Source organism: Selenomonas bovis DSM 23594 (assembly GCF_000381005.1).
Lineage (GTDB): Bacteria > Bacillota > Negativicutes > Selenomonadales > Selenomonadaceae > Selenomonas_C > Selenomonas_C bovis.
In genome coordinates, this window is sequence record NZ_KB908389.1 from 1 (window position 1) to 55514 (window position 55514).

63 protein-coding genes, 3 tRNA genes and 2 rRNA genes (1 of these 68 running past the window's edge) are annotated in these 55514 nt (G+C 61.4%); 64 read left to right on the plus strand and 4 right to left on the minus strand.

Features of this window, described 5'->3' with window-relative positions:
* The 12 genes from F599_RS0106480 to F599_RS0106540 all read left to right on the plus strand — a co-directional run.
* Nucleotides 1-103, plus strand: a 23S ribosomal RNA gene (locus tag F599_RS0106480); the annotation flags it as partial.
* Between the two features lie 64 nt (nt 104-167).
* Nucleotides 168-284 (plus strand): 5S ribosomal RNA (rrf, locus tag F599_RS0106485).
* Nucleotides 285-290: 6 nt separating this feature from the next.
* Nucleotides 291-366: transfer RNA gene (locus F599_RS0106490), tRNA-His, on the plus strand.
* A 7-nt stretch (nt 367-373) separates the two neighbouring features.
* A tRNA-Trp gene (locus F599_RS0106495) sits at nt 374-449 on the plus strand.
* 5 nt (nt 450-454) lie between these two features.
* Nucleotides 455-545 (plus strand) — tRNA-Ser (locus F599_RS0106500).
* Between the two features lie 320 nt (nt 546-865).
* On the plus strand, nt 866-1267 hold the full coding sequence (locus F599_RS15120; RefSeq protein ID WP_071592853.1) for a SoxR reducing system RseC family protein: 402 nt from the start codon (nt 866-868) through the stop codon (nt 1265-1267).
* Nucleotides 1268-1316: 49 nt separating this feature from the next.
* On the plus strand, nt 1317-2684 hold the full coding sequence (gene rsxC, locus F599_RS0106515) for an electron transport complex subunit RsxC (protein ID WP_019542715.1): 1368 nt from the start codon (nt 1317-1319) through the stop codon (nt 2682-2684).
* On the plus strand, nt 2681-3847 hold the full coding sequence (locus tag F599_RS0106520) for an RnfABCDGE type electron transport complex subunit D (RefSeq protein ID WP_019542716.1): 1167 nt from the start codon (nt 2681-2683) through the stop codon (nt 3845-3847). Before rsxC ends, F599_RS0106520 begins: the two co-directional genes overlap by 4 nt.
* Entirely contained in the window at nt 3844-4398 is a 555-nt protein-coding gene (locus F599_RS0106525; RefSeq protein ID WP_019542717.1) for an RnfABCDGE type electron transport complex subunit G, read from the plus strand. The genes F599_RS0106520 and F599_RS0106525 overlap by 4 nt, the downstream gene beginning before the upstream one ends.
* On the plus strand, nt 4398-5060 hold the full coding sequence (gene rsxE / locus F599_RS0106530; protein WP_019542718.1) for an electron transport complex subunit RsxE: 663 nt from the start codon (nt 4398-4400) through the stop codon (nt 5058-5060). Before F599_RS0106525 ends, rsxE begins: the two co-directional genes overlap by 1 nt.
* Nucleotides 5060-5635: an electron transport complex protein RnfA gene (locus tag F599_RS0106535; RefSeq protein WP_019542719.1), complete on the plus strand. Its 576-nt coding sequence runs from the start codon at nt 5060-5062 to the stop codon at nt 5633-5635. The genes rsxE and F599_RS0106535 overlap by 1 nt, the downstream gene beginning before the upstream one ends.
* A gap of 10 nt (nt 5636-5645) precedes the next feature.
* On the plus strand, nt 5646-6464 hold the full coding sequence (locus tag F599_RS0106540) for an RnfABCDGE type electron transport complex subunit B (protein ID WP_019542720.1): 819 nt from the start codon (nt 5646-5648) through the stop codon (nt 6462-6464).
* A gap of 163 nt (nt 6465-6627) precedes the next feature.
* Here the strand turns inward: F599_RS0106540 and F599_RS0106545 are convergent, their stop codons facing one another.
* The 3 genes from F599_RS0106545 to F599_RS0106555 all read right to left on the minus strand — a co-directional run bounded on the left by F599_RS0106545 (nt 6628) and on the right by F599_RS0106555 (nt 9396).
* Nucleotides 6628-7092: an Rrf2 family transcriptional regulator gene (locus F599_RS0106545; RefSeq protein WP_019542721.1), complete on the minus strand. Its 465-nt coding sequence runs from the start codon at nt 7090-7092 to the stop codon at nt 6628-6630.
* An 87-nt stretch (nt 7093-7179) separates the two neighbouring features.
* On the minus strand, nt 7180-7812 hold the full coding sequence (locus F599_RS0106550) for an NAD(P)-dependent oxidoreductase (RefSeq protein ID WP_019542722.1): 633 nt from the start codon (nt 7810-7812) through the stop codon (nt 7180-7182).
* A 240-nt stretch (nt 7813-8052) separates the two neighbouring features.
* A complete protein-coding gene (locus tag F599_RS0106555; protein WP_020700526.1) occupies nt 8053-9396 on the minus strand; it encodes an anaerobic C4-dicarboxylate transporter in 1344 nt (447 codons plus the stop codon).
* A gap of 545 nt (nt 9397-9941) precedes the next feature.
* Here F599_RS0106555 and F599_RS0106560 point away from each other — a divergent pair.
* The 40 genes from F599_RS0106560 to F599_RS0106755 all read left to right on the plus strand — a co-directional run bounded on the left by F599_RS0106560 (nt 9942) and on the right by F599_RS0106755 (nt 44037).
* Nucleotides 9942-10169, plus strand: coding sequence for a hypothetical protein (locus F599_RS0106560; protein WP_019542724.1), 228 nt, complete (start codon nt 9942-9944; stop codon nt 10167-10169).
* Between the two features lie 135 nt (nt 10170-10304).
* Nucleotides 10305-10550 carry a Gfo/Idh/MocA family protein gene (locus tag F599_RS0106565; RefSeq protein ID WP_019542725.1) on the plus strand — a complete coding sequence of 82 codons (246 nt, stop codon included), beginning with the start codon at nt 10305-10307 and terminating at the stop codon, nt 10548-10550.
* Between the two features lie 16 nt (nt 10551-10566).
* Nucleotides 10567-10743, plus strand: a complete 177-nt coding sequence (locus F599_RS15535; RefSeq protein WP_019542726.1) for a hypothetical protein — start codon at nt 10567-10569, stop codon at nt 10741-10743.
* 420 nt (nt 10744-11163) lie between these two features.
* Nucleotides 11164-12477 (plus strand): S-layer homology domain-containing protein, encoded by a 1314-nt coding sequence (locus F599_RS0106575; RefSeq protein WP_019542727.1) that lies wholly within the window; start codon nt 11164-11166, stop codon nt 12475-12477.
* 185 nt (nt 12478-12662) lie between these two features.
* Nucleotides 12663-13715, plus strand: a complete 1053-nt coding sequence (locus tag F599_RS0106580; RefSeq protein WP_019542728.1) for a LacI family DNA-binding transcriptional regulator — start codon at nt 12663-12665, stop codon at nt 13713-13715.
* Nucleotides 13716-13936: 221 nt separating this feature from the next.
* Nucleotides 13937-14248, plus strand: coding sequence for a 50S ribosomal protein L21 (gene rplU / locus F599_RS0106585; protein WP_019542729.1), 312 nt, complete (start codon nt 13937-13939; stop codon nt 14246-14248).
* The gene (locus F599_RS0106590) at nt 14248-14574 is read left to right on the plus strand and encodes a ribosomal-processing cysteine protease Prp (protein ID WP_019542730.1); all 327 of its coding nucleotides are present in this window, start codon (nt 14248-14250) and stop codon (nt 14572-14574) included. The genes rplU and F599_RS0106590 overlap by 1 nt, the downstream gene beginning before the upstream one ends.
* Before the next feature lie 40 nt (nt 14575-14614).
* Complete coding sequence (gene rpmA, locus F599_RS0106595; RefSeq protein WP_019542731.1) at nt 14615-14905, plus strand: 50S ribosomal protein L27; 291 nt, start codon at nt 14615-14617, stop codon at nt 14903-14905.
* A gap of 493 nt (nt 14906-15398) precedes the next feature.
* Nucleotides 15399-16682 (plus strand): GTPase ObgE, encoded by a 1284-nt coding sequence (gene obgE, locus F599_RS0106600; RefSeq protein WP_019542732.1) that lies wholly within the window; start codon nt 15399-15401, stop codon nt 16680-16682.
* Nucleotides 16683-16703: 21 nt separating this feature from the next.
* Nucleotides 16704-17006 (plus strand): ribosome assembly RNA-binding protein YhbY, encoded by a 303-nt coding sequence (gene yhbY, locus F599_RS0106605; RefSeq protein WP_019542733.1) that lies wholly within the window; start codon nt 16704-16706, stop codon nt 17004-17006.
* 18 nt (nt 17007-17024) lie between these two features.
* Complete coding sequence (proB, locus tag F599_RS0106610; RefSeq protein WP_019542734.1) at nt 17025-18170, plus strand: glutamate 5-kinase; 1146 nt, start codon at nt 17025-17027, stop codon at nt 18168-18170.
* 22 nt (nt 18171-18192) lie between these two features.
* Nucleotides 18193-19446 (plus strand): glutamate-5-semialdehyde dehydrogenase, encoded by a 1254-nt coding sequence (locus F599_RS0106615; RefSeq protein WP_019542735.1) that lies wholly within the window; start codon nt 18193-18195, stop codon nt 19444-19446.
* Nucleotides 19443-19601, plus strand: a complete 159-nt coding sequence (locus F599_RS15745; protein WP_019542736.1) for a hypothetical protein — start codon at nt 19443-19445, stop codon at nt 19599-19601. Before F599_RS0106615 ends, F599_RS15745 begins: the two co-directional genes overlap by 4 nt.
* 124 nt (nt 19602-19725) lie before the next feature.
* Nucleotides 19726-20340, plus strand: a complete 615-nt coding sequence (nadD, locus tag F599_RS0106625; protein WP_019542737.1) for a nicotinate-nucleotide adenylyltransferase — start codon at nt 19726-19728, stop codon at nt 20338-20340.
* Nucleotides 20337-20930: a bis(5'-nucleosyl)-tetraphosphatase (symmetrical) YqeK gene (gene yqeK, locus F599_RS0106630; RefSeq protein WP_019542738.1), complete on the plus strand. Its 594-nt coding sequence runs from the start codon at nt 20337-20339 to the stop codon at nt 20928-20930. Before nadD ends, yqeK begins: the two co-directional genes overlap by 4 nt.
* Before the next feature lie 23 nt (nt 20931-20953).
* A complete protein-coding gene (locus F599_RS0106635) occupies nt 20954-21979 on the plus strand; it encodes an LCP family glycopolymer transferase (protein ID WP_019542739.1) in 1026 nt (341 codons plus the stop codon).
* 82 nt (nt 21980-22061) lie between these two features.
* Nucleotides 22062-22391 (plus strand): ribosome silencing factor, encoded by a 330-nt coding sequence (gene rsfS, locus F599_RS0106640; protein WP_019542740.1) that lies wholly within the window; start codon nt 22062-22064, stop codon nt 22389-22391.
* Nucleotides 22392-22405: 14 nt separating this feature from the next.
* Nucleotides 22406-23380, plus strand: coding sequence for a CvfB family protein (locus F599_RS0106645; protein ID WP_019542741.1), 975 nt, complete (start codon nt 22406-22408; stop codon nt 23378-23380).
* Nucleotides 23381-23544: 164 nt separating this feature from the next.
* Nucleotides 23545-24495: a chemotaxis protein gene (locus F599_RS0106650; protein ID WP_019542742.1), complete on the plus strand. Its 951-nt coding sequence runs from the start codon at nt 23545-23547 to the stop codon at nt 24493-24495.
* A 1150-nt stretch (nt 24496-25645) separates the two neighbouring features.
* Complete coding sequence (gene yqeB, locus F599_RS13750) at nt 25646-26485, plus strand: selenium-dependent molybdenum cofactor biosynthesis protein YqeB (protein ID WP_033369181.1); 840 nt, start codon at nt 25646-25648, stop codon at nt 26483-26485.
* Between the two features lie 8 nt (nt 26486-26493).
* Nucleotides 26494-27192, plus strand: coding sequence for a ComF family protein (locus F599_RS0106660; RefSeq protein ID WP_019542744.1), 699 nt, complete (start codon nt 26494-26496; stop codon nt 27190-27192).
* Nucleotides 27193-27220: 28 nt separating this feature from the next.
* Nucleotides 27221-28237 (plus strand): Gfo/Idh/MocA family protein, encoded by a 1017-nt coding sequence (locus F599_RS0106665; RefSeq protein ID WP_019542745.1) that lies wholly within the window; start codon nt 27221-27223, stop codon nt 28235-28237.
* A 207-nt stretch (nt 28238-28444) separates the two neighbouring features.
* Nucleotides 28445-30142: a biosynthetic-type acetolactate synthase large subunit gene (ilvB, locus tag F599_RS0106670; RefSeq protein ID WP_019542746.1), complete on the plus strand. Its 1698-nt coding sequence runs from the start codon at nt 28445-28447 to the stop codon at nt 30140-30142.
* Complete coding sequence (gene ilvN, locus F599_RS0106675; protein WP_019542747.1) at nt 30139-30639, plus strand: acetolactate synthase small subunit; 501 nt, start codon at nt 30139-30141, stop codon at nt 30637-30639. The genes ilvB and ilvN overlap by 4 nt, the downstream gene beginning before the upstream one ends.
* A gap of 293 nt (nt 30640-30932) precedes the next feature.
* The gene (locus F599_RS14615; RefSeq protein WP_244869340.1) at nt 30933-31115 is read left to right on the plus strand and encodes a hypothetical protein; all 183 of its coding nucleotides are present in this window, start codon (nt 30933-30935) and stop codon (nt 31113-31115) included.
* A gap of 343 nt (nt 31116-31458) precedes the next feature.
* Complete coding sequence (locus F599_RS13760) at nt 31459-31935, plus strand: hypothetical protein (RefSeq protein ID WP_019542749.1); 477 nt, start codon at nt 31459-31461, stop codon at nt 31933-31935.
* A gap of 253 nt (nt 31936-32188) precedes the next feature.
* Nucleotides 32189-32467, plus strand: coding sequence for a flagellar biosynthesis anti-sigma factor FlgM (gene flgM, locus F599_RS0106690; protein WP_019542750.1), 279 nt, complete (start codon nt 32189-32191; stop codon nt 32465-32467).
* 68 nt (nt 32468-32535) lie between these two features.
* A complete protein-coding gene (locus tag F599_RS0106695; RefSeq protein ID WP_019542751.1) occupies nt 32536-33021 on the plus strand; it encodes a flagellar protein FlgN in 486 nt (161 codons plus the stop codon).
* On the plus strand, nt 32993-33496 hold the full coding sequence (locus tag F599_RS0106700; protein WP_019542752.1) for a hypothetical protein: 504 nt from the start codon (nt 32993-32995) through the stop codon (nt 33494-33496). Before F599_RS0106695 ends, F599_RS0106700 begins: the two co-directional genes overlap by 29 nt.
* Before the next feature lie 66 nt (nt 33497-33562).
* Nucleotides 33563-35467 carry a flagellar hook-associated protein FlgK gene (gene flgK / locus F599_RS0106705; protein WP_019542753.1) on the plus strand — a complete coding sequence of 635 codons (1905 nt, stop codon included), beginning with the start codon at nt 33563-33565 and terminating at the stop codon, nt 35465-35467.
* A 21-nt stretch (nt 35468-35488) separates the two neighbouring features.
* The gene (gene flgL, locus F599_RS0106710; RefSeq protein ID WP_019542754.1) at nt 35489-36856 is read left to right on the plus strand and encodes a flagellar hook-associated protein FlgL; all 1368 of its coding nucleotides are present in this window, start codon (nt 35489-35491) and stop codon (nt 36854-36856) included.
* A gap of 103 nt (nt 36857-36959) precedes the next feature.
* Entirely contained in the window at nt 36960-37544 is a 585-nt protein-coding gene (locus F599_RS0106715) for a DUF6470 family protein (RefSeq protein ID WP_031584365.1), read from the plus strand.
* Between the two features lie 30 nt (nt 37545-37574).
* The gene (fliW, locus tag F599_RS0106720) at nt 37575-38030 is read left to right on the plus strand and encodes a flagellar assembly protein FliW (protein WP_019542756.1); all 456 of its coding nucleotides are present in this window, start codon (nt 37575-37577) and stop codon (nt 38028-38030) included.
* A complete protein-coding gene (gene csrA, locus F599_RS0106725; protein WP_019542757.1) occupies nt 38030-38254 on the plus strand; it encodes a carbon storage regulator CsrA in 225 nt (74 codons plus the stop codon). The genes fliW and csrA overlap by 1 nt, the downstream gene beginning before the upstream one ends.
* Before the next feature lie 114 nt (nt 38255-38368).
* A complete protein-coding gene (locus F599_RS0106730) occupies nt 38369-38860 on the plus strand; it encodes a flagellar protein FlaG (RefSeq protein ID WP_019542758.1) in 492 nt (163 codons plus the stop codon).
* 21 nt (nt 38861-38881) lie between these two features.
* Entirely contained in the window at nt 38882-40966 is a 2085-nt protein-coding gene (fliD, locus tag F599_RS0106735; protein WP_019542759.1) for a flagellar filament capping protein FliD, read from the plus strand.
* 68 nt (nt 40967-41034) lie between these two features.
* Nucleotides 41035-41448: a flagellar export chaperone FliS gene (gene fliS / locus F599_RS0106740; RefSeq protein WP_019542760.1), complete on the plus strand. Its 414-nt coding sequence runs from the start codon at nt 41035-41037 to the stop codon at nt 41446-41448.
* Nucleotides 41449-41473: 25 nt separating this feature from the next.
* Nucleotides 41474-41830, plus strand: coding sequence for a flagellar protein FliT (fliT, locus tag F599_RS0106745; protein WP_019542761.1), 357 nt, complete (start codon nt 41474-41476; stop codon nt 41828-41830).
* Nucleotides 41831-42015: 185 nt separating this feature from the next.
* The gene (uxaC, locus tag F599_RS0106750; RefSeq protein ID WP_019542762.1) at nt 42016-43434 is read left to right on the plus strand and encodes a glucuronate isomerase; all 1419 of its coding nucleotides are present in this window, start codon (nt 42016-42018) and stop codon (nt 43432-43434) included.
* Between the two features lie 15 nt (nt 43435-43449).
* Nucleotides 43450-44037, plus strand: coding sequence for a type III secretion system chaperone family protein (locus F599_RS0106755; RefSeq protein ID WP_019542763.1), 588 nt, complete (start codon nt 43450-43452; stop codon nt 44035-44037).
* Between the two features lie 133 nt (nt 44038-44170).
* Here the strand turns inward: F599_RS0106755 and F599_RS0106760 are convergent, their stop codons facing one another.
* Nucleotides 44171-45376: a dicarboxylate/amino acid:cation symporter gene (locus tag F599_RS0106760; RefSeq protein WP_019542764.1), complete on the minus strand. Its 1206-nt coding sequence runs from the start codon at nt 45374-45376 to the stop codon at nt 44171-44173.
* Nucleotides 45377-45669: 293 nt separating this feature from the next.
* Between F599_RS0106760 and rpsB the strand changes: the two genes are divergently transcribed.
* The 12 genes from rpsB to F599_RS0106820 form a co-directional block, all read left to right on the plus strand.
* Nucleotides 45670-46404 carry a 30S ribosomal protein S2 gene (rpsB, locus tag F599_RS0106765; protein ID WP_019542765.1) on the plus strand — a complete coding sequence of 245 codons (735 nt, stop codon included), beginning with the start codon at nt 45670-45672 and terminating at the stop codon, nt 46402-46404.
* Between the two features lie 84 nt (nt 46405-46488).
* Complete coding sequence (tsf, locus tag F599_RS0106770; protein ID WP_026327872.1) at nt 46489-47355, plus strand: translation elongation factor Ts; 867 nt, start codon at nt 46489-46491, stop codon at nt 47353-47355.
* Nucleotides 47356-47598: 243 nt separating this feature from the next.
* Nucleotides 47599-48339: a UMP kinase gene (gene pyrH / locus F599_RS0106775; RefSeq protein ID WP_033369186.1), complete on the plus strand. Its 741-nt coding sequence runs from the start codon at nt 47599-47601 to the stop codon at nt 48337-48339.
* Nucleotides 48340-48897, plus strand: a complete 558-nt coding sequence (gene frr / locus F599_RS0106780; protein WP_019542768.1) for a ribosome recycling factor — start codon at nt 48340-48342, stop codon at nt 48895-48897.
* Nucleotides 48897-49118, plus strand: coding sequence for a hypothetical protein (locus F599_RS0106785; RefSeq protein WP_019542769.1), 222 nt, complete (start codon nt 48897-48899; stop codon nt 49116-49118). Before frr ends, F599_RS0106785 begins: the two co-directional genes overlap by 1 nt.
* 16 nt (nt 49119-49134) lie before the next feature.
* The gene (locus F599_RS0106790) at nt 49135-49305 is read left to right on the plus strand and encodes a DUF362 domain-containing protein (protein WP_019542770.1); all 171 of its coding nucleotides are present in this window, start codon (nt 49135-49137) and stop codon (nt 49303-49305) included.
* A 229-nt stretch (nt 49306-49534) separates the two neighbouring features.
* Complete coding sequence (locus F599_RS0106795) at nt 49535-50329, plus strand: isoprenyl transferase (protein WP_019542772.1); 795 nt, start codon at nt 49535-49537, stop codon at nt 50327-50329.
* A gap of 106 nt (nt 50330-50435) precedes the next feature.
* Nucleotides 50436-51263: a phosphatidate cytidylyltransferase gene (locus F599_RS0106800; RefSeq protein ID WP_019542773.1), complete on the plus strand. Its 828-nt coding sequence runs from the start codon at nt 50436-50438 to the stop codon at nt 51261-51263.
* A 13-nt stretch (nt 51264-51276) separates the two neighbouring features.
* Entirely contained in the window at nt 51277-52440 is a 1164-nt protein-coding gene (locus F599_RS0106805; protein WP_019542774.1) for a 1-deoxy-D-xylulose-5-phosphate reductoisomerase, read from the plus strand.
* A 4-nt stretch (nt 52441-52444) separates the two neighbouring features.
* Nucleotides 52445-53488, plus strand: a complete 1044-nt coding sequence (gene rseP, locus F599_RS0106810) for an RIP metalloprotease RseP (RefSeq protein ID WP_019542775.1) — start codon at nt 52445-52447, stop codon at nt 53486-53488.
* 3 nt (nt 53489-53491) lie between these two features.
* On the plus strand, nt 53492-54571 hold the full coding sequence (ispG, locus tag F599_RS0106815) for a flavodoxin-dependent (E)-4-hydroxy-3-methylbut-2-enyl-diphosphate synthase (protein WP_019542776.1): 1080 nt from the start codon (nt 53492-53494) through the stop codon (nt 54569-54571).
* Nucleotides 54568-55514, plus strand: partial view of a proline--tRNA ligase gene (locus tag F599_RS0106820; protein ID WP_020700528.1) — the 5' portion only. The gene runs 769 nt beyond the window's last position; only the first 947 of its 1716 coding nucleotides appear in the window; its start codon is at nt 54568-54570; the stop codon falls past the right edge of the window. Before ispG ends, F599_RS0106820 begins: the two co-directional genes overlap by 4 nt.

The window sequence follows — 55514 nt, forward strand, 5'->3', positions numbered from 1 at the left end:
AATCTAGTAAGACCCCTTGAAGAATACGAGGTAGATAGGGCAGGAGTGGAAGTGCCGCGAGGCATGAAGCGGACTGCTACTAATAGGTCGAGGGCTTATCTTTTTATCCATAATGTCAGGGCGTTTCTTCTGTATAGTTTTGAGAGAACATGTCTCTCAATAAGATATCCGGTGATGATGCCTGGATGGATCCACCTGTTCCCATACCGAACACAGTAGTTAAGCATCCAGAGGCCGAAAGTACTTGCCTGGTGACGGGCTGGGAGGATAGGAAGTTGCCGGTTCTGATGGCGGCTTTGGTGAAGCGGTTAACACACTGGATTGTGGCTCCAGCATGCGTGGGTTCGATCCCCACAAGTCGCCCCATTTTTATAGGGGTATAGCTCAACTGGTAGAGCAACGGTCTCCAAAACCGTAGGTTGTGAGTTCAAGTCTTACTGCCCCTGCCATCTATGGAGTGGTACTCAAGAGGCTGAAGAGGACGGTTTGCTAAATCGTTAGGCTGGGTAACCGGTGCGGAGGTTCGAATCCTCTCCACTCCGCCACTTTGAAGAATTGCCATCGCATTGCAAGGTTTGCAGTGCGATGGTTTTTGTTGTGATAGAACTGCATACACTATCATTCTGGCACGTTTGCCGGGGTTGATAAATAGGCACCGTCGATTTGTACCGCATTTCGCATGAGAATCCCCGCTGCGAAGCAAACGCTTCGCAGCGGGGATTTTATATTATTTCATTCTATAGGTGCCTTTTATATATGATAGAAAAGATAAAGTTTTCACAAGAAATATACAACAGGATTTTTTGGTTGTACGTCGAATGAATAAAAAGATAGAAGAAATCAAAATAGGAAAGAGGGTCTGTGCATGCAGTTGGAAGAAGGTGTTGTACTGGAGATCGTTGCAGAGGGAAAACGTGCACGTGTGCGCGTTGGGCGGCATGAGGAGTGCACGGGCTGCGGCGCTTGCGGTGCAGCCCACCATGCGGTGGCGGACGTGCGAAGCAATAGCTTTTGCCTGAAACCTGGAATGCGCGTCCGCTTTGCGCTGCCGGATCATTCCGTCGTGCTTGGCGCATTCATCGTGTTCATCGTGCCGCTTGCACTGGCCGCACTTGGCGGTTTTGCCTGCTGGCTAGCGGTGCCGAGCGACTTTGCAGCCGTCTGCGGCGCTGTTTGCGGGGCGCTGTTCGGGATCCTGCTCGTCCGGCTCTTCGACCGGCGGGTGCAGGAGCAGCAGCCATATGTGGTGGAGATCATCAGGAATTAGCGTAGCGCTGATGCACGCGATGCTTTCAGAGGAATCCAGGGGGGATATTATGTTCAAGTTATTCCGCGGCGGTATCCATCCAGCTGATGGCAAGACGCTTGCGAGGGAGGCAGCTATCGAGACGATGCCGGCGCCCGCGCTCGTCGCGCTGCCGCTTTCGCAGCATATCGGTGCGCCATGCGAGCCCATCGTGAAGGTGGGCGAACAGGTGAAGCGCGGGCAGTGTATCGCGACGAGCAAGTCGTTTCTGCACGCGGATATTCATGCCTCAGTGTCGGGCAAGGTCAAGAAAATCGAGGATGGCATGATCTTCATCGAGAACGATGGGCAGGATGCCTGGGCCGATGGTCTGCCGCTCTCGCGCGATTGGCAGGCGATGACGCGCGAGGAACTGCTCGGCGCCATCGAGGCGGCCGGCATCGTGGGTATGGGCGGCGCGACATTTCCCGCGCATGTGAAGCTCATGCCGAAGAAGCCGGTCGATGTGCTGATCCTCAACGGTGCGGAGTGCGAGCCGTATCTGACGGCGGATGACAGGCTCATGCGCGAGGAGCCGGAGCGCGTCGTCACGGGGGCGCGCATCCTCGCGAAGATTCTCGGCACGAAGCGCAGCGTCATCGCCGTCGAAGCGAACAAGCCGGAGGCAGCGGCGGCGCTGCAGCGCGCGGCGGGCGAAGGCATCGAGGTCGCGGTCCTCAGGACGCGTTATCCGCAGGGGGCGGAGAAGATGCTCATTTACGCGGTCACAGGGCGTGAGGTGCCGCTCGGCGGCCTGCCTATGGATGCGGGCGCGGTCGTGCAGAACGTCGGCACGGCCGCGGCGGTCACCGATGCCTGCCTGCATGGCCTGCCGCTCACGGAGCGCATCACGACGGTCTCGGGCGATGCGATCCTCACGCCGAAGAACCTGCGCGTGCGTCTCGGCACGAGCTACCGCGATGCCATCGCGTTCTGCGGCGGCTTCTCTGAGCAGCCGGACAAGGTGCTCGCGGGCGGGCCGATGATGGGGCGCGCGCAGGAGAGCCTCGATGTGCCGATCACGAAAGGCTCGTCCGGCATCCTCGCGCTCACGCGCCGCATCACGGCGCACGGGCCGGAGCTCCACTGCATCCGCTGCGGACGTTGCGTGGAGGCGTGTCCGATGGGACTCGTGCCGAGCATGCTCTCCATCCTCGGCGAGCGGCAGGATGTGGAGAAGGCGCGCGATAGCTACGGCGTGATGAACTGCATCGAGTGCGGCTGCTGCACCTATGTCTGCCCCGCAAAGCGCAATATCGTCCAGTACATCCGCGTGACGAAGGGCGCGGTCAAGGCGCTTGCGGCGAAGGAGAAGGCAAAGGCCGCCGCGCGCGCAAAGGCCGCGGAGCAGGCGGCAATGGCAGGAAAGCCGGAGGGAAAGGGGGCCGCAAGGGCATGAAGGATCCAGTAGGAGAGAAAGTAGCGCAGCGCGGGAAGCTCGCGGCGGGCACAGCAAAGGCGGCGCCGCAGGCAGGAACTGCTGTGTCAGACGCGCCTGCAGTGAAGGCTGCGCCTGCTGCCGCGACCTCCCGGCCAGCAGCGGTCAAACCGGCAGCGGCCAAGCCAGCAGTGCAGGACGCGCCGCTGCTCACGGTCTCGAGTTCGCCGCATATCCGCGACGGCGAGACGGTCACGCATATCATGTGGCAGGTCAATCTCGCGCTCGCACCGGCGGCGCTTTTCGCTGTGTATCATTTCGGCCTGCCGGCGCTCGTCAACATGGCGGTCGGCATCGTGAGCGCCATCGCGGCGGAGTACATCTGGCAGCGCGCGATGCGTCAGCCGGTCACGGCCTTCGACGGCAGCGCGTGCATCACGGGCCTGCTGCTCGCGATGTCGATGTCGCCGCTCCTGCCGCCCTGGATGGTGGCCATCGGCTCGGTGCTCGCCATCATCGTCGCGAAGCAGTCGATGGGCGGCCTGGGCTTCAATATCTTCAATCCCGCACATATCGGCCGCGCGGCACTCATGGTCTCGTGGCCCGTCGCGATGACGACGTGGACGACGCTTTCCGGTACGGCCTCTGTCGACGCGGTGGCAACGGCGACGCCGCTCAACGTGCTGAAGATGCAGGGCTATGACGCGGTCATCTCGCTCTTCGGCGGACAGGGCGCGATGTACCAGGCGATGTTCCTCGGCAACCGCAACGGCAGTCTCGGCGAGACGAGCACGGTGCTCTTGCTCGCCGGCGGCCTCTATCTCATCTGGCGCGGTTACGTGAACTGGTTCGTGCCCGCCGTGATGCTCGCGACGGTCGCCGCGCTCACCTGGGTGTTCGGCCCCGCGGGACTCTTCACGGGCGATCCGCTCTTCCACCTCATGGCGGGCGGCCTCATGCTCGGCGCGTTCTTCATGGCGACGGACATGGTGACCATCCCGATGACGCGCGAAGGACAGGTGATCTTCGCGGCGGGCGCGGGCGCGCTCACGGTGCTCATCCGCCTCGTCGGCGGCTACCCCGAGGGCGTCTGCTACGCGCTCTTGCTCATGAACGCCGTGACGCCGCTCATCGACCGGTTCGTGAAACCGCGCATGTTCGGCGAAGGAGGTGCGGTGAAATGAAGGAACACGACTCGATGCTAAGAATCGCGGGCAATCTCATGGCGGCCTGCTTCATCGCGGGGCTCGTCATCGGCGCGGTCTATTTCGTGACGGCGCCCGTAGCGGCGCAGTCCGCGGCCGCGCGCAAGGAAGCGGCGCTCCGGGCGCTCGTGCCGGAGGCCGACCGCTTCGTCGAGATCGACAGGCAAAATGGCTGGTACCGCGCGGAGCAGAACGGCGCGCCGGTTGGCTACATCGTGCCCGCGAGCACGAAGGGCTACGGCGGCGAGATCAAGCTGCTCGTCGCCGTCACGCCGGACGAGCATGTCATTGATTTCAAGATCCTCGCGCACAACGAGACGCCGGGTCTCGGCGACAACGCGGGCAAGGAGCCGTTCCGCGCGAAGATTCGCGGCAAGGACGCAGCGCATCTCATCGTGACAAAGGATCAGGGCAATACGGACGATGTGCAGGCGATGACGGGCGCGACGATCTCCTCGCGCGCCGTGACGCGCGGCGTCAAGAGCGCCGTGACGGCAGTCTCGAGCTATCTCGCAGATGGGGGGCGCTGATGATGACGACTGGTATCAAGGAGCTTTGGCAGATTTTCAGCAAGGGACTCCTCGCGGAAAACCCGATTTTCATCCTCGCGCTCTCGCTCTGCCCGGCGCTCGCCGTGACGACAACGGTCGTGAACGGCCTCACGATGGGCCTCACGGTCACGTTCGTCATCACGACGAATAACGTGGTCGTGAGCCTCGTGCGTCACTGGGTCAATCCCAAGGTGCGCGTGCCGGTCTACATCACGAGCATCGCGACCATTGTGACGGTGGCGCAGCTCGTGTTGCAGGCGTATTTCCCCGATCTCTACGACGCACTCGGCATCTACCTCGCGCTCGTCGTCGTCTTCGCCATCATCCTTGCGCGTGCGGAGGTCTTCGCCTCAAAGCACGGTGTCGTCGCCTCATTCGCCGACGGGTTCGGCATGGGCTGCGGCTTCACGCTCGCCATGCTCATCATCTCCGTCATCCGCGAGCTCCTCGGTGCGGGCACCATCCTCGGCGTGCCGGTCTTCGGCGCTTCCTACCAGCCCATGCTCATGATGGTGCTGCCGCCGGGGGCGTTCATCCTCATCGGCTACCTCGTGGCCGCGACGAAGACATGGAACAAACGCCGCGAGCGGGCGCGCGAAAAGGCCGCCCGCATCGCGGCAGCGAAAGGAGCTGAGCGCTGATGGCAGAATATCTGACACTTTTCATCGGTGCCGTCGTCGTCAATAACTTCGTGCTCACGAAGTTCCTCGGCCTCTGCATCTTCTTCGGCATCTCGAAGAATTTCAGCGCGTCGGTCGGCATGGGCATGGCCGTGACCTCGGTCATGACGATGAGCTCGATCCTCGCGTGGCTTGTCTATCATTTCGTACTCGAGCCGCTCGGACTCACGTTCCTCACGACGATCGTCTTCGTCATCCTGACCGCGAGCTTCGTGCAGCTCCTGGAACTCGTCATCAAGAAGCAGGCGCCGGCGCTCTACAATATGTGGGGCATCTATCTGCTGCTCATCGCGACGAACTGCATCGTGCTCGCCGTGCCGCTCCTCAATGTCGAGAACAGCTACAGCCTCCTCAAGAGCATCGTCTTCGCCATCGGCTCGGGGCTGGGCTTCGCGCTCGCCATCATCCTCATGGCGAGCCTGCGCGAGAAGCTCGCCTACGCCGCCGTGCCGAAGCCGCTCGAGGGCATCGGCATCGCGTTCCTGCTCGCGGGTATGCTCTCGCTCGCGTTCCTCGGTTTCTCGGGCATGATGTAAGGAGGCCGCTATGAGTACTACGGAAACAGCAATTCTCATCGTCGTCGTGCTCGTGGGTGTCGGCGCCTTTTTCGGCATCGTGCTCGCGCTCGCCGACAGGAAATTCTACATGCAGCAGAACCCGCTCATCGCCGAGGTGGAAGACGTGCTGCCAAAGGGACAGTGCGGTGCGTGCGGCTTCGCTGGCTGCGCGAAATACGCGGAGGCGGTGGTCGAGAACCCAGAGGTCGCGCCGAACCTCTGTGTGCCGGGCAAGGCCGCTGTCGCGGCGAAGGTCGCGGCGCTCACGGGGAAAGACGCGGGCAGCGTCGAGGAGCGCAAGGCGCATGTCCTCTGCCGCGGCGGCCAGGCGGCGAAGGATGCCGCGCGCTACGAGGGCGTCGCGGACTGCGCTGCGGCGAAGCTCGCCTCTGGCGGGGCGAAGGCGTGCAAGTACGGCTGCCTCGGCTTCGGCAGCTGCGTGCGCGCCTGCCCGTTTGATGCCCTCACCATGGGACAGGACGGCCTGCCCGTCGTCGAGACGCTCGCCTGCACGGGCTGCGGCAAGTGCCAGGAGACCTGCCCGCAGGGCGTCATGCAGGTGCTCCCCACGAGCGCGCTCGTCAAGGTTGCCTGCCGCTCGCACGCGAAAGGCCCCGCGGCGCGCAAGGCCTGCCCGAACGCCTGCCTCGGCTGCGGGCTCTGTATGCGCAACTGCCCGCACGGCGCCATCAAGATCGACGGCTGCCTCGCCGTCGTCGACCCCGCCGTCTGCAAGGCAGCAGGCTGCACGGAAAAAACCTGCCTCGCCAAATGCCCGACGGGCGCCATCCGCGAAGCGGTGGAGTGAGGCGGGCGGGGGCTGGGGGTGCGGCGCTTGCCGGGGAATGCCGGGCAGCGCCGCCTCGCGTCTGTCATGGATGATATTTCTGAAGAGATGAGAAACGCCGTACCGGCGGCTCTTGCCTTTGAAAGCAAAAGCCATCGGTACGGCGTTTTTTATCGCTTTGCAGTCATTCCGCCTGCTGCTTGTGCGCGGTGGAGACCTCCTCCGTGCAGGCGCGGAGATTTTGGAGCACATCCGCGACGGTGTGGCGCGCGAGGTCTGCCTCGAAGCGCTGCTGGATGCCTTCGAGCATGCCGTCGAGGCTACGGTGGATATTGCGGCCGACGGGGCACTGCGGGTTCGGGCGCTCGTGGAAATGGAAGAGCGCGTCGCGGCTGCCCGTCTCGACGGCGCGGTAGACATCGAGGAACGTAATGTCCGCGAGCGGCCGCGCGAGCGCGATGCCGCCGGGGCCGCGCTTTGTCGCGATGAGCCCCGCCGCGCGGAGTTTCAGCATGATGCCGCGGATGATGACGGGATTGCTGCCGATGCTGCCTGCGAGGAACTCGCTCGTGACCTGCTGCGTCTCGCCGAAGAAGTCGACGGCGGCCAGCAGATGGATGGCAATCGTGAACTTTGTGGAAATCTGCATCGAACATCCTCCTTCGGCGGCCAGATAGCCGCCATTTTCTTTGTCCATTGTAGGAGGCGGTGCGCAGGTTGTCAAGGCAGAGGCGGATCAGGCGCGGACGACGGAGATGCGCTGCTGGCTGTGGCCGCCCTTTTCGATCTCGTCGACGAGGGCGATGGCGTAGTCGGCGTAGGAGATGATGGATTCGTTGCGGCTGTTGAGCGTGAACTCCTCGCCCGCGAGGATGTATTTGCCCGTGCGTTCGCCCTCGGCCTGGAAATCGCCGGCGGGGCTGATGTAGGTCCACTGCGTATCCTTCGCCGTGCGCAGGAAGTCGAGCGTCTGCTGGTGCGCAGCCGCGACGCCCTTGAACGCGTCCGGGAAGTCCGGCGTCTCGGCGACGGTCAGCGTGTGCTCCGGATTGACGAAGAGGCTGCCGGCGCCGCCGACAACGACGAGGCGCACGAGCGTGCCCGCGAGGATACCCGCGAGATGCTTCGCGGCGTTCGGGATGATCGGGAACGTCTCGGGCGACCAGGCGCCGGCGGCGTCGACGACAGCGTCAAAGCCCGCGAGATCCTCACGCGTGAGGTCGAAGAGATCCTTCTGGATGTATTCCTTTGCCGGCGTATCATTCTCCGCGTGGCGGCCGAACGCGGCGACCTCGTGCCCGCGGCTCAGCGCCTCAGCGATGACTTCTTTTGCAACACGGCCATTGGCTGCGACAACTGCGATTTTCATGATGATGACTCCTCTCTGGAGGCGTACCTCCGAACCAGTTACTTTTTGTAATTTCGTTGGTTACTTTCTACGGTTTGTAATATACCAAACTACAAAATATTTGTCAATAGTATTATTACATTTTTATGGCATCGCTTCCAAAAAATAAGACCGCATCGCTCGTAGCAGGAGCGATGCGGTCTTGGTGGAATCCGTATCTTAGCAGCTTTAGAGATCTGCGGGATGTTGCAGGCGACGCGCTTACATCACGATGTGCGCCATGAGGAATCCCATGCAGCAGCCGGTCGATACGCCGATCAGGCCGGGGATCATGAAGCTGTGGTTGAGGATATATTTGCCGATGCGCGTCGTACCGGACCGGTCGAAGCCGATGCAGGCGAGGTCGGAGGGGTACGTGGGCAGGAAGAAATAGCCATAGCAGGCAGAGATGAAGGACATGATGAGCACAGGATCCATGCCGACGCCGAGCGCCATCGGGACGACGATGGCAATCGCGGCTGCCTGCGAATTCACCAGCTTGGAGGTGACGAACGCGATGATGGCATAGGCCCAGGGATAGGAGGCTACGGCGGTGCCGAGCGCTTCTTTGAGGACGGTCATGTGAGCGCCGAAATAAGTATTGGCCATCCAGGCGACGCCGTAAACGGAGACGAGGGCGACGATGCCTGAGCGGAATACCTGGCTGTTGCCGACATCCTTCGCCTTGACGTTGCAGGTCAGGAGGATGGCGGCGCCGACGAGCAGCATGACCATCTGGATGACGGAGGTCATCGAGATCGGTTTCGGTTTCGCGTCAGCGGAGGCGGCGAAATGCGGCAGCAGATCCGGGAAGTTGCCGAGAACCGCGATGATCAGGATACCGCCGAAGAAGATGAACATGGCGCGGTAGAACTCCTTGGGCAGGGATTTTCCCTGCAGGGACTCGACATCGCCGTAGACGTATTTCTTGTTCTCAGGATCCTGGATGAACTCCTGGAAGCGCGGATCTTTCTCGAGGTCCTTGCCGCGGCGGTAGCTCCAGAGGGCGGCGCAGAGCACGCCGAAGCCCGTTGCGGGGATGGAGACCGCGAGGATCTGCAGGACGGTGTAGTCATAGCCGGCTGCCGCCATGAAACCGATGATGGAGACGACCGCGACGGAGACAGGCGACGCGCAGATGCCCATCTGCGACGCGACGGAGGATACCGCCATCGGCCGCTCGGGGCGGATGTTCTGCTTGATGGCGATATCGTAGATGATTGGGAACATCGTGTAGACGACATGGCCCGTGCCGCAGAGGACGGTGAGGAACCAGGTCGTGAGCGGCGCGAGGATCGTGATCTGCTTCGGGTTGCTGCGCAGGAACTGCTCCGCGTATTTCAGCATGACGGTGAGGCCGCCGGATGTCTGCAGGAAGCCCGCGCAGGTGACGACCGCGAGGATGGTCAGCATGACATCGATCGGCGGCATGCCCGGCTTATACTGGAATACGAACGTGAAGACTACGAGGCCGATGCCGCTGATGACGGCCAGGCCGATGCCTCCGTGGCGGACGCCGACGAGCAGACAGGCCAAGAGGACAAGGAACCCAAACAACATTTCCATAGAAAACTCCTTTAACTCTATTTCCTTTTAGGAAGCACTGATTAAATGAGGTGCTCCGGATTTGCGTGGATGCGCTGTATCTCTCTAGGAGACAAACCGGAAGCGTAGCGGCAAAACGCTCCATCGCGTTTTGTGCTGAGGATTGTAGGGCGACGAGAGGACAGCGCAGACGTGCGAAGACGGAGTGCCGAACTAATCAGCGGTTCCTTTACATGCGTATGCAGAGATTCGTTTGGCATACGTGTTCTGTCATCCCCACCACTTTCCGTCACAAAACGTCAAAGAACTTCACAAGTATTTTAACAAATCGCTTTATATAAGTAAATACTAGCTATTATTAAATTTAATAATAATATATTATATTTATTATTTGATAAATTTTGTTCATACTGGCAGTGGCAAGGAAACAGGAGAGATCCTTCCCGGGGCTTTCTTTTGTGCAGACGGAGTTTGTGCTATCATCTAGTCAGGCGGTAAGACGGCGTGTGGTGTCTCGCCGTTGGCGCTGTCAGATAGAGAGAATGACCGATCGAGGAGGGATTGCTATGGAATTATTCCCCAAGCATGAGAGCAAGCTCATCAAGGATACGACGCGCGAGCAGCGCGAGGAGATTGTGCGGCGGGCGCTGCGGTGCTCGGAGGGGTGCGAGAACTGCACGGGCTGCGCGCTCGGCGCGGGCGACGCTTTCGAGATGTATCGTCCTTATATCGAAGGAAAGCTCGAGATCCGCGAAATCAACATGCAGTTCCATGCGCGCTATAACGTGCATTGAAAGGAGAAGGTATATAAAAATCAGATTCGCTATCGCTGGGCAACGCTCGGCGTCATCGGTCACCAGCTCGCGGAGGCCGTCTCGCTCGCGCGTACCCATGGCGTCGTGCTTGCGTAGGCGCAGACAATCTGCCACATGCCCATCTGCAAGCGGCTCACCGAGGCGGCGCGGGCGGGGAAATTCGGCCCGCTGTGCGCCATCACGATGCATTTCGGCAGCTACAAGCCCTACGATATGCATAATCGCTTTTTTAATCGCCAGCTCGCAGGCGGTGCATTGTTCGACATCGGCGTTTACGCGCTTTCGTTCGTGCGTCTCTTCCTGAGTTCCTGCCCGGACGAGGTGATTACGCAGGTGAATGAAGTACCCTGGGAGGGGTGACCTTGGCGATACAGCTGTGCTCAGGCCGACGTATGATGCCATCAGCCATGGTTATCGCGGCTGGGAAGTCGGCATGAACTACACAGTATTCAAGAACATTCTCGCGACGCTCCGCTATGGCGACAACAAGCAGCTCAGGGATGATACGACGAAGGATAAGATTCTCTTCGGCCGCGTGGAATTCTTCTTCTAAGGAACCGCTGGATTGCTCAGTGCTTCCCTAAGCCTGTCCGATGCTTCCCGTGCGGCTGTTGGCCCTCGCGGATGTCGTATCTGGGGGCCTTTCGGGCTGCTGCTGTCAGCAGTTCGCCACAACAGTACATTTCTCTTACCTTTGCATCCGTCTTTGTCAGGCGGATGCTTTTTCTTGGTGGAATCGATGTGGTCGAAATACTGTCTTTCCTGTCTCTGACGGCTTTTTCCCATCTAAAGAGTAGTTATTTCTAAAACATTTCACGGAATAATAAAAAATATATTGCGAAACTGATTCCAGTATGCTATAATCAGTCGTGATATGGGAACAGTTCCACAAAAGGAAACGAGGAAACTTGGAGACGATCCCATGAAAGAATAGAGCGCAGGAAATGCGCCAGATGATTCAGGGGGATTCATTATGAAAAAGACACTGCTCACTGCATGCACGGCGGCACTTGTCGCTGGCGCTACCACGACGGCATTCGCCGCGGCGAATCCGTTCAGCGATGTGCCCGAGGGACATTGGGCGTACGATGCTGTCTCGCAGCTCGCTGCCGACGGCGTCATCGATGGCTACGGTGATACGACGTTCCAGGGCAATAAGAACATCACGCGCTACGAAATGGCGCAGATGGTTGCTCGCGCGATGGCGAAGAAGGATGTCTCCGCCGCGGACAAGGCGACACTCGACAAGCTCGCTGCGGAGTTCGCTGATGAGCTCAACAACCTCGGCGTACGCGTTGCGAACCTCGAGAAGCATGCCGACAAAGTGAAGTGGGGCGGCGTATTCGAATATACATACACGAGCACGCGCCATGATACACAGTCGTCGCAGACGAAGCATAAGAAGAATGTGGACGAGTATGTGTTCCGTCTCGAGCCGGTGGCAGAGGTCAATGACCATTGGAACGTGCATGTGCGCATCGATGCGAACGGCAATTTCAATGACGATACGGCTGGTACGGCGGATCTCAAGCGCGTCTGGGCAGAGGGGCAGTACGGCAAGCTCAACATGAAGTTCGGCAAGCTGCCGAATGCCGTCAACCTCATCTCCATCACGGATGATCCGTTCTCCGGCGCGGCCATCAGCTACGGCGATAAGTGGAAGGTCACAGCGGAGGCAGGGCGCATTGACGATTCGCAATTCGGTGACATGAGCCGCGACAAGAACGGCTTCACCGGCACGGCGGATGCTTTTTCGGGCAACGATGATACGGCGAGCTACCAAGCACTTATGGTGAGCCATACCTCCGGAAAGTTCGCGGGCGATGCCGCGTATCAGCATCTTTCCGATACGTTCAACCAGGCGGCGCTGCCAGTTGCCTACTATAATAATCAGCTGGACCGCAAGGATTACAAGGCGGACATCTGGTCGCTCAAGGGGACGTATCGTTTCGACAAGAACGATTTCCTCAAGGTCGAGTACGCGAAGAATGCGAGGGCCGACAACGAGGATACGTCGTACAGCTTCGAGTATGATTACAAGGGCGCGACCGCGCAAAACCCGGGCAGCTGGGGCATGTATCTCGCCTACCGCAATCTCGGCCAGTACGCGTCGCCCTGGGGCACTTACGGCGATGGGGTAGACAACGGACAGAAGGGCATCGAGGGCGGCGTCTCCTGGACGGTTTTCCGCAACATCCAGTTCTTCGCGAAGTACTTTAACGGCAAGGATCGCGTAGCGGACAAGGATGCGCAGAAGCTTTTCGCGCGCTTCGACGTATTCTTTTGAGATACCTTTGCCAACATCTTTCAGATCCTATCAGAGAGGCTCCTCCGGGGCCTCTTTTTTGTCGTATGCCGCAGGGGGCGGCTTGACAATTTTTTATGGGATTGATACCATTACTAACAATAGGAAGCGAAACGAAAAGCGCAGCGGACAAGCTTCCGATTTATTGAAAACAGGAGCTGAAGGGTATGAGGAAGGATAGCGGCGCGGGCACGCAGAAGGTTACGATCCAGGATATCGCAGATCTCGCGGGCGTATCGAAGAGTACGGTATCGCGCTATCTCAATCAGGGTTATATCAGCGAGGCAAAGGCGGCGCGCATCCGCGCGGTCATCGAGCAGACGGGTTATCAGGCGAATTTCTTCGCGAAACGGCTCAAGATGAAGCGGAGCAAGCTCATCGGTATCGTGTTGCCGCGTATGGATTCCGTCTCGGTCGGCAAGCTGCTCTCAGGCATTGGCCGCATTCTGGAGCCTGCTGGCTACCAGGGCATCCTGCTCGTGAGCCAGCTGCAGGAAGAGAAGGAGCTCGAGAATATCGTGAAGTTCTCCCAGCAGGGGGTCGATGGCATCATCGTCGATTCCGTCGGCATCACGCCCCGGCATGTCGCGCTGACGCGGCAGATCGATATGCCGCTCGTCTATACGGGCCAGCAGAGGGAAGGGCTGCGCTGCCTCAAGATCGACGACTATGCGGCGGGCAGGCTCATGGGCGCGTATCTGAGGCAGATGGGGCACGTGCGCGCCGTGTTCCTCGGCGTTTCGGAAAAGGACCGCGCCGTCGGCATTGACCGCAAGCAGGGCTTCATCGATGCGTTCGCGGAGGGGCGGCCAGAGGCGCATGTGACCTTCATGGAGACGGGCTTCGATTTTTTTTCGGCGTACAACCGCGGCCCGGAACTCCTGACGGCTGGCGCGACGGTGATCGTCGGTGCGACGGACAATATCAGTCTCGGCGTCCTGCGCTATTTTCACGAACGTGGGATCCGCGTGCCGGATGATATCTCCGTCGCGGGCTTCGGCGGTTACGATGTGGGTGCCGTCGTCTACCCGGCACTCACATCGGTGTATTTTGACTACGAGCTCGTGGGCATGAAGACGGCGCAGTACATGCTTGATGCCATCACGGGCGCGACGAGTCATCTCGGCGGTCTGCCGTTGCATTTCCTGGAGCGCGAGAGCGTGCGCCGCGTCGGTGTACAGGCGCCTGTGGGCAGTGTCTCTTGCACCACGCTCGTATGAGCAGCGGAGGAGGAATTTTCCTGCTGGGATTTCTTGACATCTTCTGGCCGCTATGTTATAGTCATTCAATGTAGACGCAAAAAGTGTGTCTCCGATTGGGCAGTTCCTGCCCATCCCCAACCGCACGACGAGGTAGCAGGAAGCGCCGAGTGAATCAGTGATTCCTCAAGTCAGCATACGCTGCACCGCAGTCGGCGAGTAATCGACAGGGAGGTGTTTTCATGTACGCAATCATTAAGACGGGCGGCAAGCAGTATAAGGTTTCCGAGGGTGATGTCATCACGGTCGAGAAGCTCGCTGCCGCAGAAGGCGACGCTGTCACGTTCGACGAAGTCCTGACGGTGGTGAATGACGGCGATGTCAAGGTCGGCACGCCGGTCATCGCGGGCGCGAAGGTGACGGGCAAAGTCGAGGCCCAGGGCAAAGGCAAGAAGATCCGCATCTTCAAGTACAAGGCGAAGTCGAATTATCGCAAGCGTCAGGGTCATCGTCAGCCGTTCACGAAGGTGACGATCGAGAAGATCGAGGCCTGATGATCCAGGTACGCATTTTTCGTCAGGCGGATGGGAGGATTACGGGCTTCGACGTGTCGGGCCACAGCGGCACGGCATGCGCGGGCGAGGACATCGTCTGCGCCGGTGTCTCGTCCCTCACGGATTCCGCCTATCTCGGCATCACGGAGTATCTGCATCGAAAGGTCAGATCGATAGACTCGAGCGGGAAGCTCCAATTGATGCTTGAGGACCGTCCCGATGAGCGGACGGAAGCAATTCTTGAGACCATGCTCCTGGGGCTTACGGCGATTGCCGAAGCGTATCCAAGGGCTGTACGGATTACCGGGGAGCAGTCTGCGCGGTGAGCCGCCAGGCTGCGTCCCCGAGCGAGCGGAGGTGAATCTCATGTTCATGTTCAATCTGCAGCGCTTCGCGCATAAGAAGGGCGTCAGCTCCACGCGCAACGGCCGCGACAGCGAGTCGAAGCGCCTCGGCGTCAAGGAGCAGGCCGGTACGCTTGTCACGGCCGGCAGCATCCTCGTTCGTCAGCGCGGCACGCATTTCCATCCGGGCCACAACGTCGGTATCGGCAAGGATGACACGCTGTTCGCCAAGGTGGCCGGCAAGGTCGCTTTCGAGCGGAAGGGCAAGTACAATCGTCAGATCAGCGTCTACACGGCTGAAGAGGCGATGTAATAGAAATACGGTACCTGCGCTGCCAAAGGGGGCGCAGGTATTGTTATATTCGTCAGGGATTTCCGTGGGCGTCAACTTTGGGGGCGTGGCGGTGGTTCCTCAGGTGGCACTGATGCGCTCAGTGTTTCCTAAAAACGACGTTAAGTTGCGTTGTGATGTATGAAAACCCGGTATTGCACGCAATGCCGGGTTTTCATACATCACAAACTACATGCACAAACGTCCACTTTGTGGACATTGTGCATCGCCCTTACAGTAAATCCAGCCAATCACGCTGCGCCTGCGGCTTGCGTTCTTGGGGATTTACATAGCAAACTACATGCACAAACGTCCACTTTGTGGACATTGTGCATCGCCCTTGCAGTAAATCCAGCCAATCGCGCTGCGCCTGCGGCTTGCGTTCTTGGGGATTTACATAGCAAACTACATGCACAAACGTCCGCTTTGCGGACATTGTGCGTCGCTATGAGAGGAAAGAGGAAGTGAGGAAGCTATGCAGTTCATCGATAAGACAAAGGTCATCGTGAAAGCGGGTGACGGCGGGCACGGGAAATCGGCGTTCCGCCGCGAGAAGTTCGTGCCGAAGGGCGGCCCGGCGGGCGGTGACGGCGGGCGCGGCGGCGACATCGTGTTCCGCGTCGACCAGAATATGAATACGTTGCTCGATTTCCGCTACCATCGGAAGTTCAAGGCGGAGAACGGCGAGAACGGCGACATCAAGAATCAGTACGGCAAGAACGCGCCGCCGTGCATTGTCAAGGTGCCGCCCGGAACGACGGTGCGCGATGAGGAGACGGGTGAACTGCTCGCCGACCTCACGGAGGTCGGACAGGAGGCTGTCATCGCCAAGGGCGGGCGCGGCGGCCGCGGCAACGCGAAATTCGCGAATGCCGCGAACCGCGCGCCGACGTTCGCGGAGTTCGGCGAGCCGGGCGAGAGCAGGAATCTCGTGCTCGAGCTCAAGCTACTCGCGGATGTCGGCCTCGTCGGCTATCCGAGCGTCGGCAAGTCGAGCCTCGTCGCCGCGTGCTCGGCCGCGCGTCCGGAGATCGCAGACTATCATTTCACGACGATCACACCGGTGCTCGGCGTTGTGAAGACGGACTACGAGAAGAGCTTCGTCATGGCAGATATTCCCGGCCTCATCGAGGGGGCGGCGGACGGCGTGGGCCTCGGCCACGATTTCCTGCGCCATGTCGAGCGCACGAAGCTCATCCTGCACATCGTGGATGCGTCCGGGATCGAGGGGCGCGATCCCGTCGATGATTTCTATAAGATTAACAAGGAGCTCAAGAAGTACAGCGAGAAAATCGCGCGCCGCACGCAGATCCTCGTCGCGAACAAGATCGACCTGCCGGAGGCGGCGGAGAACCTGCCGCGCCTCGAGGCGCTCGCGGCGAAGGAGGGGCTGAAGTTCTTCGCCATCTCGGCGGCCGCGCACACGGGACTCAAGGAGCTCATTTCCTACGTTGGCACCTGGCTCGATAACTACGTCGAGGAGCCGGAGGCGACGGAGGAGGAGACGGTCTACGACGAGGACGCGGCGCGCGACGCGGAGAAAGTCACAGTCACGCGCAACGACGCGGGCGATTTCATTGTGAGCGGCAAGGCGCTCGAGAAGCTCGTCGCGATGACGAATTTCAACAACGATGAGGCGGTGCGCCGGTTCCAGTACATCTGGCGCATCAAGGGCATCGATGAGAAGCTCAAGGAGCGCGGCATCCGCGAGGGGCAGACCGTCCATATCGGCGAGATGGAGTTTGAGTGGCGGGAGTGACCGCAGGGAGGAGGAACATTTTTGATTCGTAATTCTTTAACCGGCAAGCAGAAGAGCTTTCTCCGCTCGGAGGGCATGAAGCTCGAGCCCGTCGTGATGGTGGGCAAGGACGCCGTGACACCCGCCGTCGTGCAGTCGGCGCGCGATGTTATCAGGAAGCGCGAGCTCATCAAGGTGCGCGTGCTCAACAACTGTCTCGAGGATGCGTCGGATGTCATGGAGCTCCTCGCGGAGCGCTGCGACGCGAACCTCGTGCAGATCAAGGGCAACACGGGCCTGTTGTTCAAGCGGAATTTCGAGAAACCGAAGATCGAGCTGCCGTAAGGCGGAGAGGAGAGCGTCATGGAAGAGCAGGAAAGGGCGGCGCGCGCGGAGCTCGCAGCGGCGCGGCGCATCGTCGTCAAGGTCGGCACGAGTACGCTCGCCTATGGTCCGGGGCGCATGAACCTGCGTCGCATCGAGCATCTCGTCCGCGAGCTCGTCGACATCAGCAACGCGGGGCGGGAGGTGATCCTCGTCTCATCAGGCGCCATCGCGGCGGGGCTCGGGCGCCTCGGCCGCGCGGAGAAGCCGTCGTCCATCCCTGAGAAGCAGGCGGTCGCCGCCATCGGGCAGGGCATGCTCATGCACATTTACGAGAAGCTCTTCGCCGAGTATGGCAGGACGACGGCGCAGGTGCTCCTGACGAAGGAGAATGCCGTGCGGCACAACCAGTACATCCATTCCCGCCAGGCGTTGCTCGCGCTGCTCGAGATGGGGGCCATCCCCGTCGTGAACGAGAACGATGCCGTCGCCGTCGATGAGATCAAGATCGGCGACAACGACACGCTCTCTGCGACGGTCGCGACGCTTGTCGACGCGGATGCGCTCATCATCCTCTCGGACATCGAGGGGCTCTATACGGCGAATCCGCAGACGCACCCGGACGCGCAGCTCATCGGCGTCGTGCCGGAGATCACGCCCGAGGTGGAGCGGCGCGCGGGCGGCGCCGGATCGAGCCTCGGCACGGGCGGCATGAGCACGAAGATCGAGGCGGCGAAGATCGCGATGAACGCGGGCGCGACGATGGTCATCGCACCAGGCGGTCATGCGGGCGTACTCGCGCGCGTGCTCGCGGGCGAGGCGGTCGGCACGGTGTTCCCCGCGAAGGAGAGTCATCTGCGGCTCCGGAAGAGCTGGCTCGCGTTCGGCAAGCGCATCGAGGGCGACCTCTGCGTCGACCGCGGCTGCGAGCAGGCGATGCGCGCGCATGGCTCGAGTCTGCTCGCGGCTGGCATCACTTCCTGCGAGGGCGATTTCGCGGCGGGCAGCACCGTGCGCGTGCTCACGGAGGCAGGGCAGGAGATCGCGCGCGGTACGGTCAACTACGATGCGTGCGTGCTGCGCCAGCTCATCGGGCGGCAGACGAGCGAGTTCCCCACGCTCCTTGCGGGGCAGGACATCCATGAGGAGGTCATCCACCGGGACAATATGGTGCTGATGGTCTGAACGAGTCGATAGGAGGCAGACGATGGATATTCAGAAAACGATGCGGGAAAAGGCTGAGGCGGCGAAGCGCGCGTCACGCGCGCTAGCCATCCTCCCGACCGGCGTGAAAAATGAGGCGCTGCGCGCGATGGCGGATGCGCTTGAAAAGCGCGCGGAACTCGTGCTCGAGGCGAACGCGCAGGATCTCGAGGAGGCGCGCGCCAAGGGACTCAAGCGCTCCTATCTCGACCGCCTCATGCTCAATGAGGGCCGCATCCGGCAGATGGCGGAGGGACTGCGCCAGACGGCGGCGCTCCCTGATCCCATCTGCCAGGGCGACTACTCGACGATCCGTCCGAACGGGCTCGAGATCCGGCGCGTGCGCGTGCCGCTCGGCGTCATCGGCATCATCTACGAGGCGCGTCCGAACGTCACGGCCGACGCGGCGGGCCTCTGCCTCAAGGCGGGCAACGCCGTGCTGCTGCGCGGCGGCTCGGAGGCCATCCGCTCGAACACGGCCATCAGCTCCCTGCTCATGAAGGCGGCGTACAAGGCGGGCATCCCCGAGGGCGCGCTGCAGTTCGTCGAGTTCACCGACCGCGAGGCCGTCGACGCGATGACGCACATGACGGGGCTTCTCGATGTCATCATCCCGCGCGGCGGCGCGGGCCTCATCCACCACATCGTCGAGAACAGCTCCGTGCCCGTCATCGAGACAGGCACCGGCGTCTGCCATACCTTCGTCGATGAGACGGCGGACTTCGACATGGCCGTCAAGATCGCGGTCAATGCGAAGACCTCGCACCCTTCCGTCTGCAACGCGATGGAGACGCTGCTCGTCCACGCGGCCATCGCGGAGGATTTCCTGCCGCAGCTCGCGCGTGCGATGGAGGAGAAGCATGTCGAGCTGCGCGGCGACGCGCGCGCGCGGGAGATCTGCCCCGAGATGCGGGAGGCGACGGAGGAGGACTGGAGCACGGAGTACGGCGACCTCATCCTCTCCGTGCGCGTTGTGCCGGATCTCGCGGCGGCCATCGCCCATATCAACAAATACAACACGGGCCACAGTGAGACCATCGTGACGGAGAATCTCGAGAGCGCGCATCGCTTCCAGAAAGAGGTGGACGCGGCGGCCGTTTACGTCAATGCCTCCACGCGCTTCACCGATGGCTTCGAGTTCGGCTTCGGCGCGGAAATCGGCATCAGCACGCAGAAGCTCCACGCGCGCGGCCCCATGGGCCTCGAGGCGCTCACGAGCACGAAATACCTCATCTACGGTGAGGGGCAGGTACGTTGAGCGCGCTTGCGGGCTATCTGCGCACGCTGCGCCAGTATCTCGCGACGCCGCACGGCCGGCATGACGCGCGCGACGACGCGGCAGCGCTCGCGCGCATCGCGCTGAGCTGCCTGCTCGCGGCCGCGCTGCTCGCGTTCGTCCGGGCGCTGATCTGAGCGGGAGATGACGGCAGCATGACGGAGTGGATGTAGCTTTCCGCCTTTCTTTTCGAGCTGTCGCATTTTGTCCATGACTGGGCAGTTACCAGAAGAGAAGAGGTTTTTAGGAGGAATACCAGCGATGACGCAGGGCAGAAGCAAGGTCGGCATCATGGGCGGCACGTTCGATCCCGTGCATACAGGACATCTCGTGCTCGCGGAGGATGTGCGCGACGCGTTCGGCCTCGACGAGGTGATTTTCATCCCGTCCGCGAACCCGCCGCACAAGGGCGGCAGCGCGAGCGTCTCCGCGGAGCACCGCTATCTCATGACCGTGCTCGCGACGGCGGACAATCCGCATTTTTCCGTCTCGCGGCGCGAGCTCGACCGGCAGGGGCCGAGCTACAGTCTGCTCACGGTGAAGGAGCTGCAGGAGCGCTACGGCGGCAGTACGGAGTTCTTCTTCATCACGGGCTCGGACGCCATCAACGAGCTCGACACCTGGTACCATGTCGACGAGCTCCTCGCGCGCTGTCATTTCATCGTCTCGGAGCGCGAGGGTGTGCCGCTCGACGAGGCACGGCTCGCGCGGCGGTTCGGCAGGCTCGCGGCTGAGCACATTCACCGCCTCGCGACGCCGGAGCTTGAGATCTCCTCTACGGATATCCGCGCGCGGCTCGCGCGCGGTGCCTCCATCCGCTACCTCGTGCCCGCGCCAGTCGCGTCCTATATTGAGAAGGAAGGGCTGTATCGATGAACGCAAAGCTATCGTATGATGAAAGGAAACAGTTGCTCGCGGCACGTCTCAAGCCGTCGCGGTTCCGTCACTCCCTCGGCGTGGCGGAGACGGCGGCGCAGCTCGCCGCGCGGTTCGGCGTCGACGTGGAGGCGGCGCGCACGGCGGGCCTCCTGCACGACTGCGCGCGGGAGTTCCCGAACGAGGCGATGCGCGCGGAGGCGGACAAGCGCCAGATCCCCTATGGCCCCATCGAGCGCGCGATGCCGCTCCTCCTGCACGCCTATCTCGGCGCGGTGCGCGTGCGCGAGCTCTATGGCGTCGACGACGATGCCATCTCGCAGGCCATCTACCGCCATACGGTCGGTGGCCCGCAGATGACGCGCCTCGACAAGATCATCTGGTACGCGGACATGATCGAGCCGTCGCGCGACTATCCGGAGGTCGAGATGCTGCGGCGGCTCGCGCGCGAGGCGAGCCTCGATGAGATGCTGCTCATTGGTCTCACGGAATCCATCAAGTTTGTGGCGGCGAAGGGACATCTGCTCCACCCGCACACCATCGAGGCACGCAACGAGCTGCTGCTCCGGGGCGTGAAGCTGCCCGTATGAGCCGCAGGGAGGAAGGGCAGCCCGTGAATCGCACGCGCGAGAATATCCGGCGCAAGCGGAAGCTCCTCGCGCGCAAGCGGCGCCTGCGACTGCTGCGCTTCTGTGTCTTCCTGCTCGTCTTCGGTATCGTCCTCGTCGTCCTCGGCTTCCTCTGCATGACGCTCTACCATTGGGGCTCTGGCATCTATGCGGAGTATCAGGTGCGACACGAGACGTATCTCGCGCGGCGGGAGGCGCGCGCGGGCGAGCTCGACCCGCGCTTTGACGGCTATACGAACGTGCTCGTACTCGGGCTTGATGACGGCGCGGGCGGCCCTGAGACGGCAGACGGGCGCGCCGCGCGGCAGGCGGACACGCTGCTCCTGCTCTCCGTGGAGAATGAGACGGGGCGGCTGCGCATCGTGACGATCCCGCGCGATACCTGGGTGCCCATCCCGGACTCCGCCTATGAGGATCGCATCGGCACGCTCTACGGGACGGGCGGCGCGCCGCTCGTCGTGCGGGCGACGGAACATCTGCTCGGCGTCTCCGTCCACCAGTACGTCGCCGTGGACATGCAGACCTGCGCCGACATCATCGACCTCCTCGGAGGTATCGACCTCTACGTCGAGAGTGATATGGACTACGACGACCCGGAGGCGGATCTTTCCATCCATCTCAAGCAGGGCTACCAGCACCTCGATGGCAAGCAGGCGCAGGAGTACCTGCGCTACCGTGGCACAGACCTCGGCGACGTCGGACGCTCCGAGCGCCAGCAGCAGTTCGTCAAGGCGCTCTATGAGGAGGTCATGCGCGTGCGCACGCTGACGAAGCTGCCCGCCATCGCCGAGATCCTCCAGACGCGCGTCGAGACGAGCGCGGAGATTTTCGACTCGGCGCATCTTGCGAACGTCCTGCGGCAGATGAGCCGTACGGAGCCTGAGACGTGGATGCTGCCGGGATCGCCCGCCGAGAGCGACGACACCATCTGGCTGCCGGAGACGCAGGCCATCGGGGAGGGGGTTGAGAAGCTCTTTCCAGAGATGCAGACACACATTGATGATGAATGAAATACCGCGCGGCAGACATGTCTGACGCGGAAAAGGCATATCGATATCACCCATAGGAGGGATTTTTTTGACAGTCGAAGCAATGAAAGAGGCCATCTGCGCCGCGGCCTCGGAGAAGAAGGCGCGCGATATCGTGACGATGGACATGCGCGAGCTCACGCCGACGACGGACTATTTCGTCGTCTGCTCGGCGAATACGGCGACGCAGGTGCGCGCCATCGCGGACAACATCGAGGAGAAGCTCGCCGAGAGCGGCGCGCATTTCCTGCACAAGGAGGGCTATCGCGAGGGCGAGTGGATCCTCATGGATTATGGCGACGTCGTCGCGCACATCTTCCGTCAGGAGGCGCGCGAATACTACGCGCTCGAGCATCTCTGGGCCGACGCGGCGCTCACGCCGTACGAGGACTGAGCATGGAACGCGGGATGAGGCGGGGCGGTGCGCCGCTGCCGCAGCGGGAGGCAGGCGCGGTGCGTACCCGCCGCAAGTATCAGCCGAGCACGGTGGCGACGCTTACCGTCGCGCGTCTCGGCGAGATGGGCGCGTTCCTCGACGCGGAGACGGGCAGCACGCATGATGACATCCTGCTGCACAAGACGCAGCAGACGGCGCCCGTTGCTGTCGGCGACCGCGTAAAGGTCTTCCTCTACAAGGATCCGAAGGGGCGTCTCACGGCCAGCATGCGCGTGCCGAAGATGGAGGAGGGGCAGATCGCCCGGCTCAAGGTCATCAATGTGAGCCGGGATGGCGCGTTCCTCGACGTCGGCGCCGAGCGCGGCATCTTCCTGCCCTACGCGGGCATGCGAGGCAGGCCGCAGATCGGCGAGACGGTCTGGGCGAAGCTCTACACGGATAAATCCGGCCGCCTTGCCGTCACGATGGAGGTCGAGGACGAGATGCGCCGCGCCTCCGCCTCCGCCTGCGGCAAGGTGCGCGTGGGCGACCATGTGACGGGGGCCATCTACAACTACACGGACGCGGGCGCGTTCCTCTTCAGCGAGGAGCGTTACATCGTCTTCATCGCGAACAAGGAGCTGCCGCCGCGCGAGGAGCGGCCGCGCGTGGGCGAGATCGTCACGGCGCGCGTGACCTTCGTGCGCCGCGACGGCCGCCTCAATGCATCGCTGCGCGAGGCGAAGGAAAAGGCGCTCGAGACGGACGCCGCGCGCATCCTCGAATTGCTCGCCGTACGCAAGGGCAAGATGCCGTACAGCGACAAAACCTCGCCAGAAGTGCTGCGCGACAAGTTCGGCATCAGCAAGGCGGCGTTCAAGCGCGCGCTCGGACACCTGCTCAAGGAGGGCCGCGTCTACGAGGCTGACGGCTGGACGTATCTCAAGGACATGCCGCAGGAAACGCCGCAGCCGCCAGAGGACGGCGGGACGCTCGCGCGTGGATAGTTTTTTTCGCAGAAAGCAGGAAATGCGCGCTTCGTCGCGAATAAAAAGAAATAACAGAAGTAATCAGTTAGGTTGGAGTTTGCTCATAGGGAAATGCGGATGGGCTGATGCACGCGTCAGCGGCTGCATCTGCGTTTCCATGAATCCAAGATGGGGGCGATCGAATGGCAGCAGAAACGTCAGGAGATAAGAAGGGAATTCTTCTCGAAACGGGAACGAACGAGTTCGAGATTGTCGAGTTCAGCATCGGCAAGGTGCACTATGGTATCAATGTTGCCAAGGTGCGCGAGGTCATCACGCGTGCGCCGGTCACGGCGATGCCGCAGGCGCATCCCTATGTCGACGGGCTCTTCACGTTGCGCGGCAAGGCGATTCCGCTCGTCAATCTGCCGCGCTGCCTCAACGTGCAGACGGATGAGGAGCCGAAGAACATCATCGTGACGGAGATCAACAACTATAATATCGGCTTCCTCGTCGGCAATGTCTCGCGCATCCACAGGATCTCGTGGAAGGACATGGAGCCGGCGCCGGAGGTCGGCGACCAGTCGCGCGTCGTCGGCATCGTAAAGATGAAGGATCGCATCGTGCTGCTGCTCGACTTCGAGACGATCATCGCGGAGATCAATCCGGAGATCAACGCAAAGCTCACGACGTTCGAGGATGCGGCGGAGGATGTCAAAGATAAGCGCTCGGACGTGCACGTCGTCGTCGCTGAGGATTCGCCGATGCTGCGCGACCTGCTCGTCACGACGCTGCACGAGTCCGGCTATCGCTTCGTGCGCGATTTCGGCAACGGCCAGGACGCCTGGGATTATTTGCAGGGGCTCGCGGCGAAGGAAGGGCCCATCGAGGATCATGTCCGCATCATCGTCTCCGACGTCGAGATGCCGAAGATGGATGGTCATCGCCTGCTCAAGCTCGTGCGCAGCGATGACCGCCTCAAGGACGTGCCGTTCGTGCTCTTCTCCTCACTCATCAGTGAAGAGATGCGCATCAAGGGCAATCAGCTCGGTGCTTCTGGGCAGATCTCGAAGCCGGAGATCAATCAGCTCATCGACCTCCTCGACAATCTCGTCTTCGGCAAGCCGCTGAAGAAGGATGAGGATGAGGCGTGAGTTCAGCAGACTAGTGTCAATCAGAGGTGCTTTCCTCTTCATGGAGGGAGGCACCTCATTTTGTTGGTAGTTTCTTGGCAGGAATAGACTGTCGTACGTAAGGATTCTTTCAAAGCATCCAGTGGTCAGGAAAATCTCCCTGACAGGGTGTTGCAGTGAACCGCTCCGTGCGACAGTCTTTTTTGCTGCCCATGTTCGCCGGATCGTCGATGAAGTTGACGGCGCAAAAGGAAACGACCCTGCGCATCTGGCAGGGTCGTTACGTGGTGATTGACATTCAATCTGTACCTCTTTATTCATTTGTCTGCCGACAGCAACTCTCGAGTGAAGCTGCAGGCTTTATGCGATGTCTCGCGAAACAATTAACACATCGAACGACTGGAACAACAGCCGACATCGGCAGGAACTAGGGAACGATGGGCTAACGCGGATGCCTCGGAACCTAGGAAACCGGAAGCTCCGATAGAAAGGAACACGGCGTGGGCATTCTCACGGTACTCTGACAGGCGTGCGATTTCATAACTGCCATATAGCTTCGAGTGCGCCCGGCGCTGAGAGGAGGCTCAGCATCGTGACGACTTACAATGCCTCGATGGCGTTTCGTCCTTCAACTGTGCACCCTATACGTCAGAGGGGAGCGAAAGAATGGTGAACGTAATCTGCAGAATCATCCACATCCTTTCCTAACATTGCTGTAAATCACATCGGTATTTTCAGGAGCACGAGAGACTATATCGTGTAGATCAATCTCCTGCGGATGGGGGATACCGCTTTGCTCCGCCCCACCCACGCGATATAGGCTTTGATGGGAAACCCATTCGTTACAAGGAAGAGAGCCTATTTCGGCGGGCACCTGCCGAGGACATCGCCCTCTAGGACTCCGCCCCCTCGGTGGTTTGCTCTTCTCTTCTTGCACCTTTAGTATAGCATGAAGGAAGATGAAATACAACCTATCTGCTGAATTTTTTCGATGTTTTTTGTATTTATGTATTCTGTTTTTTGCATACAGGGACAGGGGCGCTGTCCGCATTTCTCCGCCGCAGCGGTGCAGTGTTTCCTGCAAATCTGCGCTTTCATTCCCCGGGGGAAGTATTGTATAATGAAACGAGAATGTGGATGTGGAAGCGGGTTGAAGGATGGAGGCTGAAAGATGAAACGATTGATTGTGATCCGCGGCGGCGGCGAGATGGCGACGGGCATCGCGCTGACGCTGCATACAGCGGGATTTCGCGTGCTCATGCTCGAGCGGGCGCTGCCGTCGGCGACGCGGCGTGAGGTGACGTTTTCTGATGCCGTCTATGATGGGAAGAAGACCGTGGAGCGCGTGACCTGTACGTTCACGAAGAGCAAGAAGGAGGCGGAGAAGCTCCTGAAGAAGGAGGAGATCGTCATGATGGTCGATCCTGCGGCGACATCGGTGGCTGATTTCCACCCGCAGGTACTCGTCGATGCGATTCTCGCGCACAAGAACCTCGGTACATCGCGCGCGATGGCCAAGCATACGATCGCGCTCGGACCGGGATTCTGCGCGGGGCGCGATGTGAACGCGGTCATCGAGACGATGCGCGGGCACAATATGGGACGCATCATCTACGAGGGATATTCCCTGCGCAGCGAGAAGGAAACGAGCGCGGAAATCGATGTGGATGAGACACGGGAACATATCATCTTCGCGCCAGCCGCAGGGCGCATCGAGTCGCTGCGCAGCATCTCGTTCCTCGTCAAGAAGGGAGAATCGATCGCCCATATCCATGCGGGTGGCGGCATCGTGGAGGTCAAGGCGCCTTTTGATGGCGTGCTGCGCGGCATCATCCACGATGGCTATGAGGTCTACGAGGGCATGAAGATTGCGGATATTCATCCGACGATGACGCAGGGCGAGTGTTTTACAATGTCCGACAAGGTGCGCTGCGTCGGCGGCTCGGTGCTCACGGCTGTCATGCACTGGGAGGCAGGGAACTTCAAGCGCCATCATCTGCTGCCGGTCTGAGACGGGCGATGGGAGCAGGATTTCTCGAGGCACTGCTGGCGTTACTTTTTCCACCGCGCTGCCCTGCCTGCGGCTGCTATGTGGAGGCGCGCGGCGGCTGGTGTCCCGCCTGTCTGCGCGCTGCGCTGCGCGTCCGCCGTCTCGTCCTCACACCCGCGCAGCGCGGCGTGCTCGCGGCTGGCTGGACGCTCGGCGTCTACGAGGGGGCGCTGCGCGATCTCGTGCGCGGGTTGAAATATCAGGGCAGGACGGAGCACCTCTATGCCATCGGGACGTTCCTGCGCGCGGCGGCACCGATGCTTTGCCGACTGCTGCAGGAGGATGGCGGTGCACGGCAGCTTGGCGCGCGTTTCGATGCGGCGGCGGCTGTGCCGCTCCATGCGTCGCGCGAGCAGCAGCGCGGCTTCAATCAGACGGAGCGCATCTTCGCGGCATGGCTCGCGGGCGAGGGACTCTCTTTGGAGCGCCTGCTCGTGCGCGTGAAGGAGACGCGGCCGCAGTATGGGCTGAGCCGCGAGGAGCGCGCGCGGAATCTCGAAGGCGCTTTCGCGCCCGCTGCGGGCGCGGCGATTCGCGGCAGGCGTATCCTGCTGCTCGACGACATCTTTACGACCGGTACGACCGCGCTGCACTGCGCCGAGGTGCTGCGCGGCGCTGGCGCGGCACAGGTCGCGGTGCTGACGCTCGCGAGTGGTCAGAATCGTTGATTGATCTGTGGGAAAAGAGGAAGTCATCATGAAACTTGCACTGATTGGAACGGGAAAGATCATCGCTGACGCGCTCGTTGCGCTGCAGCCCGTCAGGACCATCGAGCGGCAGGCTATCTTCGCGCGTCCGCACAGCCGCGCGAAGGGAGTGGCGCTCGCCGCGCAGTACGGCATCGCGGCGGTCTACACCGACTACGCGGCGCTGCTCGCGCAGTCGGATATTGACACGGTCTACATCGGCCTCGTGAACAGCGCGCATTTCTCCTACGGCAAACAGGCGCTCGAGGCGGGCAAGAACGTCATCATGGAGAAGCCATTTACGGGTACGCTCGTGGAGGCGCGGGAGCTCGTCGCACTCGCGCAGGAGCGTGGCCTCTATATCTTCGAGGCCATCACAGTGCTGCACACGCCCGTGTTCCAGAGGATGCGCGAGGGCCTGCCGCGGCTCGGCCGGGTGCGCATGCTGCTCGGGAACTACTCGCAGTATTCCTCGCGTTACGACGCCTACCTCGAGGGAGAGGTATCGCATGCCTTCGACGCGGCCTACCTCGGCGGCGCGCTCCGCGACATCAATGTTTACAACATCCATTATGCGGCGGCGCTCTTCGGCCTCCCACGCGCTGTGCATTATTATCCGAACCGCGGCTTCAACGGCATCGATACCTCAGGGACGCTCGTCATGGAGTACGATGGCTTCTCCGCCGTCTGCACGGGCGCGAAGGACTCCGATAGTCCCTGCTATCTTTCCATCCAGGGAGAACAGGGCTGGATGAGGATCGGCGGCAAGCCCAACGTCGCGCCCAATCTCACGCTTTCCTGTGCCAGAGAGGGCGTGGACGGCGTGACGCGCGACGCGGCCGGAGCCGTCGTGCGCGGGACGGAGACGGAGACGTTCGTGCCGGGGACAGGGGAGCACCGCATGACGCAGGAGTTCCGGGACTTCGCGCGCATCGCCGACACGGGAGATCGCGCGGAGGCTGACCGGCTCGCGGCGGAGACGCTGGCCGTCATGCAGATCATCGAGGACGCGCTGCAGGATGCCTGAGAGGCGCGCCGCTGCTGTCTGCCATCCCGCGCTGATATGGCTGCTGCACGCCACGACGAAAAGCGTCTCTTCTGAGTGATGGACATAAGAGAAAAACTTGTAACTTTGTATACAATCCATTATAATAGAAAGACAAATGCTTTTTCAGGAGCGTGCGTTTGTCGGCTTCTGAACTATGCAGATCAAGGGGAGGCAGATATTTTGTTGATGAATGGCGCGCAGGCGGTACTGGAAAGCCTGAAGAAAGAGGGCGTCGACGTCGTATTCGGCTATCCGGGCGGCGCGGTGCTGACATTATATGATGAGCTCTACAAGATGAAATTCCCGCATGTGCTCACGCGGCACGAGCAGGGAGCCGTCCATGCGGCGGACGGCTACGCGCGCGCGACGGGAAAGGTCGGCGTGGTGTTCGCTACGTCGGGCCCGGGCGCGGCGAACCTCATCACGGGCATCGCGACGGCGAACATCGACTCCGTGCCGCTCGTCTGCATCACGGGGCAGGTGGCGAATCCCTACATCGGCAAGGATTCATTCCAGGAGGCGGATGTCTGCGGCATCACGACGCCCATCACGAAGCACAACTACCTCGTGAAGGACGTGCGCGAGCTGCCGCGCGTGATGAAAGAGGCATTCTTCATCGCGCGCACGGGGCGTCCCGGTCCTGTCGTCATCGACGTGGCGAAGGACGTCTTCGCGGCGCAGATCGACTTCTCCTATCCGGAGCAGGTGACGCTGCGCGGCTATTCGGGCGAATATCCGACGGATGCGGCGGCCATCGACGAGGTCGTGCGGCTGCTCGACGCGGCGGAGCAGCCGCTGCTCTTCGTGGGCGGCGGCGTGACGCTTTCTGATACCTCGGCGCTCGTGCGCAAGCTCCAGAGCGGCCTCGGCGCGCCGGCCGTGAGCACGCTCATGGGGCTCGGCTGCATCGCGGACGGCACGGAGGGATTCCTCGGCATGGCGGGCATGCACGGTGCCTATGCCGCGAACATGGCCATCCAGCAGTGCGACCTGCTCCTCTGCCTCGGCATGCGCTTCAGCGACCGCGTGACGGGCAAGGTCACGGAGTTCGCGCCGCACGCGAAGGTCGTGCATTTCGAGCTCGACGTGGCGGAGTTTAACAAGAACGTGTCGGCGGACGCCGAGGTGCCGGGGGATCTGCGCGCCTCGCTGCCGCTGCTCATCGAGAAGCTCGAGGCCTCGCCGACGGACTACCGCGAGCAGTTCCAGTCGTGGCTGCGCCATGTCTCCGCGCTTGCGGAGGCGCATCCCTTCTCCTACACAGCGCGGGAGGACGCGATCCAGCCGGAGGCGCTCATCGAGAAGGTCAGTGCGCTCTCATCCGATGATACGATCGTCGCGACGGATGTCGGCCAGCATCAGATGTGGGCGGCGCAGTTCTACGCGGAGCGCCGGCCGCGCCAGTTCATCACGTCGGGCGGCCTCGGCACGATGGGCTTCGGCCTGCCCGCGGCGCTCGGCGCGAAGATCGGCCGTCCAGACCAGCCCGTCGTCCTCATCTCCGGCGACGGCAGCATCATGATGAACTGCCAGGAGATGGCGACGCTCGCCGACAACGACATCGACGTGAAGATCATCGTCATCCACAATTTCATCCTCGGCATGGTCGGCCAGTGGCAGCGCCTCTTTTATAGCCACCACTATTCCCAGTCCGAGCTCAAGGGCAAGACGGATCTCGTGAAGCTCGCGGAGGCCATGGGCATCCGCGGCTACCGCCTCACGGAGCCGGAGGAGCTCGAGACGCGCCTGCCTGCCATTCTCGCAGAACCGGGCGCGGCGCTCATCGATGTCTACGTGCCGGAGGAAGAAGACGTCCTGCCGATGGTACCGGGCGGCAAACGCCTCGATCAGATGGTGCTGGGGAAAGGAGCAAAGAAGAAATGAAGAAATTCCTGCTGGCGGTCCTCGTCGACAACAAGCCGGGCGTGCTCACGCATGTCGCCGGACTCATCAGCCGCCGTGCGTTCAACATCGAGAGCATCTCCGCGGGCTACACGGAGGAGCCGGATATCACGCGCATCAACATCGTCGTCTCCGTCGAGTCGGAGAACGAGCTCGCGCAGGTCGTGAGCCAGCTAGGCAAGCTCATCGATGTCATCAAGATTGTCAATCTCTCCCTCACGGACTCCATCGAGCGCGAGCTCGTTCTCATCAAGGTCAAGGCGTCAAAAGCGTCGCGCGCCGACATCATCAACGTCGTCAACATCTTCCGCGCGAACATCGTCGACGTGACGCCTGAGGATGTTGTCATTGAGCTTACGGGCGGCGAGAGCAAGATCGACGCGCTCTGCGAGGTGCTCGAGGAGTACGGCATCATCGAGATCGCGCGCACGGGCGCGATCGCGCTCTCGCGCGGCCCTGTGCCGGTCAAGGCGATGTGAGCTGCGGAAAGTCTGAACGGCAAGTGCCATGCCGACGGGGATTCTCTGCGGCATGGAGAAAAAGATCATACGAGCAGAGCACTGCGCAGAGCGGTGTTTCTGAGCCCATGCGGATGGCGTCAGTCTCCTGTGAAAGGAGTCTGCTGTCATCCGTTTTATTAAGATAGATTATCATTGACAATAAAGCAGCGGATGGTTAGAAAAGTAGGTGAAATGATTATGCATATCATTTCAATTTCAGAAAGAGAAGTCAGAAGGGAGGATGTTCCATGTTCCAGAAAACAGATTTTTGAATCGGCCTTGCTGCAGGTGCGGTCGCTGGCATCTTCGGCTATCGGTTCATGCAGGAGCGTGAGCAACAGCTCGTGCAGATGCAGCCGGCTGCGCCGACGTCTGAGCTGCCGCTCGCTGAGCTCCAGCGTCAGAAGGAGGAGCTCGAGGACCTCATCGCAGCGCAGGAAGCGAAGCAGAAATAATTCCGCGAGGAAAGGCTGAGTAGGCAGCGCCTCCAGGCTCCGAACACAGGAGGTGGGCCGGGAAGGGATGCTGAGGCTCATGGCGCGCTTAGAACAGCAGTCCGGCGCGCCGGATGCCCAGCGTCTGTTCCCGGCTTTTCTTCTATGTGTGGTCGTCATAACACGGCGACGCTCGCCGTCGTCCTCAACAGCTGCCGCATCCTGCGCCTGCAGGCGCCCGGAGCACTGCGGCGGTGCAGATGGTGAGACGCCGGAGAAAATATCGCGCCAAAGCAGGAAAATCGCTTTTCCTGTCGAATATTCCCTAAAAGACAGCAATGAAGCGACAGAGGGAGTGTCGACTATGGTAGCAAAGATGAAGAACTGCCCATCGTGCGGGCGTATTTTCGTGCCGATGAACGCGACGCAGCGCCTGTGCCCCGACTGCATGGAGAAGCTGCGCGAGAAGGAACATGAGGTGGTCGAGTACGTACGCGACCATCCGAAGATCAAGGTCAACGAGCTCATCGAGGCGACCGGAGCGCCAGAGTCGATGATCAAGCGCATGATCCGCGAGGGACGGTTCATCCAGGTCGGCGTGCGCATGACGTATCCGTGCGAGAAATGCGGCGCGCCCATCACGCAGGGGAAGCTCTGTATAAAATGTGCGGAGGCGCTCAAGAACGAACTGCAGAGTGCAGCTGCAAAGATCGTCGCGGATCGCGATGCGAAACGCGTCCCCGCGAAACGTGACAGCCAGGAGCATGCGTCGGCGTTCCGTTCCGAACGCGACCGCCAGGGCGGCAACGCGGTCAGTAAGCGCTACCGCGGCCTGCATTGACCATACCAAGGCATAAAATGCCGTAAGCGGAAGAACGAGAGAGAAAATAAAAGATAACGTGATATAACGGCGAAAAAGCAGGAGTTAAGTCTCCTGCTTTTTCTGTCGATACCTCTAACAGAAGAATCAAGGAAGCGCTGATTAAATGAAGTGCTTCCTCAAGGAAGCGCTGAGGCAATCGGTGCCTTTCCTGCAGCGGCCTCTATGCGGGGGAATCCCAGTCAGTCCGCTGCCTATGCAAGGTGGTGAAAACATGATCGTAAACAACAACATCCAGTCCGTCACGACGCTCTACGGCTCCGCACAGGCGGCACACGCCTATCGCAGCAAGGCGGCGGGCAAGGCCGCGCAGCAGGATGAGGTCGTCATCTCGGAGGCAGGGCAGAGTTTCAGTGATATGCTGCAGAAACTCCGCAGCGGTGACGAGGTGCGTCAGGAGAAGGTGGACGCTTACACGCAGGCTATCGAGAACGGCACCTACCATGTCGATGCCAAGGACATCGCCGCGAAGATGCTCGGCCTCATGATGTGAGGAGTCACCGCGCTTCGGCGGTTCCTTTAGGGGACGCGGCATGACCGCGGCAGGACAGGAGAGACAGCATGTGGCAGGAACTCATTGAGACACTCAACGAACTCAACAAGACATACTGCGCGCTCATCGCGCTCAGCGAGAAGAAGCACAAGGCTCTCATCGTCATCGACCTCAAATCCATCGAGGCCGTGAATGGGGAGGAAGCGAAGCTCACGCAGCGCATCCGCGCACTGGAGACGAAACGGCAGAAAGCCCTCATCGACCTGGCTGTGGAGAACCGGGCCATCACGAAAGATACGAAGATGAAGGATCTCGCCCGCTTCGCTCCGACACCGAACCACAGGCTGCTCATCGAGAAACTCCACGCCGCGCTCGACACCTCGACGAAGCGCGCGCAGGAGCTCGCTGAGAACAACCGCGTCCTCATCGAGGGCGCGCTTTCCGCTGTGACCTATCATCTGAACCGCATCGGCGGCACGAAGGTGGAGCCGACGTATGGCAGCGGCGGACAGGAGGTGCTCTCGCATGGCAGGAACTTCGAGTACGACGCCTGAGCTGCTCCAAGAGGGCGCGGGACTCCTCAAGCAGGAGCTCCTGCTCGGCACTGAGGCACTGCAGGCGGCGCAGCAGCTGCGCGCCCTGCTGCGGGAACGCACGCCCGGGCAGGCGATGCCCGAGGCACTCGGGCAGCTCGAGCGTGTGCTCGGGCAGCTCACGCAGCTCAGCCGCAGGCTCGATGACTTCTTGGCGCGGACGGGCGCAGCACGCCTGACCGCTTTTTTTACGGCGCAGCCGCCCTCGCAGCTGCGAACCGGCGCGCTCGCGCTGCTCGCACGCGCCACGTCACAGCAGCGCGCGCTGCGGCGCGAGCTCGCGGGGGCACAGGCGCTACTCGCGCAGGGCAAGGCGTTCGCGGACTTCCATGTGAACATCATGAACCAGACTGTCGCGAGCGACACTTACACGAAGCCGGGCGGCGAGTCTCCTGAGCTCCTGCGCGGCCGCAAGATGTTCGACGCGAACGTCTGAGCGGTGCGGGAGTGATTCCCGGGCATCGATTTGACGGAATAACACAGCAAGGAAAAGGTGATCTATATGCGTTCCACATTCGCAGGGCTCAACACGATGGTGCGGGGCATCTACGCGAACCAGCTCTCCCTCTATACGACAGGGCACAACATCACGAACGCCGGGACGGAAGGCTATTCGCGTCAGAGCGTCAATCTCGCCGCCACGCGCGGCCAGCAGGTCTCGTCCATCTATGGGCAGGTCATGGTCGGCACGGGCGTCGACTCGACCTCTATCGAGCGTGCACGCAATGTCTACGCGGACAAGCAGTACTGGTCGGAGACGGCGCAGCAGCAATACTACAAGACGCAGCAGACGAACTATGACAAAGTCGAGGCCATCTTCAACGACTCGGGCAACACGGGCGTTAAGAACGCCCTCACCGAGTTCTACAACGCGTGGAACGACCTCTCGACGAACGCCTCGACCGCGAGCAACCGCACGGCCGTCATAGAGAAGAGCAACGTGCTCGCCGACCGTATCAAGACGGCGTCGCAGCAGCTGCAGGCGCAGATCAATGCGCAGTATGATGATATGCGCCTGAGTGTCACGCAGATCAACGACTATACCGACCAGCTCGTCAAGCTCAACCAGAACATCATGACGACCGAGGCGACGGGCGCGAGCGCGAACGACCTCCGCGACCAGCGCGACCTCATCGTCGACAACCTCTCGAAATACATGAACCTCAACGTCTATGAGGATGAAAAGGGCATGTACTCCGTCGTCTCGAACGGCATCACGATGGTGAACGGCATCAACAAGCTCACGCTCGAGATGTCCGAGCCGCAGATGAACAAGACGTACGGCATCAGCGACTACACCGTCAATATCAAGGAGTCCGGCATCGCCTACATCCCGATGAACGGCAGCATGAAGGCGCAGATGGACACGATTGCCGAGGACAAGGGCTACATCGACAAAATGGCGAACATCGCGGGCTTCCTGCTCACGACGTTCAATACCGTGCACCAGCAGGGCGCGGGCATCGACGGCACGGACAGCAGCCTTGGAGATGACGATGGTACGGCGACCTACAAAGGACCGTCGTATGGGCGGAATTTCTGGGGTGATGACAACACGCTCTATACCTGGGATGCTGCGAATCAATGCGTCCAGGCCACGCAGATGAAAGATATCAAGCGCAGACTGACCTATGCGGAAAAGACAGATGCAGACGGCAAAGCGCTTAAGGACACAGATGGCAACGTCATTTATATGCCGCAGGTTACGATTACCGGCACCAAGGTTGACACGGGAAATAATCTCAAGGGCATCAACATCATCAACGCGCTCCAGGTCAATACGGCAATCACCGCGGTTGGTGGGCAGAGTCTCATCGCGGCGCGCACACTCTCTGTCGTGCAGGCAACCGATGACAATGGCAAATTCAAAACTGATGCATCAGGAAAGCCTGTCTATGACGTGACGGTCAACGGCTCAGGCGATGGCACGAACGCGACGAATGTCGCGTCGCTCGTGAACATGGGGCAGTATAACGGAGAAAAGGATTCCTCCGTCAACAATACGTCGTATCAGGCGTACAGTGGGGGCAATGTCATCAGCTCCGCCTATGTGGCTTATCAGGAAAGCGGTGCGACGACGTTCCTCATGAACATGCAGGATAAGAAGGCAGAAAACAATATGACGAGCCGTTCCCTCGATACGAATTCCGTCAACGCCTATTACTCTGCGGCTGTCTCCCAGCTCGGCAGCGACTCCGAGTCGCTCGATGACAAGGCGGATGCGCAGGATGATCTCATCTTGCAGATCACGAACTGGCGCTCCTCAACCTCGGGCGTTGACTGGAACGAGGAGCTATCGAACATGATCATGTTCCAGAAGGGCTACAGCGCCTGCTCCCGCTGCCTGACGACGATGGACGAGATGCTTGACAAGCTCATCAACTCCACAGGCATGGTCGGCAGATAATCAGTCACAGAGGTGAAAAAAATGGCAATCAGAGTCAGCAGCAACCAGATGGTCTACAACTATAAAAAGCAGCTCAACGACGCGAACAACCGCAAGGACAAGCTCATGGAGCAGGGCGACGGCAACAAGCTGCACCGCCCGTCCGACGACTCCGTCGCCTATACGAAGTACCTGCGCTACGACACCTCGGAGCAGGAGAACGAGCAGTACCAGAAGAATGTCAGTACGGGTATCTCGTGGATGAAGGCCTCAGACTCCGCACTCGTCTCCATGACGGACATCCAGACGACGTTCAAGGAAAAGACCGTCGCGGCCGCGAACGGCGACAAGACGAATGAGGACATGGCCGCCATCGGCAAGGAGATGGAGGCGGAGATCCAGGAGCTCGTCTCCCTCGGCAACACGCAGCAGGGCGACCGCTACATCTTCGCGGGGCAGAAGGACACGACGCAGCCGTTCTCCCTCTCGGACAAAGAGGTCGAGCGCGGCCTCGCCAAGACGCTCTCGGAGAAGGCCTCCAACTATTTCAGCGGCAAGAACGGCGCGGAGGACATGGGCACGGTCAAGCAGATGCTCACACTTACGGGAACAACGGGGACGGGAGCAGATGCAAAAACCGAGACCTATTATCTCAATACGAAGGACGGCTACATCTATACGAAGGATTTCGTAGAGAATGGCTATCAGCAGAAGATCGCGCAGAACGCCAATGCGAAGGTGGATCCGACAAAGGATGCCGTTGGCCTGCTCGATGGCTGGACGGGCAGCAAGGACGTATCGGAGTATTTCAAGAATACCGGCGAAATCATCAAGACGCCGCAGACGGATATGAAAGCGACGAATGTCGGGACGGGCAACGTCGCGGGTGTAAAATTTACCTTCGCCACCGTCGAGCAGAAAATCGCCACTTACCAGGGCGATAATAAACACATCTCGATGACAAAGAAGAACGGCACGACGGAGCCGACGTCCGACACGGTCAATGTCACGGGCCCGGAGATCTGGGGCACGGACATCTTCGATGACGCAAGCTCCGGCAACGCACCCTCCGGCACGGCGATGCTCAACGAGATGCTCACGGTGCAGAAGCAGGTCACGAGCGCGGATTTCTCCTGGCTCTCGGACGACGGGCAGACCATCTCCGACCAGGCGCACGCGACGACTGTCACGACAGAGACGAAGCTCGGCGCGCGCCAGCAGCTCTACAACTCCGTCGCGACGATGCTCGACAACCAGAACGTCCTCATCAAGCAGGATGTCACGGATGTGAGCGCGGTCGATGTCGCGGCGCTCGCGACGAAACTCATGGAGGAGCAGACCGTCTACAACATGAGCCTCGCGCTCGGCGCCCGCATCCTGCCGCAGTCGCTCGCGGACTACCTGAGCTGAGGTGGCAGCAGATGAAGCTGGCAGCTTGATGTGCTTTTTCTGAACGATTTGATGAAATTTGCAGGGACAGCAGGAATCCGCCAGGGAGAAGGTGAATCATACCATGTTGCGATTGAACATCCGCACGACGCAGCCGATGATCGGCATCCACACACGCCTCGGGCAGCTCGAGGCGCACGCGACACCCGCGCGGCTTTCGACAGAGAACCGGCAGGCGCGCTCGAACAAGGGGTGGACGCAGTGCCGCGTGGACATCGACAGCTACCCGAGCCGTCACAGCTACGGCTATGACAGCCACGGCGACTTCGCCAAGGAGCACGGGCAGCAGGGACTCAGCGATGTGCAGCAGGCGACGTCCGGGCATACGGCCGAGGCGTGGCAGATCATCGACAACGCCGCCAGGCCCGGCACGAACATGATTCACCAGCATTACGCCAGCCAGATCACGGATTTCATCAACAAGGGCAAGAACCGCCACATTGTGGCGGCGCATATCCCCGCCCCGACCATCACGGTGCACCAGAGCGAGCTCACGGGCACCATCGATCCCGGGGACGTGACGGAGCACGTGGACACGGATGCCTTTGCCCAGACGCATTTCACGCCGGGGCAGGTAGAGACCTATCTCAAACAGAAGGGATCCGTACATCAATGGGTCACGGAAGACCGCTACGATATATACGCCTAGGCAGAGCCTGGCGTGATTGGGAGGCAGACTATGAAAACAATCCATACCGTGCGTTTCGGTGACTTCGAGGTCGAGGAAAAGAGCATCGTCCATTTCGCGCAGGGCATCCCCGCGTTTGAGGACGAACGCGAATTCGTCCTCATCCCCTATGACGCGGAAAGCCCCTACCTGTTCCTGCAGTCCTGCCAGACGCCGGATCTCGCGTTCCTCATGACGAGCCCGTACCTCTTCTTCAAGGATTACGAGTTCGAGATCGACGACGCGACGGAGAAAAAGCTCGGACTCGAGAAACCAGAGGATGTCGCCGTCTACGTGCTGCTCACAATCCCCGGCGGCAGCATCAAGGATATGACGGCCAACCTCATGGCGCCGGTCATCATCAACCAGAACACGCTCGACGCCGTGCAGCTCGTGCTCGAGAAGAGCCCCTACCAGACGAAGCACCGCCTGTTCCAGCAGGACGGCGCCGGGAAGGAGGCGCGCTGATGCTCGTACTCACCCGCAAGCCCAAGCAGCAGATTATGATCGGTGATGACATCGTCCTCAACATCGTCGAGGTGCAGGGCGACAATGTCCGCATCGCCATCGACGCGCCGCGCTCGGTCAAGATCTACCGTGGCGAGATCTATCACGCCATCCAGGAGGAGAACAAGCAGGCAGCCGCCCCGGTGCCGATGGACATCGACCTCAAGAGCGCGCTGCCGCGGTGATACGCATGGCAGGCGATTCCCAATCGCGAGGCGCATATGGAGCTGCGCCCTGGGGATTTTGCAACGAAATCTAGTTCATGGACTGACATCATCATATCTACGGAGGGATATCAAATGATTGGAAAAGTACAGGACCTTGTCTCGGCCGCCGTCGTCATCGGCGCGACGGAGTCAACGCCGGGCATCAATGAAACGGCAGCGCCTGAGGCCGCCTCGTCGACGGCGAGCCAGGATCAGCAGACGCAGCAGGATATGGCGGAGACGCCCGCGGCCTCGCTCGACATCCTCAGCCAGGTCAAGAATGCCGCCAACACCGCAGACGGCGCGCAGGACGGCAAGACGGACAAGGACAAGCAGGACGGTGATCTCGACAAAAAGCTCGACGAGAAATCCGTGAGCTACATCACGGAGGAACTCAACAAGCTCATGAGCCGCATCAACTGCAACCTGGAATTCCAGTATCACAAGGAAGTCGATATGATGTCGGTGAAGATGCTCGACAAGAAGACGGGCGACGTCCTCAAGGAGGTCCCGCCCGAGTCGCTCATCAAGCATATGATCAAGGCCAAGGATTGGCTCGGCGCCTTCCTTGATAAGACGGTCTGACCGCGAAAAGGAGGAAGCACTATGTCAACGAGAGGAATCTACGGACTCTCCGGCTCCGGCATCGACGTCGACTCGATGGTCAAGGTCGGCATGATGACGAAGCAGAGCCAGTACGATAAGATGTACAAGCAGGAAGTCAAGAACGAGTGGCTCAAGGAAGCGTACAGCGATCTCTACGGCGATCTCAACACGTTCAACACGACGACGCTCTCGAGCTACAAGATGAGCTCGAAGACGAGCCCGATGCTCGCCTCGAGCTCCGCCTCGACGGTCGCGACGGCGACGGCGAACGCCGATGCCGCCTCGATGTCGCATACGGTCAACGTCTCGGCGCTCGCCTCGAACGCCTATCTCTTGACGGGCGAGGAAAAACTCACGCGCGCGAATGCGAGCGACAGCGCGAAGACGAGCATCTATCTCAAGGATATGCTTTTTACTGAGGCCCAGCAGACAGATCTCCAGAGCAAGTTCAAGGCGGACAGCACGCTCGGCACGCAGACGCTCGTGAGCTTCGACATCGCGGACGGCACGGGCGCGAACGCCACGTCGAAAACCATCTCGTTCACCTATAACGACATCTTCTCGAGCGGGCAGACGCTCAACGACCTCGTCTCGAAGATCAACGCCTCGGGCGTCAACATCAAAGCCTCGTTCGACAACACGAACGATGCCTTTTCCCTCTATCAGAAGACGGGCGGCGAGGCCAACAAGATCATCCTCTCCGTCGCCAATGACGGCTCGGATGCCTCGGCCAACGGCAAGACGCTGCTCGGCAACCTCAACCTCCACAGCGTGACGAACACGACGGATGCAAACGGCAACCGCACGAGCACGCTCTCGTCAAGCGAGATCAACCTCAATGCCGTGACGACGGGCACGAGCGAGGTCGGCGGCACGCAGGCGTCCTATACGAGCGCGACGAAGACGACGCGCGACGCGTTGCTCTCGACGCTCTTCAAGGCGCAGGACGGCAGCAAGTCCGCAACGTTCACCGTCAATGGGAAGACCGTCACCATCGACGATGTCACGACGAAGAAGGTCAGCGATCTCATCGATGCCATCAATGGCAGCGGCGCCGGCGTCACAGCGTCGCTCGCGTCGGACGGGCAGCTCACCGTGGCCTCGAATGACAATACCGCAAAAGTGACCTTCGGCGTCTCGAGCAGTGCGACGGACGCCGCATCCACGAACGGGCGCTCCCTGCTCAACGGGCTGAACTTCGTCTCGGGCAAAGAGCTCACGGCAGATACTCACGGTGCTTCGACTGCAGGCACGAGCGCGACCGCGACCATCGACGGCAAGAAATACACGTCAGACACCGGCAAGGTCACGGTCGGCGGCGTCACCTACACGCTGAACGCCATGGGCGCGGCGACCGTCTCCGTATCGCAGGACACTGACACGCTCGTCAAGAACGTCCAGTCGTTCGTCGACGACTACAACAAGATGATTGACGCGCTCAACACGAAGTATTACGAGAAGCAGTACAGCGACTACGGCGTCCTCACGAAATCGCAGGAAAGCGCGATGACGGCCGACCAGATCACGAAGTGGAACGAAAAGGCGAAATCCGGCCTGCTCTACCACGACCAGACGCTCGGCAAGGTCATCAGCTCTATGCGTCAGGCGCTCTACACGCCCGTCGACTCCGTCACCAGCAACTACAACACGATGATGTCCATCGGCATCACCTCCTCGACGGATCAGGGCCATATCAGGCTCGATACCGACAAGCTCAAGAAGGCGCTCGCCTCCGATCCTGACTGCGTGCGCCAGCTCTTCGCGAGCAGCGGCGACGTCACGACGACGGACGCGGACGGCAATCAGAAGACTACGACCGACTACAACAAGGAGGGCGTCCTCAACCGCATCTCCGACGCGCTCCACACGAATCTCAAGACGATGAAGAGCTACGCTGGCAGCTCCATGGAGACTGCCGATGGCAGCACGCTCGGCACGCTCATCGAGAACCTCAAGACGAAGATGTCGGACTTCAAGACGCAGATGGACGCATTCGAGAATGCGCTCTATGACAAATACGACGCGATGGAGACGGCCATCCAGCAGCTCAGCACGCAGCTCGGCTACATCACGGGTGGCAACTGAGCATAGCATAGCGCGTGGCGGTGGTGCCGCGGCTCTTTCGGACATGGCGAACACAGGAGGAATCACGAATGGTAAACAATGCGGCTGAGGCCTACAAGCGCCAGCAGATCATGACAGCGACGCCGGAGGCACTGACGCTCATGCTCTACAACGGCTGCCTGAAATTCATCGACGAGGGCATCCAGGGCGTCAAGGAGAAACAATGGGAGGCGGCGAACAACTCCCTGCAGAAGGCGCAGAGCATCATCTCGGAGTTCCGCATCACGCTCGACATGGACTACGAGATCTCACATCAGCTCATGCCGCTCTACAACTACACCTATGACCGCCTCGTCGAGGGCAACATCAAGAGCGATGTCGCGATGCTCGAAGAGGCGAAAGGCATCATCAAGGAGCTGCGGGACGCTTGGGCGCAGGCGATGAAGAAGGCGCGTAAGGAAAAGGGCACGCAGGGCGTGCAGAACGGCAGCTACGTCGGCTGAGACGGCAGGCGGAAGGAGCATCTACATGAACGAACAGGCAGCACAGCTGGCGGCGGCGCGCCGTGACTGGCAGCTCTACCATACGCTCTCCGAGGAACTGCTGAAATTCATCTCGCAAGAAGACATCGACGAGTTCCTCTCGCTCACGCAGCAGCGCACGGCGCTCGTCGAGCGCATGAAGAAGAACCCGCAGACGGAGGCGTATCGTAAGACCGCGGAATGCCAGGCGCTCATCGAGAAAATCAAGCCGCTCGATATGCAGCTCATCTATAAGGCGAAAAGCTGGCTCAACAAGAGCCGGCGCCAGAACGCCACCGTGCATGCATACGACCTCACAGCGGCCATCAACCCCATCGGCAACCTCTTCAACAAGCGGTACTGATGTGCGGACGGTCCATCGGCAGGCATCTTTTCCGGGTGCCTGCTTTTCCTTTACTCCGCGGAGAGAGGCTGCGATGCTCTGCCTGCAGGTATCGCGCATGTTTGGCGCGCAAGCAGGATTTTCCCGCCGTGCGGAGAATAAAGTAAGAAGAGAAACAGGAAACAAAGCAAAGGGGGGCTTTCCCAATGAAACGCTTCATGGACGAGGATTTCCTGCTCGAGAGCGAGACGGCGCAGCGGCTCTACCACGAGCATGCGGCGAAGATGCCGATCCTCGACTTCCACTCGCATGTAAACCCGCGTGAGATCGCTGAGGACGCGCGCTACCGGAACCTCGCGGAGGCCTGGCTCACGGCGGATCACTACAAATGGCGCCTCATGCGCACGGACGGTGTGGAAGAGAAATACATCACGGGCGGCAGGGCGGCAGGCCGCGACCGCTTCCAGAAATTCGCCGAGATGATGCCGCGCGCCGTCGGTAATCCGATGTACGCCTGGGTGCATCTCGAGCTCCTGCGCTATTTCCACTCGCATGTGCCGCTCTCTGGCGAGACGGCGGAGGAAGTCTGGCAGCAGGCGGGCATCGCGCTCGCCGAGCCTGATATGACGGCGCGCGGCGTGCTCAAAAAGTCGCACGTGCGCCTGCTCGCGACCGTCGACGACCCCGCGGACGACCTCAAGTGGCATGCGGCTATCCGCGCAGATGGCTGCGAGACGGCGGTGCTGCCGACGTTCCGCGTGGACGCCATCCTCGACATCGCGGCGGACGACTGGCAGAACTACATGCTCTACAGCCTCGGTGCAGCCGCCGATACGGACATCACGACGATGGAGGATGTGCGGACGGCCATCGTGCGCCGCCTTGACGCGTTCGCCGCACAGGGCTGCCGCCTCGTCGACGCTGGCGTCGCCTGCGTGCGCTACTACGAGGCGGAGGAGTACGAGCTCGACGATATCGTCGGCAAATATCTCAATGGCAAGGGCACGCCAACGCCGCTCGAACAGGAGAAATACCGCTCGGCTGTCCTCCTGCTGCTCGGCAAGGAGTGCAGCCGCCGCGGCTGGGTGCTCGAGCTCCATTACGGTGCGCTGCGCAACGTCAATACGAAGCGCTTCGCGCAGTTCGGTACGGCGGCGGGCTTCGACTGCATCTCCTCGCGCGACTCCGCTGAGGGCATCACGCGCCTGCTCGATGCGCTCGACCGCCTCGAGTGCCTGCCGCGCACCATCCTCTACCCGGCGAACCCCGCGGACAACGCCGTCATCGGCTCCATCCTCGGCGCGTTCCCCGGCGAGGGCATCCGCGGCAAGGTGCAGCAGGGGGCGGCCTGGTGGTTCAACAACACGCGATCCGGCATCGAGGCGCAGCTCACGAGCCTCGCGGGCCTTGGCCTGCTCGGCACGACCGTCGGTACGGTCACGGACTCGCGCTCGCTGTTCTCATTCCCGCGCCATGAGTACTACCGCCGCATCCTCTGCAACTTCATCGGCGGTCTCGTCGAGCGCGGCGAGTACCCGGACGACGAGAAGCAGCTCGCGCGGCTCGTCGAGGACATCTGCTACGGCAACGCCGCGAGATTTATCGGAGCCGATAAGAATCAATGAATAAGGAGTTTTGACATGCCAAAGACGAAGGAAGAACTGACCGCCGCTGCGGTGAAGGAAGCCCAGGCCGCAGAGACGAAGGCAGAAGCGGCTGGGAAGAAAGACGAAAAACAGGAGAAAAAGTCCGAGCCATCGCGCCGTGCCGCCCGCAGTGCAAAGAAGGGCGTCGAGAGCAACACGAAGGCGCTCGACTTCCAGGAGTTCCTCGTGGACAACAACATCAACGTGTTTAGCACGGAGTCGCTCGAGGACGACTACCAGACTGTCATGTTCCGCTCGCGCATCGAGGTCAAGGGACAGATCCTGCCGATGGCCATCCTCATCGACACGAGCATCTTCACGCTCATCCGCACGCAGATTGTCACGGGCATCACAGACGAAAAGCGCCCGCGCCTCGAGCACTACCTCAACGAGCTCAACGCGCAGTACAAAATCTTCAAATACTACCTGCGCGACGACGGCGCCATCTACCTCGACATCTGCCTGCCATACGTCGACGAGACATTCGACAGCAAGATGATCCAGCTCATGCTCAGCATCCTCGTACAGCACCTCGAGGCGAGCTACGACGACCTCATGGCGGAGGTCTGGAAAAAGGCATGAGCGGCGCTTGATGCGGCTGCGCGGCCGCAAAACAAAATGGCTGTCCCCACCCGATGTGGCATCGTGTGGGGGCAGCCATTTTGTTTCACGGAACACTGGCGTCATGCAGCGCTCCGCATATCTGCGCGCCGTGTCAGGCGTGCTGGTATTTTTTCTCCGTCTCGTTGATGACGCAGGCGACGGCGGCGTCGCCCGTGATGTTGAGGCAGGTGCGGAACATGTCGAGGATGCGGTCGATGCCGGCGACGAGCGCGAGGCCCTCGAGCGGCAGGCCGACGGACTGGAGCACCATCGCGAGCATGATGAGGCCCGCGCCCGGCACGCCCGCCGTGCCGATGGAGGCGAGCGTGCCTGTGAGGACGATCATCGCCATCTGGCCGAAGGAGAGGTCGACGCCGAAGACGTTCGCGACGAAGAGGGAGCAGATGCCCATGTAGACGGCGGTGCCGTCCATGTTGATCGTCGCGCCGAGCGGCAGGACGAACGAGGTGACTTCGCGCGAGACGCCGAGCTTCTCCTGCGTGTTCTTCATGTTGACGGGCAGCGTGCCTGCCGAGCTGCAGGTCGTGAACGCGATCATCATCGCCTCGCTCATGCCCTTGAAGAACGCGAGCGGCGTATGACCGCCCCAGACGCGCGCGAGCGTCGAGTAGACGCCGACGGCGTGGATGACGGAGCCGATGGCCATGCAGCCGATGACGGAGAGGAGCGGCAGCAGCACGGAGGGGCCGTTCGCCGCGACGACGGGCAGCAGCAGGCAGAAGACGCCGATGGGCGAGACGGCCATGACCATCGCGATGATCTTGTAGCAGACCTCGGCGCAGGCGTCGAAGAAGTTGATGAGCGTTTTCGCGCGCTCGCCGCCGACCTGCAGGATGCCGACGCCGACGAAGAGCGCGAAGATGATGATGGGCAGGATGTCAGCCTTGGCCATGGAGGCGATGGGGTTCGCCGGGATCATCGCGACGAGCACCTGCATGACGGACGGCGCCTTCTTGACTTCGACGGCAGCGTCGCTCGTCATGCTCATGCCGATGCCCGGATGGAAGAGCCCCGCGACGGCGAAGCCGATGAGGATGGCGATGGCTGTCGTACAGAGGTAGATGACGATGGTCTTGATGCCGATGCGGCCGAGCTTCTTCGTGTCGCCGATGCTCGTCATGCCGACGATGAGCGAGGTGAAGACGACGGGCACGATCATCATCTTGATGAGGTTGATGAACATCGTGCCGATGGGCGCAATCCACCATTTGATGAAGGGCAGCGCGTCCGGCCCCGCGATGAGTCCGACGACGACGGACAGCACGAGGGCGAGGAAGATCTTGACGGATAAATTCATAGAGACCACTCCTTTGCATGTTTTGTATTGTTGTGGCTATCTTTATTATACGTTGGAAATGAAAGACTGTCTATGGAATATTTCGTCAATTGTCAGCAGTGGGAGGAGGGAGCGCTGGCGCGGCGTCGGAAGCCTGAAAAATATTTTCCGCGGTGATTGTTTTCCGGAGGTTCCTATGATATAATGACCAACGGTGTTAGAAAAAGCATGCGGGCGGATGGCTGCCCTGTGCCGCGAAGCGGTGGCGCAGCCGATGAAGCGCGCAGAAGAAAACAACAGGAGGTGCACCAATCATGGCAGTGATTTCCATGAAACAGTTACTCGAAGCAGGCGTCCATTTCGGACATCAGACGCGCCGCTGGAACCCGAAGATGGCGAAGTACATCTTCACGGAGCGCAACGGCATCTATATCATCGACCTGCAGAAGACGGTCAAGAAGGTGGACGAGGCTTACGCGTTCCTGCGCAGCGTCGCTGAGGAGGGCAAGAGCGTCCTCTTCGTCGGCACGAAGAAGCAGGCGCAGGAGTCCATCAAGACCGAGGCGGAGCGCGCCGGTCAGTTCTATGTCAACGAGCGCTGGCTCGGCGGCATGATGACGAACTTCCAGACGATCGAGAAGCGCGTGAAGCGTCTCAAGGAGCTCGAGGCGATGGAAGAGGACGGCACGTTCGATGTCCTCACGAAGAAAGAGGTCCAGGTGCTCCGTCACGAGATGGAGAAGCTCGAGAAGTATCTCGGCGGCATCAAAGAAATGAAGAAGCTGCCGGGCGCGCTCTTCGTCGTTGATCCGCGCAAGGAGCGCATCGCCGTCGCTGAGGCGCGCAAGCTCCATATCCCCATCGTCGCCATTGTCGATACGAACTGCGATCCGGATGAGATCGACTACGTCATCCCGGGCAACGATGATGCCATCCGCGCTGTCAAGCTCCTCACGGGCAAGATGGCGGATGCGGTTCTCGAAGGTCGTCAGGGCGCTGACGGCAGCGAGGAAGCGCCGGCTGCTGAAGCGGCAAAGGACGCTGAGTAATCAGGCATAGAACCTATGACGGGGTAAGGGATGTTATCCCTTGCCTCGTTTTTTTGAGGAAAGGTACGACAAGGAGGAAATACAATGGCAATTACGGCTGCAATGGTAAAAGAGCTGCGCGAGAAGACGGGCGCAGGCATGATGGACTGCAAGAAGGCACTGACGGCAACGAACGGCGATGCGAAGGCAGCCATCGACTGGCTGCGCGAGAAGGGCATCTCCAAGGCGGAGAAGAAGGCCAGCCGCATCGCAGCAGAAGGTGCAGTCGCAGCGTACATCACGGAGGATGCGAAGGTCGGCGTGCTCGTCGAGATCAACTGCGAGACGGATTTCGCCGCGGGCAACGAGAAGTTCAAGGCGCTCGAGGCGAAGATTGCGAAGCACATCGCCGAGACGGCGCCGCAGGATCTCGACGCGCTCAACGCGAGCGAGATCGACGGCAAGCAGGTCTCCGCGCTCATCACGGACGCGACGGCGACGATCGGCGAGAAGATCTCCCTGCGCCGCTTCGTGCGCTATGAGAGTGCTGGCAAGCTCGCGAGCTACATCCACATGGGCGGCAAGATCGGCGTGCTCGTGAACCTCACGGGCGGCAGCGATGAGCTCGGCAAGGATGTCGCGATGCAGATCGCGGCGGCGAACCCGATCGCCATCGACGAGACGGGCGTGCCGGCAGAGGTTGTCGAGCACGAGAAGGAAGTCGCGCGCAAGCAGGCCGAGGAAGAGGGCAAGCCAGCGAAAATCATCGACCGCATCGTTGAGGGTCGCATCAAGAAGTACTACAAGGAAGTCTGCCTCGATCAGCAGATCTTCGTCAAGGATCCGGACAAGACGATCTCGGATATCCTCGGCGGCGAGAAGGTCGTGGAGTTCACGCGCTTCCAGCTCGGTGAGGGCATCGAGAAGAAGCAGGAGGACTTCGCGGCAGAGGTCAAGGCGCAGATGCAGTAATTCCTCTTCGGAGGAATCGCCTTGCCGGCTGTGGTCAGGCACATGGTGAAAAGAGAGGCTGTTGCACAGAAGACGGCGCTCCCGGCGGGAGCAGGAGGTGCGGCAGCCTCTTTTTGGGGAATGACGCACTGAGGGCCGCATGCGGCGGCAGCGCGGTGCGGAGAAATTGACGGAGGCGGCAGGAGTTTCCCGCTTTCCGTCGAATGGAATCACTAGATAGGTTTCAGTCGTTGCTTGGACTGGATGGAGGTTTTTGTTTTGGAAACAGCGAAATATAAACGCGTTGTCCTGAAGCTCAGTGGTGAGTCGCTCGCAGGCGATCAGGGGTTCGGCATCAATCCGACGGTCGTCGAGGATATCGCGGCCCAGGTGAAGCAGGTGCGCGAGCACGGCATCGATGTCGCCATCGTCGTGGGCGGCGGCAATATCTGGCGCGGCCTCGCGGGCTCCGCAAAGGGCATGGACCGCGCGACAGCGGACTACATGGGCATGATGGCGACGGTCATGAACGCGCTGGCACTCCAGGACGCGCTTGAAAAGATCGAGGTCGACACGCGCGTGCAGACGGCCATCGAGATGCGCCAGGTCGCTGAGCTCTACATCCGCCGCAAGGCCATCCGCCACATGGAGAAAGGCCGCGTCGTTATCTTCGGCGCGGGCACGGGCAATCCGTATTTCTCCACGGATACGACGGCGGCGCTGCGCGCGGCGGAGATCGAGGCCGATGTTATCCTCATGGCGAAAAAGGGCACGGACGGCATCTACGACCGCGATCCGAACAAGTACAAGGACGCGAAGAAGTTCGAGGCGCTCGCTTACATCGAGATCCTCAACAAGGGCCTCGCAGTCATGGATTCGACGGCGACCTCGCTCTGCATGGACAACAAGATTCCTCTCGTCGTGTTCAACATCGACGACCACAAGAACATCGTTCGCGCCGCGCTCGGCGAGAATATCGGAACGACAGTAGGAGGAAAAGCGTAAATGGTGAAGGACATCCTTTCCTCGCATGAGGAACGAATGAAGAAGACAATCGAGGCGGCGAAGCATGAGTTCGCCAGCCTACGCGCGGGCCGTGCGACGCCGTCGCTGCTCGACAAGGTGCTCGTCGACTACTATGGCGCGCCGACGCCTGTGAACCAGGTCGCGAAGGTCACGGTGCCGGAGCCGCGCATGATCATGATCCAGCCGTGGGAGAAGTCCATCCTCCACGACATCGAGGTCGCGATCATGAAGTCGGATCTCGGGCTCAATCCGAACTCGGACGGCACGGCCATCCGCCTGACGATCCCGCAGCTCACGCAGGAGCGCCGCCAGGAGCTCGTGAAAGCCGTGAACAAGAAGGCGGAGGAGGCGAAAGTCGCCCTGAGGAACATCCGCCGCGACGGCAACGAGGAGATGAAGAAGCTCGAGAAGGGCAAGGAGATCACCGAGGATGAGTCGAAGCGCGGCCAGGAAAGCATGCAGAAGCTCGTCGACAAGTATATCAAGCAGGTCGACACGGCGCGCGAGGCGAAGGAGAAAGAGGTCCTCGAGGTCTGATGGCGGCGCTATCCTATGTTGGCCGTCCCTTCTCCTCGGTAGAGCCGGAACTGCGCGCTGCCGGCACGCCTTACCAGTTGGAGAGAACACGCCCTGTGCGTGATTTTTTCAAGACAGATGAGCGCTGTCTCTACGTTGTCCGCGAGCGAAAGCTCCCGGACGGCACGCTCGTGCTGGTCCTCGCGGCCAGCCTCCAGACATCGTCTGAGATCAGTTCTTGAAAGGAGGTGTCCTGACATGGCTTACAAGATTGGTGATGACTGCATTTCCTGCGGCTCCTGCGCGGCAACCTGCCCGGTGGAGGCGATCAGCGAGGGTGCAGAGCATTATGAGATCGACGCAGAGAAGTGCGTCGAGTGCGGCGCCTGCGCTGCCGGCTGCCCGGTATCCGCAATCTCGGCTCCGTGATGGACGGCCCCTCCTGACCGGAGCGTCAGGAGGGGTTTGTGTGTATGGGGCTTTCTCCATACGCACTGGGGAAGCACTGGCCGTGCCCGCCGCCTGCGCTCGCGCAGAGGCGGGCATAGTCGGTGGTTCCCTCATCTTATGTATGGACAGATGCACTGCGGCGCGCGGTCTTGCGGAATTGCTGCCCTTCAGCGAGGGCGGTGCCGCGCGCCGGCCAGAGGGATAGATTATGTGGAAAAAGATTTTGGGCCTCGGCGCCTCGAAGCGGGAAAAGGACCTGGTGTCTCTCTACGACCGCGTGCCGAAGGAGAAGCGGCCGCGCCATATCGCCATCATTATGGACGGCAACGGACGCTGGGCGGAGGGCAAGGGCCTCATCCGCACAGCGGGGCACCGTGCGGGCGTCGGGACGCTGCGCGATATCTTGCATGTCTGCGTCGATCTTGGCATCGAGGTGCTGACGGTCTACGCGTTCTCCACGGAGAACTGGAAGCGGCCGCGACCGGAGGTGGATTTCCTCATGAGTCTTTTCTCCGAGTATCTCGAGAAGGAGATCCAGGAGATGGAGGAAAATCATGTGCGCCTGCGGTTCCTCGGCCGCGAGGACGGCATGTCGGAGGCGCTGCTCGGCAAGATGCACGCGGCGGAGGCGCGCCTTGCGGGAAACGACGGCTTGCAGTTCAACATCGCGGCGAACTATGGCGGACAGGACGAGATCCTGCGCGCGGTGCGCACGCTTGCGGCGCGCGCGCAGGCGGGCGAGATCGCGCCGGAGGACATCGACGAGGCGATGTTTGCGGGCGCGCTCGATACGGCGGGCCAGCCGCCCGTCGATCTCGTAATCCGCACGAGCGGCGATCTGCGGCTGAGCAATTTCCTGCTCTGGCAGGCGGCGTATGCGGAGTTTTGGTTCACGGAGACGAACTGGCCGGATTTCACGCCTGAGGAGTTCGTCGGCGCGCTCGTCGATTTCGCGCAGCGCAAGCGGCGCTTCGGCGGGCTGAACCCTTCCGACGGGAAATGAGCGTTCTGCGTGGATCGCGCGGATGCGTGAAGCCGGAGCGCTGATACATGCTTCTAGGAAAAAGATCCGGTTTCGCCGGTATCGCAATGAGAAAAGGAGCGGTTTTTTGCTGACAAGAATCATCACTGGTGTCGTCGGTATCGCGCTGGCGGCATTCATCATCCAGACGGGCGGCGCGCTCTTCAGCGCGTTCGCGCTCGTGCTTTCCCTCGTCGCCTGGCTTGAGTATGTGCGCGCGTTTGCGCACAAGGGCATCCGCGGCGCGTTCGTGCTCGGCGCGCTAGGCCTCGTGCTGCTCTGGGGCTGCGCGTGGCTCGGCAATGCCGAGGAGACGATGGCGGTCACGACGGTCATCGTGCTCCTGATCCTGCTCGAGAGCGTGTTGCTGCACGGCCGGTTCTCGTTCGAGGACGCGGCGGTCTCGGTCGCGGGCGTGCTCTATTTCGGCTATCCGTTCGCGCACATGGTGCTGCTGCGTTTCGCGGGCGAGGGCCAGACGCTCATGACGCCGCTCGGCGCGTTTGATTTCGGCTGTGCGATGATCTGGGTCATGTTCATCGGCACCTGGGCGAGCGATACGTTCGCGTATTTCGTGGGCTCTGCCATCGGCTCGCACAAGCTCTGCCCGACCATCAGCCCGAACAAGACGGTCGAGGGCTTCCTCGGCTCGCTCGTCGGTACGACGGCGTCCGTCGCGGGGCTCGGCGTCTTTTTCGGCCTGCCCGTGCTCGAGATGGCGGGGCTCGGCCTCGCGCTTTCGGTGCTCGCGACGCTCGGCGATCTCGTCGAGTCTGTGGCGAAGCGCTATACGGGCATCAAGGACTCGGGGAATATCATCCCGGGGCACGGCGGCGTCTGGGACCGCTTCGACAGCGTGCTCTTTACGGCACCTGCGGTGTACTATTTCGCCGTGCTCGTGCTCGTGAATGATTGAGGAGGTGATGGGATTGAAGCAGCTGGCAGTCTTGGGATCGACGGGTTCGATCGGCACGCAGACCCTCGAGGTCGTGCGCCGTCATCCTGATCTCTTCCACATCGCGGTGCTCGCGGCGAATACGAGTGATGAACGCTTCGCGTCGCAGGTCGAGGAGTTTGAGCCGGAGCTCGCGGTGCTCGCCGATGAGGTGGCCTACGGGCGGCTCAAGGAGCGGCTCGCGGGCAAGGCGGCGCGCACGCAGCTCGCGGGCGGGCGCCAGGCATTCATCGACGCGGCGGGCTATCCTGGCGTCGACATGGTCGTGACGTCGATGATGGGCTTTTCCGGGCTCGCGCCGACGCTGCGCGCCATCGAGACGGGCAAGGATATCGCGCTCGCGAATAAGGAGACGCTCGTCGTTGCGGGCGAGCTCATCATGCGGCGCGCGCAGGAGTGCGGCGTGCGCATCCTGCCTGTGGACAGTGAACACTGCGCGTTTTTCCAGTGCCTGCAGGGCGAGCGGCGCGAGAGCATCGAGAAGCTCCTGCTCACCTGCTCGGGCGGCCCGTTCCGCGGCAAGAAGCGCGCGGAGCTAGAAAACGCGACGGTCGCAGAGGTGCTCGCGCATCCGACCTGGAACATGGGGAAGAAGATCACCGTCGACTCGGCCTCGCTCGTCAACAAGGGGCTCGAGGTCATCGAGGCGAAATGGCTCTATGGCGTGGACTACGACCAGATCCAGGTGGTCGTGCATCCGCAGAGCATCGTGCACTCGATGGTGGCGTTTTGCGACGGTGCCGTCATCGCGCAGCTCGGCGCGCCTGATATGAAGCTCCCCATCCAGTACGCGTTAACGTACCCTTCCAGGCAGCCGTCCACGTTCGAGCGGCTCGATTTCTGGAAGATGCAGGCGCTCACGTTCGAGCGGCCGGACACGGAGACGTTCCGCGGGCTCGCGTTCGCCTACGAGGCGGGGCGCGCGGGCGGCACGCTGCCCTGCACGTTCAACGCGGCGAACGAGGTCGCGGTCGCCGCGTTCCTGCGCGGCGAGATCCATTTCCTCGATATCTACGACATCATCGAGCAGACGATGAGCGCGCGTCCGGCGCGTCAGGTAACAGCGCTCGACGATCTCTTTGCCGAGGATGAGGCGGCGCGGCGCTATGCCGCGTCCCTGCTGAAGAAAGGACGGTGAAGCTATGGTACTCACCATCGCGGCGGCGGTATTCGTCTTCGGCCTGCTCGTGCTCGTGCATGAGCTCGGCCATTTCGTCACGGCGAAGCTCACGGGCATGCGCGTCGACGAGTTCGCCATCGGCTTCGGCCCGCAGCTCATCGCGGTAAAGCGCGGGGAGACGGTCTACTCCCTGCGCGCTGTGCCGCTCGGCGGCTTCAACAACATCGCGGGCATGGACCCGGAGGCGGAGGACGACGCGGGGGAGCGCGGCTACGCGCGCAAGTCCGTCTGGGCGCGCATGCTCGTAATCCTCGCGGGCAGTGCGATGAATTTTCTCCTGCCCGTGTTCCTCTACTGGGGGGTATTCTTCTTCTCGGGCGTCGCGACGCCGAGCACGGAGCCTGTGCTCGGCATGGTGCTCCCTGACAGGCCCGCGGCGCAGGCGGGGCTCCTCGCAGGCGACCGCGTGCTCTCCGTCGACGGCACGCCCGTCGGGAGCTGGCAGGAGTTCGCGTCGGCCGTCCAGCAGGGCGGGGAGGGCACGAGCCATGCGCTCGTGATCTCTCGCGGCGGCGAGGAACAGGAGCTTTCGGTATCGCCTGCCTATGACAAGACGTCAGAGCGCGCGATGATCGGCGTCATGAGCTCTGCGACGATGGAGCATCCGGGCGCCGTGCGGTCCGCGCAGCTCGCCGTGCAGAAGACGGGATCCGTCATCTCCATGATGGTCTACGAGCTCTACAAGATCATCTTGAAGCTCTCCGGCGCGGAGCTCGCGGGGCCCATCGGCGTCGCGCAGATGGCAGGCCAGGTCGCGCAGATGGGGTTCGTGCCGCTGCTCAACTTCACGGCGTTTCTGAGCCTCAACCTGGCCATCATCAACCTGCTGCCCATCCCGGCGCTCGACGGCGGCCATTTCGTCGGGCTCTGCGTCGAGGCGGTCATCGGCCGGCCGATGGGGCCGCGTTTCACGTACTACGCGCAGCGCGTCGGTATCGCGCTGCTCTTGCTGCTCATGGTGTTCGCGACGAAGAATGATGTCGTGCGCGTGTTTTTAGGAGGCTGACGTATGATGGAGTACCAGAGGAAGAAGACGCGGCAGATCCACATCGGCCCCGTCGCCATCGGCGGCGGCGCGCCCATCTCTGTCCAGTCCATGACGAATACGAAGACGGCGGATACCGAGGCGACGCTCGCGCAGATCCGCGCGCTCGCGCAGGCGGGCTGCGATATCGTGCGCCTCGCCGTGCCGGATATGGCGGCGGCGAGGAATCTCGGCAGCATCCTCGCGGCCTCGCCTGTGCCGCTCGTCGCGGACATCCATTTCGACTACAAGCTCGCGCTCGAGGCCATCGCGCAGGGCATCCACGCGCTGCGGCTGAACCCCGGCAACATCGGCGGGCCGGAGAAGGTCGCGGCCGTCGCGGCAGCGGCGAAAAAGGCGCATATCCCCATCCGCATCGGTGTCAACGCCGGTTCGCTCGATAAGCGCCTGCTCAAAAAATACGGCGGCGTGACGGCGGAGGCGCTCGTCGCGTCCGCGCTCGAGCATGTGCGCCTGCTTGAGCAGGAGGGCTTCTACGACATGAAGATCTCGCTCAAGGCGCATGACGTGCCGCTGACGCTCGCGGCCTACCGCCTCATGAGCGAGACGGTTGACTATCCGCTGCACCTCGGCATCACTGAGGCGGGCACGGTGCGCACGGGCGTCATCAAGTCCGCCGTCGGCATCGGCGCGCTGCTCGCCGAGGGCATCGGCGATACGCTGCGCATCTCGCTCACGGGCGACCCCGTGCCGGAGGTGCGCGTCGGCCGTGAGATCTTAAAGTCCCTCGGCCTGCGTTCCTACGGGCCGACCCTCGTCGCCTGCCCGACCTGCGGCCGCACGAGCATCGACCTGCCCGCGATCGCGGCCGAGGTCGAAAAGAAGCTCGCAGGAGTCGCAGAGCCCATCGAGGTCGCCGTCATGGGCTGCGTCGTCAACGGCCCCGGCGAGGCGCGCGGTGCCGACGTCGGCATCGCGGGCGGCAAGGGCGAGGGCCTCGTGTTCCGCAAGGGGGAGATCCTCCGCAAGGTCCCCGAGTGCGAGCTCGTGCCAGAACTGTTCAAGGAAATCGACAGAATCATAGAGGAGCGAAAGAATCAATGAGAGCATCCAGTCTATATGCACCAACCCTTCGGAATACGCCGGCGGAGGCGGAGATCGTCAGCCATCAGCTCATGTACCGCGCAGGCCTCATCCGCAAGGTCGCGGGCGGCATGTACACGTTCCTGCCGCTCGGCTGGCGCGTCATCCGCAAGATAGAGCAGATCATCCGCGAGGAGATGGACGCCGCGGGCGGCCAGGAGGTCATGATGCCTATCCTGCAGCCCGCTGAGCTCTGGGAGGAGAGCGGCCGCTGGGCCGCCTACGGCGATGAGATGATGCGCATGAAGGACCGCCACGGCAGGAACTTCTGCCTCGGCCCGACGCATGAGGAGATGATCACCGACCTCGTGCGCGACGAGGTCAGGAGCTACAAGCAGCTGCCGCTCCTGCTCTATCAGATCCAGGACAAGTTCCGCGACGAGCGCCGCCCGCGCTTCGGCCTCATGCGCAGCCGCGAGTTCATCATGAAGGATCTCTACTCCTTCGATAAGGACGTCGAGGGCATGAACGCCTCGTATCAGAAGATGTACGACGCCTATACGCGCATCTACAACCGCATGGGCCTCGCGTTCCGCCCCGTCGAGGCGGACAACGGCGCCATCGGCGGCGGTCACTCCCACGAGTTCACGGTGCTCGCCGACGCCGGCGAGTCGAACATCGCCTACTGCCCGCACTGCGACTATGCCGCGAGCGACGAAAAGGCGGAGCTCGCGCCGATCTCCGCGCCCGCTGAGGACGCGCTGCCGCTCGAGAAGGTCGCGACGCCCGGCACGAATACCATCGAGAGCCTCTGCGACTTCCTCCAGATCCCCGCGGAGAAGACCATCAAGGCCGTGGCCTACCAGACGGATGCGGACGAGCTCGTGCTCGTCTTCCTGCGCGGCGACCACGAGGTCAACGAGGTCAAGGTCATCAATCAGATCGCGGGCGCGCTCGAGCTGCG

Excerpts from the sequence above, each read along its gene's own strand:
- F599_RS15120 (WP_071592853.1), top strand. The coding sequence starts at position 866 with ATGCAGTTGGAAGAAGGTGTTGTACTGGAGATCGTTGCAGAGGGAAAA.
- rsxC (WP_019542715.1), top strand. The coding sequence starts at position 1,317 with ATGTTCAAGTTATTCCGCGGCGGTATCCATCCAGCTGATGGCAAGACG.
- F599_RS0106520 (WP_019542716.1), top strand. The coding sequence starts at position 2,681 with ATGAAGGATCCAGTAGGAGAGAAAGTAGCGCAGCGCGGGAAGCTCGCG.
- F599_RS0106525 (WP_019542717.1), top strand. The coding sequence starts at position 3,844 with ATGAAGGAACACGACTCGATGCTAAGAATCGCGGGCAATCTCATGGCG.
- rsxE (WP_019542718.1), top strand. The coding sequence starts at position 4,398 with ATGATGACGACTGGTATCAAGGAGCTTTGGCAGATTTTCAGCAAGGGA.
- F599_RS0106535 (WP_019542719.1), top strand. The coding sequence starts at position 5,060 with ATGGCAGAATATCTGACACTTTTCATCGGTGCCGTCGTCGTCAATAAC.
- F599_RS0106540 (WP_019542720.1), top strand. The coding sequence starts at position 5,646 with ATGAGTACTACGGAAACAGCAATTCTCATCGTCGTCGTGCTCGTGGGT.
- F599_RS0106545 (WP_019542721.1), bottom strand. The coding sequence starts at position 7,092 with ATGCAGATTTCCACAAAGTTCACGATTGCCATCCATCTGCTGGCCGCC.
- F599_RS0106550 (WP_019542722.1), bottom strand. The coding sequence starts at position 7,812 with ATGAAAATCGCAGTTGTCGCAGCCAATGGCCGTGTTGCAAAAGAAGTC.
- F599_RS0106555 (WP_020700526.1), bottom strand. The coding sequence starts at position 9,396 with ATGGAAATGTTGTTTGGGTTCCTTGTCCTCTTGGCCTGTCTGCTCGTC.
- F599_RS0106560 (WP_019542724.1), top strand. The coding sequence starts at position 9,942 with ATGGAATTATTCCCCAAGCATGAGAGCAAGCTCATCAAGGATACGACG.
- F599_RS0106565 (WP_019542725.1), top strand. The coding sequence starts at position 10,305 with ATGCCCATCTGCAAGCGGCTCACCGAGGCGGCGCGGGCGGGGAAATTC.
- F599_RS0106575 (WP_019542727.1), top strand. The coding sequence starts at position 11,164 with ATGAAAAAGACACTGCTCACTGCATGCACGGCGGCACTTGTCGCTGGC.
- F599_RS0106580 (WP_019542728.1), top strand. The coding sequence starts at position 12,663 with ATGAGGAAGGATAGCGGCGCGGGCACGCAGAAGGTTACGATCCAGGAT.
- rplU (WP_019542729.1), top strand. The coding sequence starts at position 13,937 with ATGTACGCAATCATTAAGACGGGCGGCAAGCAGTATAAGGTTTCCGAG.
- F599_RS0106590 (WP_019542730.1), top strand. The coding sequence starts at position 14,248 with ATGATCCAGGTACGCATTTTTCGTCAGGCGGATGGGAGGATTACGGGC.
- rpmA (WP_019542731.1), top strand. The coding sequence starts at position 14,615 with ATGTTCATGTTCAATCTGCAGCGCTTCGCGCATAAGAAGGGCGTCAGC.
- obgE (WP_019542732.1), top strand. The coding sequence starts at position 15,399 with ATGCAGTTCATCGATAAGACAAAGGTCATCGTGAAAGCGGGTGACGGC.
- proB (WP_019542734.1), top strand. The coding sequence starts at position 17,025 with ATGGAAGAGCAGGAAAGGGCGGCGCGCGCGGAGCTCGCAGCGGCGCGG.
- F599_RS0106615 (WP_019542735.1), top strand. The coding sequence starts at position 18,193 with ATGGATATTCAGAAAACGATGCGGGAAAAGGCTGAGGCGGCGAAGCGC.
- nadD (WP_019542737.1), top strand. The coding sequence starts at position 19,726 with ATGACGCAGGGCAGAAGCAAGGTCGGCATCATGGGCGGCACGTTCGAT.
- yqeK (WP_019542738.1), top strand. The coding sequence starts at position 20,337 with ATGAACGCAAAGCTATCGTATGATGAAAGGAAACAGTTGCTCGCGGCA.
- rsfS (WP_019542740.1), top strand. The coding sequence starts at position 22,062 with ATGAAAGAGGCCATCTGCGCCGCGGCCTCGGAGAAGAAGGCGCGCGAT.
- F599_RS0106645 (WP_019542741.1), top strand. The coding sequence starts at position 22,406 with ATGAGGCGGGGCGGTGCGCCGCTGCCGCAGCGGGAGGCAGGCGCGGTG.
- F599_RS0106650 (WP_019542742.1), top strand. The coding sequence starts at position 23,545 with ATGGCAGCAGAAACGTCAGGAGATAAGAAGGGAATTCTTCTCGAAACG.
- yqeB (WP_033369181.1), top strand. The coding sequence starts at position 25,646 with ATGAAACGATTGATTGTGATCCGCGGCGGCGGCGAGATGGCGACGGGC.
- F599_RS0106660 (WP_019542744.1), top strand. The coding sequence starts at position 26,494 with ATGGGAGCAGGATTTCTCGAGGCACTGCTGGCGTTACTTTTTCCACCG.
- F599_RS0106665 (WP_019542745.1), top strand. The coding sequence starts at position 27,221 with ATGAAACTTGCACTGATTGGAACGGGAAAGATCATCGCTGACGCGCTC.
- ilvB (WP_019542746.1), top strand. The coding sequence starts at position 28,445 with ATGAATGGCGCGCAGGCGGTACTGGAAAGCCTGAAGAAAGAGGGCGTC.
- ilvN (WP_019542747.1), top strand. The coding sequence starts at position 30,139 with ATGAAGAAATTCCTGCTGGCGGTCCTCGTCGACAACAAGCCGGGCGTG.
- F599_RS13760 (WP_019542749.1), top strand. The coding sequence starts at position 31,459 with ATGGTAGCAAAGATGAAGAACTGCCCATCGTGCGGGCGTATTTTCGTG.
- flgM (WP_019542750.1), top strand. The coding sequence starts at position 32,189 with ATGATCGTAAACAACAACATCCAGTCCGTCACGACGCTCTACGGCTCC.
- F599_RS0106695 (WP_019542751.1), top strand. The coding sequence starts at position 32,536 with ATGTGGCAGGAACTCATTGAGACACTCAACGAACTCAACAAGACATAC.
- F599_RS0106700 (WP_019542752.1), top strand. The coding sequence starts at position 32,993 with ATGGCAGGAACTTCGAGTACGACGCCTGAGCTGCTCCAAGAGGGCGCG.
- flgK (WP_019542753.1), top strand. The coding sequence starts at position 33,563 with ATGCGTTCCACATTCGCAGGGCTCAACACGATGGTGCGGGGCATCTAC.
- flgL (WP_019542754.1), top strand. The coding sequence starts at position 35,489 with ATGGCAATCAGAGTCAGCAGCAACCAGATGGTCTACAACTATAAAAAG.
- F599_RS0106715 (WP_031584365.1), top strand. The coding sequence starts at position 36,960 with ATGTTGCGATTGAACATCCGCACGACGCAGCCGATGATCGGCATCCAC.
- fliW (WP_019542756.1), top strand. The coding sequence starts at position 37,575 with ATGAAAACAATCCATACCGTGCGTTTCGGTGACTTCGAGGTCGAGGAA.
- csrA (WP_019542757.1), top strand. The coding sequence starts at position 38,030 with ATGCTCGTACTCACCCGCAAGCCCAAGCAGCAGATTATGATCGGTGAT.
- F599_RS0106730 (WP_019542758.1), top strand. The coding sequence starts at position 38,369 with ATGATTGGAAAAGTACAGGACCTTGTCTCGGCCGCCGTCGTCATCGGC.
- fliD (WP_019542759.1), top strand. The coding sequence starts at position 38,882 with ATGTCAACGAGAGGAATCTACGGACTCTCCGGCTCCGGCATCGACGTC.
- fliS (WP_019542760.1), top strand. The coding sequence starts at position 41,035 with ATGGTAAACAATGCGGCTGAGGCCTACAAGCGCCAGCAGATCATGACA.
- fliT (WP_019542761.1), top strand. The coding sequence starts at position 41,474 with ATGAACGAACAGGCAGCACAGCTGGCGGCGGCGCGCCGTGACTGGCAG.
- uxaC (WP_019542762.1), top strand. The coding sequence starts at position 42,016 with ATGAAACGCTTCATGGACGAGGATTTCCTGCTCGAGAGCGAGACGGCG.
- F599_RS0106755 (WP_019542763.1), top strand. The coding sequence starts at position 43,450 with ATGCCAAAGACGAAGGAAGAACTGACCGCCGCTGCGGTGAAGGAAGCC.
- F599_RS0106760 (WP_019542764.1), bottom strand. The coding sequence starts at position 45,376 with ATGAATTTATCCGTCAAGATCTTCCTCGCCCTCGTGCTGTCCGTCGTC.
- rpsB (WP_019542765.1), top strand. The coding sequence starts at position 45,670 with ATGGCAGTGATTTCCATGAAACAGTTACTCGAAGCAGGCGTCCATTTC.
- tsf (WP_026327872.1), top strand. The coding sequence starts at position 46,489 with ATGGCAATTACGGCTGCAATGGTAAAAGAGCTGCGCGAGAAGACGGGC.
- pyrH (WP_033369186.1), top strand. The coding sequence starts at position 47,599 with ATGGAGGTTTTTGTTTTGGAAACAGCGAAATATAAACGCGTTGTCCTG.
- frr (WP_019542768.1), top strand. The coding sequence starts at position 48,340 with ATGGTGAAGGACATCCTTTCCTCGCATGAGGAACGAATGAAGAAGACA.
- F599_RS0106785 (WP_019542769.1), top strand. The coding sequence starts at position 48,897 with ATGGCGGCGCTATCCTATGTTGGCCGTCCCTTCTCCTCGGTAGAGCCG.
- F599_RS0106790 (WP_019542770.1), top strand. The coding sequence starts at position 49,135 with ATGGCTTACAAGATTGGTGATGACTGCATTTCCTGCGGCTCCTGCGCG.
- F599_RS0106795 (WP_019542772.1), top strand. The coding sequence starts at position 49,535 with ATGTGGAAAAAGATTTTGGGCCTCGGCGCCTCGAAGCGGGAAAAGGAC.
- rseP (WP_019542775.1), top strand. The coding sequence starts at position 52,445 with ATGGTACTCACCATCGCGGCGGCGGTATTCGTCTTCGGCCTGCTCGTG.
- ispG (WP_019542776.1), top strand. The coding sequence starts at position 53,492 with ATGATGGAGTACCAGAGGAAGAAGACGCGGCAGATCCACATCGGCCCC.